At 46.1% G+C, this 57,671-nt stretch carries 53 protein-coding genes and 1 pseudogene (2 of these 54 cut by a window edge); 18 read left to right on the top strand and 36 right to left on the bottom strand.

Features of this window, described 5'->3' with window-relative positions; translation table 11 throughout:
- A protein-coding gene (locus DFR28_RS05880; RefSeq protein WP_113953334.1) for an aromatic amino acid hydroxylase crosses the window boundary here: on the top strand, window positions 1-1,063 show its 3' portion. Its footprint begins 659 nt before the window's first position; 1,063 of the gene's 1,722 nt are visible here — the last part of the coding sequence; the start codon falls outside the window, past its left edge; the stop codon is at window positions 1,061-1,063.
- A gap of 168 nt (window positions 1,064-1,231) precedes the next feature.
- On the opposite strand, the gene ppa is transcribed toward DFR28_RS05880, so the two are convergent.
- A complete protein-coding gene (gene ppa / locus DFR28_RS05875) occupies window positions 1,232-1,765 on the bottom strand; it encodes an inorganic diphosphatase (RefSeq protein ID WP_113953333.1) in 534 nt (177 codons plus the stop codon).
- A gap of 318 nt (window positions 1,766-2,083) precedes the next feature.
- Here ppa and DFR28_RS05870 point away from each other — a divergent pair, with 318 nt between their 5' ends.
- Window positions 2,084-4,093, top strand: a complete 2,010-nt coding sequence (locus DFR28_RS05870) for a sodium-translocating pyrophosphatase (RefSeq protein WP_113953332.1) — start codon at window positions 2,084-2,086, stop codon at window positions 4,091-4,093.
- Window positions 4,094-4,179: 86 nt separating this feature from the next.
- On the opposite strand, the gene DFR28_RS05865 is transcribed toward DFR28_RS05870, so the two are convergent.
- The 12 genes from DFR28_RS05865 to DFR28_RS05810 all read right to left on the bottom strand — a co-directional run bounded on the left by DFR28_RS05865 (window position 4,180) and on the right by DFR28_RS05810 (window position 15,012).
- Window positions 4,180-4,710: a chorismate--pyruvate lyase family protein gene (locus DFR28_RS05865; protein ID WP_113953331.1), complete on the bottom strand. Its 531-nt coding sequence runs from the start codon at window positions 4,708-4,710 to the stop codon at window positions 4,180-4,182.
- Between the two features lie 73 nt (window positions 4,711-4,783).
- Window positions 4,784-6,763, bottom strand: a complete 1,980-nt coding sequence (locus DFR28_RS05860; RefSeq protein ID WP_113953330.1) for a M48 family metallopeptidase — start codon at window positions 6,761-6,763, stop codon at window positions 4,784-4,786.
- An 83-nt stretch (window positions 6,764-6,846) separates the two neighbouring features.
- Window positions 6,847-7,434, bottom strand: a complete 588-nt coding sequence (locus tag DFR28_RS05855; RefSeq protein ID WP_113953329.1) for a LemA family protein — start codon at window positions 7,432-7,434, stop codon at window positions 6,847-6,849.
- A gap of 170 nt (window positions 7,435-7,604) precedes the next feature.
- The gene (locus tag DFR28_RS05850; RefSeq protein WP_113953328.1) at window positions 7,605-8,021 is read right to left on the bottom strand and encodes a F0F1 ATP synthase subunit epsilon; all 417 of its coding nucleotides are present in this window, start codon (window positions 8,019-8,021) and stop codon (window positions 7,605-7,607) included.
- 87 nt (window positions 8,022-8,108) lie between these two features.
- Window positions 8,109-9,488: a F0F1 ATP synthase subunit beta gene (gene atpD / locus DFR28_RS05845; RefSeq protein WP_113953327.1), complete on the bottom strand. Its 1,380-nt coding sequence runs from the start codon at window positions 9,486-9,488 to the stop codon at window positions 8,109-8,111.
- Between the two features lie 82 nt (window positions 9,489-9,570).
- Window positions 9,571-10,437: a F0F1 ATP synthase subunit gamma gene (gene atpG, locus DFR28_RS05840; RefSeq protein ID WP_113953326.1), complete on the bottom strand. Its 867-nt coding sequence runs from the start codon at window positions 10,435-10,437 to the stop codon at window positions 9,571-9,573.
- Between the two features lie 123 nt (window positions 10,438-10,560).
- On the bottom strand, window positions 10,561-12,102 hold the full coding sequence (gene atpA, locus DFR28_RS05835) for a F0F1 ATP synthase subunit alpha (RefSeq protein WP_113953325.1): 1,542 nt from the start codon (window positions 12,100-12,102) through the stop codon (window positions 10,561-10,563).
- A 41-nt stretch (window positions 12,103-12,143) separates the two neighbouring features.
- Window positions 12,144-12,680, bottom strand: a complete 537-nt coding sequence (locus tag DFR28_RS05830; RefSeq protein ID WP_113953324.1) for a F0F1 ATP synthase subunit delta — start codon at window positions 12,678-12,680, stop codon at window positions 12,144-12,146.
- A 36-nt stretch (window positions 12,681-12,716) separates the two neighbouring features.
- Entirely contained in the window at window positions 12,717-13,196 is a 480-nt protein-coding gene (locus tag DFR28_RS05825) for a F0F1 ATP synthase subunit B (protein ID WP_113953323.1), read from the bottom strand.
- A gap of 34 nt (window positions 13,197-13,230) precedes the next feature.
- Window positions 13,231-13,512 (bottom strand): F0F1 ATP synthase subunit C, encoded by a 282-nt coding sequence (gene atpE, locus DFR28_RS05820; protein WP_113953322.1) that lies wholly within the window; start codon window positions 13,510-13,512, stop codon window positions 13,231-13,233.
- 162 nt (window positions 13,513-13,674) lie between these two features.
- The gene (gene atpB / locus DFR28_RS05815) at window positions 13,675-14,526 is read right to left on the bottom strand and encodes a F0F1 ATP synthase subunit A (protein ID WP_113953321.1); all 852 of its coding nucleotides are present in this window, start codon (window positions 14,524-14,526) and stop codon (window positions 13,675-13,677) included.
- A 42-nt stretch (window positions 14,527-14,568) separates the two neighbouring features.
- Window positions 14,569-15,012 carry an ATP synthase subunit I gene (locus DFR28_RS05810; RefSeq protein ID WP_113953320.1) on the bottom strand — a complete coding sequence of 148 codons (444 nt, stop codon included), beginning with the start codon at window positions 15,010-15,012 and terminating at the stop codon, window positions 14,569-14,571.
- A 165-nt stretch (window positions 15,013-15,177) separates the two neighbouring features.
- On the opposite strand from DFR28_RS05810, the gene DFR28_RS05805 reads away from it, so the two are divergent.
- Window positions 15,178-16,899, top strand: a complete 1,722-nt coding sequence (locus tag DFR28_RS05805) for an ATP-binding response regulator (RefSeq protein WP_170131989.1) — start codon at window positions 15,178-15,180, stop codon at window positions 16,897-16,899.
- Here DFR28_RS05805 and DFR28_RS05800 read toward each other — a convergent pair.
- On the bottom strand, window positions 16,896-17,540 hold the full coding sequence (locus DFR28_RS05800) for a response regulator (protein WP_113953318.1): 645 nt from the start codon (window positions 17,538-17,540) through the stop codon (window positions 16,896-16,898). The two genes, DFR28_RS05805 and DFR28_RS05800, sit on opposite strands and share 4 nt — an antisense overlap.
- A gap of 197 nt (window positions 17,541-17,737) precedes the next feature.
- Here DFR28_RS05800 and DFR28_RS05795 point away from each other — a divergent pair, with 197 nt between their 5' ends.
- From DFR28_RS05795 to DFR28_RS05780, 4 genes are all read left to right on the top strand, one after another.
- The gene (locus tag DFR28_RS05795) at window positions 17,738-18,754 is read left to right on the top strand and encodes a right-handed parallel beta-helix repeat-containing protein (protein ID WP_113953317.1); all 1,017 of its coding nucleotides are present in this window, start codon (window positions 17,738-17,740) and stop codon (window positions 18,752-18,754) included.
- A gap of 161 nt (window positions 18,755-18,915) precedes the next feature.
- On the top strand, window positions 18,916-19,905 hold the full coding sequence (locus DFR28_RS05790) for a right-handed parallel beta-helix repeat-containing protein (protein WP_113953316.1): 990 nt from the start codon (window positions 18,916-18,918) through the stop codon (window positions 19,903-19,905).
- Between the two features lie 215 nt (window positions 19,906-20,120).
- On the top strand, window positions 20,121-20,828 hold the full coding sequence (locus DFR28_RS05785) for a M50 family metallopeptidase (protein ID WP_113953315.1): 708 nt from the start codon (window positions 20,121-20,123) through the stop codon (window positions 20,826-20,828).
- Between the two features lie 75 nt (window positions 20,829-20,903).
- Window positions 20,904-21,287: a hypothetical protein gene (locus DFR28_RS05780; protein ID WP_113953314.1), complete on the top strand. Its 384-nt coding sequence runs from the start codon at window positions 20,904-20,906 to the stop codon at window positions 21,285-21,287.
- A 52-nt stretch (window positions 21,288-21,339) separates the two neighbouring features.
- On the opposite strand, the gene DFR28_RS05775 is transcribed toward DFR28_RS05780, so the two are convergent.
- The 4 genes from DFR28_RS05775 to mnmG form a co-directional block, all read right to left on the bottom strand.
- Window positions 21,340-22,209 carry a ParB/RepB/Spo0J family partition protein gene (locus tag DFR28_RS05775; RefSeq protein ID WP_113953313.1) on the bottom strand — a complete coding sequence of 290 codons (870 nt, stop codon included), beginning with the start codon at window positions 22,207-22,209 and terminating at the stop codon, window positions 21,340-21,342.
- 6 nt (window positions 22,210-22,215) lie between these two features.
- Complete coding sequence (locus tag DFR28_RS05770) at window positions 22,216-22,995, bottom strand: ParA family protein (RefSeq protein ID WP_113953312.1); 780 nt, start codon at window positions 22,993-22,995, stop codon at window positions 22,216-22,218.
- A gap of 7 nt (window positions 22,996-23,002) precedes the next feature.
- Window positions 23,003-23,662, bottom strand: a complete 660-nt coding sequence (gene rsmG, locus DFR28_RS05765; protein WP_113953311.1) for a 16S rRNA (guanine(527)-N(7))-methyltransferase RsmG — start codon at window positions 23,660-23,662, stop codon at window positions 23,003-23,005.
- A 168-nt stretch (window positions 23,663-23,830) separates the two neighbouring features.
- Entirely contained in the window at window positions 23,831-25,711 is a 1,881-nt protein-coding gene (gene mnmG / locus DFR28_RS05760) for a tRNA uridine-5-carboxymethylaminomethyl(34) synthesis enzyme MnmG (protein WP_113953310.1), read from the bottom strand.
- Window positions 25,712-25,922: 211 nt separating this feature from the next.
- Between mnmG and DFR28_RS05755 the strand changes: the two genes are divergently transcribed.
- The gene (locus DFR28_RS05755; protein ID WP_113953309.1) at window positions 25,923-26,798 is read left to right on the top strand and encodes a polysaccharide deacetylase family protein; all 876 of its coding nucleotides are present in this window, start codon (window positions 25,923-25,925) and stop codon (window positions 26,796-26,798) included.
- Window positions 26,799-26,803: 5 nt separating this feature from the next.
- On the opposite strand, the gene DFR28_RS05750 is transcribed toward DFR28_RS05755, so the two are convergent.
- The 11 genes and pseudogenes from DFR28_RS05750 to rpmH all read right to left on the bottom strand — a co-directional run bounded on the left by DFR28_RS05750 (window position 26,804) and on the right by rpmH (window position 36,859).
- Window positions 26,804-27,904 carry a lipase secretion chaperone gene (locus DFR28_RS05750; RefSeq protein ID WP_170131988.1) on the bottom strand — a complete coding sequence of 367 codons (1,101 nt, stop codon included), beginning with the start codon at window positions 27,902-27,904 and terminating at the stop codon, window positions 26,804-26,806.
- Window positions 27,905-27,921: 17 nt separating this feature from the next.
- Window positions 27,922-28,836 carry an esterase/lipase family protein gene (locus tag DFR28_RS05745; RefSeq protein WP_113953307.1) on the bottom strand — a complete coding sequence of 305 codons (915 nt, stop codon included), beginning with the start codon at window positions 28,834-28,836 and terminating at the stop codon, window positions 27,922-27,924.
- Window positions 28,837-28,858: 22 nt separating this feature from the next.
- A complete protein-coding gene (locus DFR28_RS05740) occupies window positions 28,859-29,200 on the bottom strand; it encodes a cupin domain-containing protein (protein ID WP_113953306.1) in 342 nt (113 codons plus the stop codon).
- 93 nt (window positions 29,201-29,293) lie between these two features.
- The gene (locus DFR28_RS05735; protein ID WP_113953305.1) at window positions 29,294-30,328 is read right to left on the bottom strand and encodes a hypothetical protein; all 1,035 of its coding nucleotides are present in this window, start codon (window positions 30,326-30,328) and stop codon (window positions 29,294-29,296) included.
- 128 nt (window positions 30,329-30,456) lie between these two features.
- Window positions 30,457-31,614, bottom strand: coding sequence for a hypothetical protein (locus DFR28_RS05730; protein ID WP_113953304.1), 1,158 nt, complete (start codon window positions 31,612-31,614; stop codon window positions 30,457-30,459).
- A gap of 284 nt (window positions 31,615-31,898) precedes the next feature.
- Window positions 31,899-32,549: a hypothetical protein gene (locus DFR28_RS05725; protein ID WP_147250935.1), complete on the bottom strand. Its 651-nt coding sequence runs from the start codon at window positions 32,547-32,549 to the stop codon at window positions 31,899-31,901.
- Window positions 32,550-32,645: 96 nt separating this feature from the next.
- Entirely contained in the window at window positions 32,646-33,965 is a 1,320-nt protein-coding gene (gene mnmE / locus DFR28_RS05720; protein WP_113953302.1) for a tRNA uridine-5-carboxymethylaminomethyl(34) synthesis GTPase MnmE, read from the bottom strand.
- Window positions 33,966-33,976: 11 nt separating this feature from the next.
- Entirely contained in the window at window positions 33,977-35,692 is a 1,716-nt protein-coding gene (gene yidC / locus DFR28_RS05715; RefSeq protein ID WP_113953301.1) for a membrane protein insertase YidC, read from the bottom strand.
- Between the two features lie 143 nt (window positions 35,693-35,835).
- Window positions 35,836-36,042, bottom strand: a pseudogene (gene yidD, locus DFR28_RS05710) (membrane protein insertion efficiency factor YidD); the annotation flags it as partial.
- Complete coding sequence (gene rnpA, locus DFR28_RS05705) at window positions 36,042-36,446, bottom strand: ribonuclease P protein component (RefSeq protein ID WP_113953299.1); 405 nt, start codon at window positions 36,444-36,446, stop codon at window positions 36,042-36,044. The gene rnpA and the pseudogene yidD, both read right to left, overlap by 1 nt.
- A 278-nt stretch (window positions 36,447-36,724) precedes the next feature.
- Window positions 36,725-36,859 carry a 50S ribosomal protein L34 gene (rpmH, locus tag DFR28_RS05700; RefSeq protein ID WP_113953298.1) on the bottom strand — a complete coding sequence of 45 codons (135 nt, stop codon included), beginning with the start codon at window positions 36,857-36,859 and terminating at the stop codon, window positions 36,725-36,727.
- A gap of 560 nt (window positions 36,860-37,419) precedes the next feature.
- Between rpmH and dnaA the strand changes: the two genes are divergently transcribed.
- The 3 genes from dnaA (at window position 37,420) to gyrB (ending at window position 42,768) form a co-directional block, all read left to right on the top strand.
- Window positions 37,420-38,760 (top strand): chromosomal replication initiator protein DnaA, encoded by a 1,341-nt coding sequence (gene dnaA / locus DFR28_RS05695; RefSeq protein WP_113953297.1) that lies wholly within the window; start codon window positions 37,420-37,422, stop codon window positions 38,758-38,760.
- 241 nt (window positions 38,761-39,001) lie between these two features.
- The gene (dnaN, locus tag DFR28_RS05690; RefSeq protein ID WP_113953296.1) at window positions 39,002-40,108 is read left to right on the top strand and encodes a DNA polymerase III subunit beta; all 1,107 of its coding nucleotides are present in this window, start codon (window positions 39,002-39,004) and stop codon (window positions 40,106-40,108) included.
- A gap of 281 nt (window positions 40,109-40,389) precedes the next feature.
- The gene (gyrB, locus tag DFR28_RS05685) at window positions 40,390-42,768 is read left to right on the top strand and encodes a DNA topoisomerase (ATP-hydrolyzing) subunit B (RefSeq protein ID WP_113953295.1); all 2,379 of its coding nucleotides are present in this window, start codon (window positions 40,390-40,392) and stop codon (window positions 42,766-42,768) included.
- A gap of 172 nt (window positions 42,769-42,940) precedes the next feature.
- On the opposite strand, the gene apaG is transcribed toward gyrB, so the two are convergent.
- The 5 genes from apaG to DFR28_RS05660 all read right to left on the bottom strand — a co-directional run bounded on the left by apaG (window position 42,941) and on the right by DFR28_RS05660 (window position 46,132).
- Window positions 42,941-43,339 (bottom strand): Co2+/Mg2+ efflux protein ApaG, encoded by a 399-nt coding sequence (apaG, locus tag DFR28_RS05680; RefSeq protein ID WP_113953294.1) that lies wholly within the window; start codon window positions 43,337-43,339, stop codon window positions 42,941-42,943.
- Window positions 43,340-43,347: 8 nt separating this feature from the next.
- Entirely contained in the window at window positions 43,348-44,187 is an 840-nt protein-coding gene (locus tag DFR28_RS05675; protein ID WP_113953293.1) for a symmetrical bis(5'-nucleosyl)-tetraphosphatase, read from the bottom strand.
- Between the two features lie 18 nt (window positions 44,188-44,205).
- Window positions 44,206-44,964 carry an MlaA family lipoprotein gene (locus tag DFR28_RS05670; RefSeq protein ID WP_113953292.1) on the bottom strand — a complete coding sequence of 253 codons (759 nt, stop codon included), beginning with the start codon at window positions 44,962-44,964 and terminating at the stop codon, window positions 44,206-44,208.
- A 143-nt stretch (window positions 44,965-45,107) separates the two neighbouring features.
- Entirely contained in the window at window positions 45,108-45,656 is a 549-nt protein-coding gene (gene secB / locus DFR28_RS05665; protein ID WP_113953291.1) for a protein-export chaperone SecB, read from the bottom strand.
- 41 nt (window positions 45,657-45,697) lie between these two features.
- Complete coding sequence (locus DFR28_RS05660; RefSeq protein ID WP_113953290.1) at window positions 45,698-46,132, bottom strand: rhodanese-like domain-containing protein; 435 nt, start codon at window positions 46,130-46,132, stop codon at window positions 45,698-45,700.
- A gap of 129 nt (window positions 46,133-46,261) precedes the next feature.
- On the opposite strand from DFR28_RS05660, the gene DFR28_RS05655 reads away from it, so the two are divergent.
- A complete protein-coding gene (locus DFR28_RS05655) occupies window positions 46,262-47,500 on the top strand; it encodes a murein hydrolase activator EnvC family protein (protein WP_113953289.1) in 1,239 nt (412 codons plus the stop codon).
- A gap of 90 nt (window positions 47,501-47,590) precedes the next feature.
- A complete protein-coding gene (locus tag DFR28_RS05650) occupies window positions 47,591-48,940 on the top strand; it encodes a S41 family peptidase (protein WP_113953288.1) in 1,350 nt (449 codons plus the stop codon).
- A gap of 52 nt (window positions 48,941-48,992) precedes the next feature.
- Here the strand turns inward: DFR28_RS05650 and DFR28_RS05645 are convergent, their stop codons facing one another.
- Together DFR28_RS05645 and DFR28_RS05640 are read right to left on the bottom strand one after the other, a co-directional pair.
- Window positions 48,993-50,318: an amidohydrolase gene (locus tag DFR28_RS05645; protein WP_113953287.1), complete on the bottom strand. Its 1,326-nt coding sequence runs from the start codon at window positions 50,316-50,318 to the stop codon at window positions 48,993-48,995.
- Between the two features lie 35 nt (window positions 50,319-50,353).
- Window positions 50,354-50,566 (bottom strand): DUF465 domain-containing protein, encoded by a 213-nt coding sequence (locus tag DFR28_RS05640; RefSeq protein ID WP_211316878.1) that lies wholly within the window; start codon window positions 50,564-50,566, stop codon window positions 50,354-50,356.
- A gap of 135 nt (window positions 50,567-50,701) precedes the next feature.
- On the opposite strand from DFR28_RS05640, the gene thpR reads away from it, so the two are divergent.
- The 5 genes from thpR to DFR28_RS05615 all read left to right on the top strand — a co-directional run.
- Entirely contained in the window at window positions 50,702-51,271 is a 570-nt protein-coding gene (gene thpR, locus DFR28_RS05635) for an RNA 2',3'-cyclic phosphodiesterase (protein ID WP_113953286.1), read from the top strand.
- Between the two features lie 7 nt (window positions 51,272-51,278).
- Window positions 51,279-52,106, top strand: a complete 828-nt coding sequence (locus DFR28_RS05630) for a PHP domain-containing protein (RefSeq protein WP_113953285.1) — start codon at window positions 51,279-51,281, stop codon at window positions 52,104-52,106.
- 22 nt (window positions 52,107-52,128) lie between these two features.
- Window positions 52,129-54,732: an aminopeptidase N gene (pepN, locus tag DFR28_RS05625; RefSeq protein ID WP_113953284.1), complete on the top strand. Its 2,604-nt coding sequence runs from the start codon at window positions 52,129-52,131 to the stop codon at window positions 54,730-54,732.
- A 235-nt stretch (window positions 54,733-54,967) separates the two neighbouring features.
- Window positions 54,968-57,442 carry a DUF1800 family protein gene (locus tag DFR28_RS05620; protein WP_113953283.1) on the top strand — a complete coding sequence of 825 codons (2,475 nt, stop codon included), beginning with the start codon at window positions 54,968-54,970 and terminating at the stop codon, window positions 57,440-57,442.
- Window positions 57,442-57,671, top strand: the start of a protein-coding gene (locus DFR28_RS05615) for a DUF1501 domain-containing protein (RefSeq protein ID WP_113953282.1). It continues 1,402 nt past the right edge of the window; the window shows 230 of its 1,632 coding nt (coding positions 1-230); it begins with the start codon at window positions 57,442-57,444; its stop codon lies off the right edge, out of view. Before DFR28_RS05620 ends, DFR28_RS05615 begins: the two co-directional genes overlap by 1 nt.

The following is a 57,671-nucleotide window of genomic DNA, read 5'->3' as shown; positions in this document are numbered from 1 at the left end:
ACTAGTAGGCTCAATTAATAACTACACGATTTATGGTGCTGGTTTATTGTCTTCTTTGTCCGAAAGCCAAAGCTGTATGGATGACCGCAAGGTCACTAAATTGCCACTGACATTAAACGCGTTAAAAACTGCCTATGATATTACCGCGCCACAGCCGCAATTATTCGTCACTGAATCTTGCCGCCACTTGAGTCAAGTACTCGAGGAATACGGCCGTCATATGTGTTGTCAGCGCGGCGGAGCCAGCGCACTCGAAGAAGCCCTAGAAGCGGCGACCGTCACCACCAGTGAGTTAAACTCTGGCCTACAAATCGCCGGCAAAATAAGCCGCGTGGTGACCGACCCTGTGGGCAACGCGGTTTACTTGAATACTCAAGGTCCCACACAGCTCGCCTATCAACACACAGAATTACCGGGTCATGGCATTGAATACCACGAGCTCGGATTTGGCTCACCGATTGGCCGACTCAGAGCCATGGAACGCTGTTTATCAAACTACACGGTAGACGAGTTAAAGCGCCATCACATAGAAATTGATACTGACGTGACACTGAATTTTCTTTCTGGAATTTGTGTATCAGGACGACTGGTGGCTATTCTACGACGCAATCAGCGCAATTTACTTTTCACCTTTGAACAATGCACGGTAAGCGATATCGACGGTGAAGTATTATTTGACCCAGAGTGGGGCGTATACGATATGGCGGTCGGCGACGCCGTTATTTCAGTGGCGGGCGGCTCGGCTGATCAATCGGCCTATCCAATGTACGACGCACCGTCCACACAAGTTAGCGCTGCAAGTCGTGTTGACGGACAAACTCAAGCACAATTTACTTGGTACTCAAAACTTCGTAAATGCCGCGAGAGTGGCTCAGTCGATTCAACATTAATCCAAGAAATCACCGCGCAGGAATCGCTAGACTGGCTGATCAAATTTGAGGCTTTTGAATTGTCCAATGACAAAGCACTACGTAACCAACTTGAAGAAATTTCAACACACGCCGGAGACGATGTGGCTGTGCTTATTAACGGTGGGTTAAAGCGCTTATCAGAACCGTCCTAGCGTGCCGACAGCTAGCAGGAGCGTCGACCAAGGACACATCACGACGAAAAAGCGTTCGTGCAACCGCAAGAAAATTCCCTATCTTACTGTTGCACACATTGATACCAGACCAACAAGCAGGGGGTTCCCTAACTTCTAGGTCTGGCGTCAATACAAATGTAACTCAGTTTATAACGTCTTTTGGTAGCGTTCAGCCGCTTCAAGGATCTCTCGACGAGCTTCGTCTTTTCCGACCCAACCTTTGACCTTTACCCACTTACCTTGCTCTAGATCTTTGTAGTGCTCGAAAAAGTGTGCGATTTTGTCCAACATTTCTTGTTGAACATCACGGTAGTTGGTTACTTTGTTGTAGAACTTAGTCAGCTTTTCGATTGGCACAGCCAAAATTTTGGCATCACCACCAGCTTCATCATCCATCTCTAACATGCCGATTGGGCGGCATCGAACTACCGAGCCTGTTACCAATGGGAACGGCGCAAGAACCAGCACGTCGGCTGGGTCACCATCATCGGAAAGTGTCTGCGGAATATAACCATAGTTACATGGGTAATGCATTGCAGTCGACATAAAGCGATCCACAAACATTGCGCCTGTTTCTTTATCAACTTCGTATTTAATCGGATCACCATAGCGAGGTATTTCTACGACAACGTTAATATCATCAGGTAAAGAACTGCCTGGACCCACATTATTTAAAGACATCTTGATTGCTCCGAAAGATTGGTCTTGAAAAAGTGGCTGTATTATACTGATTTGACGGCCATAAACAGCCGCACACGACTAAAAAGAGTCGAAAAGTAAAGCAAAAACTATAATTATTATTTACTCCCTTATAAGTGGATTTGAGGTCGAACCAAGTTAGATTTTTTAGTTTCAAAAACCGTTAGATAAACGCCATTAACCGCCTTAGATTCGAACCTTGATGTTCGGTTCGCAGGAACAGTGCGGGGTTACTTATCGCTTTATCGGCTTTCTTGGCAAGTCTGTCACCGCATGGGGGAAACCACCGGAGGACAGTCTATGTCTGTACAAGCCGTACCAGCCCTATTTGGAATCGTTGGCCTTTTATTTGCCCTAGTCATCTATGTGATGATCTCAAAACAGAGGGTAATGGAGGGCAAAGTCACCAGTATTGGTAAGCAAATCCACATTGGTGCAATGGCGTTTATGCGACGCGAATACACTATTTTGTTTGCCTTCGTAGCTGTTCTTGCCGTACTAATTGCCATTTCAGATCTCGGAATACATTCGATGTACGCCTTTTTGCTCGGCGCAGTTTGCTCAGCAGTAGCAGGTTATATCGGCATGTTCACAGCCACCAAAGCCAATGTTCGCACTACCACAGCAGCCCATGAGAAGGGCGCCGCAGCGGCATTGATGACAGCGTTTAATGGCGGCTCAGTCATGGGCCTCACTGTCGCCTCAATGGGGCTACTCGGCCTCGGTACACTCTATTTTGTCTACGGTACAGATGTTGAAAGCGTGCACACTATCCACGGCTTCGGCATGGGCGCATCAGTTGTCGCGTTATTTTCTCGTGTTGGCGGTGGCATTTTCACAAAAAGCGCTGATGTCGGCGCTGACCTAGTTGGCAAGGTTGAAGCCGGTATACCTGAAGACGACCCTCGCAACCCTGCCGTGATCGCCGACAACGTCGGTGACAATGTAGGTGATGTGGCGGGTATGGGTTCAGATATCTTTGAATCTTATTGTGGCTCTATGATCGCCACCATTGCCATTGCATCTACGCTGGGCACTGGCATGGTCGCGGCTCTAGGCGGCGACTCTGCGGCCTTAATGGGGCTCCCCCTAGCACTCTCGTCGGTCGGCTTAATCTGTTCAGTGTTAGGCATTCTATTAGTCTCTCTGATGAGTGGTAGCTCAGCCGAAAAAGCATTGCGCGCCGGAACCATGGGTTCTTCCATCTTGTTTATCGCTGCCTCTTATTTTCTAATCGACCGGTTTGGCATTGCCACATCGGTTTGGTATTCGGTAGTTATCGGCTCAGTCGGCGGCATCATTATCGGCTTAGTCACTGAGTACTACACCGCGGGTAAACCAATTCGAACCATCGCCGCTGCCGGCGAAACCGGCGCCGCTACGGTGATAATCGCAGGCTTGGCGATCGGCATGCAGTCGGTCATTATTCCGGTTTTAACCCTGTGTGGCATTATCTACTTTGCCAGCGAGTTCGCTGGGTTGTACGGCGTTGCTATCGCCGCAGTCGGCATGCTCGCGACCGTCGGCATTACCATGGCGATTGATGCCTATGGTCCAGTCGCTGATAATGCTGGCGGCATAGCTGAAATGGCCGGTCTTGGCGCTGATACACGCAAGATCACCGACTCGCTGGATGAAGTCGGCAACACCACAGCTGCTATCGGTAAAGGTTTTGCAATCGGTGCGGCAGCGCTCGCGGCATTAGCCATAATTTCAGCCTACATTGAAACAGTGTCACTACGGATTGAAGATTTCAGCCTACAAATTAACAACCCTGAAGTATTAGTGGGAATGTTTATCGGCGGTATTTTTCCATTTTGGGTATCCAGTCTTACCATGACAGCAGTCGGAGACGCGGCGTTTGACATGATTAAAGAGGTGCGACGTCAATTCAAGGAGATTCCAGGATTACTAGAAGGTACCGCCGAACCAGATACCGCTCGTTGTGTTGATATTGCGACAACAGCGGCACTCAAAAAGATGATTTTGCCTGGTGTATTAGCGGTTTCTGCGCCAGTCATAGTCGGATTTGGTATCGGCGCTGAGTCTTTAGGCGGAATGTTAGGCGGCGCACTGCTAGGGTGTGTATTACTTGCAATTACTATGGCCAATGCCGGTGGCGCTTGGGACAATGCCAAGAAATACGTAGAACGTGGTAACCACGGCGGCAAAGGTTCAGATACCCATGCGGCAGTCGTTGTCGGTGACACCGTAGGCGATCCATTTAAAGATACTTCAGGTCCGTCGATGAATATCTTAATTAACGTAATGGCTATTGTAAGCCTCGTTATCGCGCCTCTACTTACATAAACGAGTTCTACTAGGTTGTTAAAAAGGAGCCAGCATTGCTGGCTCTTTTTTATTCCTAGTTCGCTAGTTCGCGTGTATTAGCCTATTCAAGTCAGAAAAGAGTAGATTGCTGGTAGAAAGAATTCACTCACTAAAATGGTCGATCCCTGATAGTCATAAGGAGTCCGCCTCGCTGCTAACACGGTAGTATTCAATTCTGGGGTCGAGAACTCGCGCTTGGAAACTCGTATTCGTCCATCCTTAAACAATAGATGCCCCAACGGCGTGCGGCCGAGATTAGCAAGGCCACTTCTACCTTGGCTGACCAGCGTTAACGGCACAATGCTGCGCGCATAAACCACCGGCACATCATGCACCAACAACTCTACCTCGCGAATCATTGCGGCGGCTGAAAGTGGCCTAGCGAGTTTCCTTTGTTCGTGAAAATACGGCAAGGCAATAGCTTGCCGCAAGACTCTGACCCGAAAGGCTCCTCGACCTAAGCGAATGAGTGCGGCGGTAAGTGAACCCTTATCCGTAATCAAAGTTTGCAAGCGCGGTTCGAAGCGATGTACCGCGTTCGGCGTATCACGTAGCCAAATCGGGTATTTGGCCAAATTAGTGTAGTGTGGACTCATGCGTAGTTAGTTCGATTGAAAACAAACTCGCCTAACACAAAACACATCGACATAAACATGTAGCTGAACCAGCTTAAACAGATGCGACTTCGTTTAAAATCGGCAACGGTACATGAATTAAAGAACACAGCACGCGCAACATTTCGTGTTCTTCTGTAATTATTTTGCGGTCATCCAATACAGTTCGCACCAAAACCGCAACCACGGTCGACTTATCTTTAGAGGTTAAGTTATCAAGCTTATCTATGGCCTTATCAACTTCCTCATGCCAATTGTCTGTGAAACTTAAATTGGTATGATTAATATCAGCTACCGCCATACCGGCTCGGAAAGCTTTTTGAGCCGCCTGTAAGCCAGCCGCGGACTGGCTATTTTGACCATGTGCAGCGACCACGCTAACAACCGTAGTTAGTTCGCCAACGCAAGATGATAATTTCTTAGAACCGTGCAATCGTGTCTTACTCGGAATGTTAGCCTCGTGCATATATTGTTTGATTAGGCGCGACAATAAATACTCGAAAGAATCAATTCGATTATCAACCGATGCCATGAGGTCGACCGTAGCCAAAAGCTTCTCAACATCGGTAAAAGGGCGACGTTTGAGGCTTGGAAAACAAATTTCCAATAGCGGGAGACGTTGATCAGCGCGTACGGTGCCATGCGCGGTTAACAAGTGTTGTAGCTTTTGCTCACTGATATCGCCCATTTTTTCAATTACGATCATAAGCTGCTGATCGCGTAACGCTTGGTCGTTGTCGAGTAGGCAATAGAGCATTACTTCTGGCGCCCACTCCAGACTGTGTGCCGCGCTCGACAAGCCGTCAGATATAGAAGCAGTTAACATCGCCGCAGCGGCGATTCGTTCAACATCAGGATTGCCAATATTGCTGATAATATTTTCTATATCGAAGATGCCACCAGATTTCTTCTTTTCGGCTTTACGCTGTTGCTCTTGTGCGGCAATGGTAGCTTCTTCGTGCTCGCGGTGCTCGTTACTCCGTAACTTAGCGGCCAAAGCAGTGATCTCACTTGGGTCGAAGCGCTTTTCGATACGCTCGATGCGCTTTTCGAGTGGTGGATGTGTGGCAAACATAAACTGCCGATAGCCACTTCCAAACAACATGTGGCTGACTTCTTCAGCATCACCTTTCAAATAGGACGAATGACTGTATGCCGCAATTTTTTTAAGCGCGCCAGCAATACTGCTCGGGTCTCGGGTAAATTGAACGGCAGACGCATCAGCGAGGTATTCGCGTTGGCGAGAAAGTGCCGATTTCATCCACCGCGCGAAGAACAGCCCAATGTAGCCTACGACCATTAATCCTAAACCGATTGCGACTACTGCACCGGCATTATTATCACGTGAAGATGAGCGGCGAAAACTAGTAGCGTGTAAAAACTTTCGTCCAGCAATAGCGATTACGGTAATCCCAAAAATAATCCCCATCATGCGGATATTGATACGCATATCTCCATTAAAGATATGGCTGAACTCATGCGCGATAACACCTTGTAGCTCACTACGACTAAGTTTTTCTAGTGCACCTTGAGTAACCGCTACTGCAGCATCAGCCGCCGTATATCCAGCCGCAAACGCATTGATACCGGGTTCATTTTCCATCACATAAACTTCTGGAACCGGTGCACCAGAAGCCAATGAAATCTCTTCTACCACGTTGTATAAACGACGTCTAAGCGGATCGCGAGTGTCGGCTGTGACAATGGTTGCGCCCATATCACGTGCGACTTTGCCGCCACCGCTGCGTAAGCTGGCAATTTTGCCGAGACTAGCAAGACCGATGAGTCCGGCTGTCGCGCCACTACTTATTAATAGAATGCCTGAGTTGGCGATCCATGCATCTGGATTGGTAAACTGTGAAAAAGCACCTTGTGACACATAGTTAACACCATCAGCCACCGGCGCTTGTACGGCGAAAACGGCCATAACGATTAGGTCTATCGCCAACACAATCAGCAACGTCACGACAATAAACGCGATGATGATCCAACGCGATTGTTTACGTGCGCGCGCTTGATGTTCGAAAAAATTCATAAAGGCAGCGTCCTATACCTACTGGCTGTTGATACGAGTAAGGCGATACAACGTTGTTGTATCGCCTTAGCAGTCTTACCTAACTAGAATGATACTTTTGGAACTTCACGCATTTTTTCGTCTTCTAATTCCAATAGCTCTGCCGGTTTAAAAGTAAACCAACTGGCAATGAAATTACTTGGGAATTGCTCCCGAAGATTGTTATATAGCATCACGGAATCGTTATACGCCTGGCGTGCAAACGATACTTTGTTTTCAGTGGTAGTCAGCTCTTCCGACAATTGCATCATGTTTTCATTAGCTTTAAGGTCAGGATACGATTCCGACAAAGCAAACAGTCTACCTAGCGCTCCAGTTAACCCTTGTTCCGCTTGTCCTAGCTCTTTCATAGCATTCGGATCAGTGGGATCGGCTTTTGCAGCACTTAACCCCGACACAGCGGTGTTACGAGCTTGAATAACCGCCTCTAAGGTATCCTTTTCATGAGCCATATAGCCTTTAGCCGTTTCCACTAAATTTGGGATCAAATCGTGACGGCGGGTCAGCTGCACGTCGATCTGCGCAAACGCATTTTTGTAACCATTACGGCCGGCTACCAAACGGTTGTACATGCTAATGCCAAACAGCACTACTGCGATAAAGACGATAAGAAGAATAGTACCAGTGCCCATTTATGTGTCCTCTAAAATTGTGGTTGCCTATTTATATCAGATAAGGGCGATGTTAGGTAAATTCACTGCTTTGCGTTAATAAACCATAAACTTGCCATTTCTATACCGGTAAGCCAAAAAAAAGCCCACTACTCAGAAAGTAACGGGCTTTATCGTCGCTAAAACAAGTTCTAACGTCGTTTCATGCGTTTTTTTAGTGCTTGTAGTTGCGCTGCGGCTTGTGCCAATTCAGCTCTCGCTCGGGCGTAATCGATATCAGCTTTGCTGTCTTTCAACGCTTGCTCTGCTTTACGCTGGGCATCCAAGGCAGCTGCTTCATCTAAATCATCCGCTCGGATCGCAGTATCGGACAACACTGTAACCTTCTTCGGTGTCACCTCAAGAATACCACCGGACACGTAGATAACTTGCTCTTCGCCATCGGCTGTCTGTACACGTACATCGCCAGGTTTAAGACTGGTTAACAACGGAGTATGTTGAGGATAAATACCCAGTTCTCCAGATGTCGCGGTGGCGATCAACATAGTCGCTTCACCTGAAAAGATTTCATTCTCAGCGCTGACTACTTCGACTTGCATTGTACTCATAACATTTCTCTCAATCTGCTCGTGGCGTGACGCCGACTAAACAGCCGACATCACGATTTCGAATGAGCAAAGCGTAGCGAAATAAGCTTAGCTCATTCCTTTAGCTTTCTCGATCACTTCTTCGATTCCACCGACCATGTAGAACGCTTGCTCTGGATATTGATCCATTTCACCGCTCAAGATCGCTTTAAAGCCGGCGATCGTGTCTTTCAGAGATACGTATTTACCGTCTGCGCCAGTAAATACTTGCGCAACAAAGAATGGTTGTGACAAGTAACGTTGGATCTTCCGCGCACGGGCAACGATCTGTTTGTCTTCTTCAGACAACTCGTCCATACCCAAAATAGCAATAATGTCGCGCAACTCTTTATAACGTTGAAGTGTATTTTGCACACCTCGTGCAACTTGGTAGTGATCGTCGCCGATGACTAATGGGTCAAGTTGTCGCGACGAAGAGTCCAATGGATCTACCGCTGGGTAAATACCAAGCTCGGCGATTTGACGAGACAATACTAAGGTCGCATCCAAGTGAGCAAAGGTCGTAGCTGGAGAAGGGTCAGTTAAGTCATCCGCCGGTACATATACCGCTTGGAAAGACGTAATTGAACCTGATTTAGTCGAAGTGATTCGCTCTTGAAGTGCGCCCATTTCACTCGCTAGGGTAGGCTGATAACCTACCGCAGAAGGCATACGGCCCAACAGTGCTGACACCTCAACCCCCGCCAATGTGTAACGGTAGATGTTGTCGATAAACATCAATACGTCACGACCTTCGTCACGGAAATATTCAGCCATCGTCAAACCTGACAACGCAACACGCAAACGGTTACCTGGAGGCTCATTCATCTGACCGTAAACCATGGCTACTTTATCAAGTACGCCGGCTTCCTTCATTTCGTAGTAGAAGTCGTTACCCTCACGAGTACGCTCACCAACACCAGCGAATACCGACAAACCTTCTTGCGCTACCGCGATGTTATTAATAAGTTCCATCAGCGTCACAGTCTTACCAACACCTGCACCACCAAATAGACCAACTTTACCGCCCTTAGCGATTGGCATAATCAAGTCGATTACCTTGATGCCAGTTTCTAAGATAGCCGTATCAGAGGCTTGATCTGCATAGGCTGGTGGCTCACGGTGAATTGGATCACGTCGAACTGCGTCTACCTCACCAGCGTTATCAACTGGGCGACCAAGAACATCCATGATGCGACCAAGAGTACCTTGACCAACCGGAACCGAAATCGGCGCGCCAGTATTGTTGACTGCCAATCCGCGCTTCAAACCTTCAGTTACGCCCATCGCAATGGTACGGACAATGCCGTCGCCCAATTGCGCTTGAACTTCCATCGTCAAATCCGCATCGGGTACCACTAACGCGTCGTAAACATTTGGCACAGCGTCTGCGGGGAACTGCACATCCACAACCGCGCCGATTATTTCTACAATATTTCCGGAACTCATTTTGGTTTCCTCTTAAATACTAAATTTTAAATTCTTTCTAAAAATGTTCTAACTGCTAGAGTATGACTTCGTACCGATGGGCTTAAACCGCAGCGGCACCACTCACAATCTCAGAGATTTCTTGAGTAATCGCTGCTTGTCGCGCTTTGTTGTATACCAACTGAAGCTCACCAATAAGATCGCCGGCATTATCACTGGCCGATTTCATTGCGACCATTCGAGCCGACTGTTCACATGCAACATTCTCGACCACGGCTTGGTAAATCTGCGATTCGACGTAACGTTTTAATACAACATCAAGAATCGGTTTTGCCTCAGGCTCGTAGATATAATCAAACAATGCAGGAACTTCAGCGCTCGCTTCTTTATCAGCGACCACCGGTAACAACTGCAACGAAGTAGGGGATTGCGTCATGGTATTAACAAAATCGTTTGAAACCACATACAGGCGATCAATACGTCCTTCTTCATACGCCGTTAACATCGACAAAATAGCACCGAGAAGATCATCTAGATTTGGCTTATCACCATAGTTAGATGCTTCCGAAACAACATTCCCGCCAGTACGCCGAAAATACGCTAAGGCTTTGGAACCAATTGTCGCAATATCAATCTCAACGCCTTGGCTATCCCAGTCCGCCATCTCGGTCATGGTTTTACGGAACACATTCATGTTCAATCCACCACATAAACCGCGGTCAGAACTCACCACAATATAACCAACACGCTTAATGTCACGAGCAACGGTAAACGGGTGTTTATATTCCAAATTAGCTTTCGAAATATGCGCTACAACGGAACGGATTTTTTGAGCATAAGGTCGCGCCGCCAACATGCGGTCCTGCGCTCTACGCATTTTACTCGCCGCCACCATTTCCATGGCTTTGGTGATCTTTTGCGTGCTTTTTACGCTGGTGATCTGGTCGCGAATTTCTTTACCGACTGCCATAATATTCTCTTGTACTGTTAACTAAAGTCATGGTTTTACGGACTCTTGGCTTCTGAGGTGTACTGCGTTCTCAGGAGATCTGAGTGCCATGGTGCCACTGCCGTGAAGCAGCGCACCATTCAGCTAGAATGACCCGTTCGCTTTGAAGTCTTTCAACGCTTCGTGCAAGCCCTTAACAACGTCATCCGTTAGTTTAGGGTTAGCATTAATGCTGTCTATGAAATCACCGAACTTAGAACGGACATGCGCTTGCATCGCCGCTTCGCATTTACCAACTTGCTCTTTCTCGACGTCATCAAAGTAACCTTCGTTTGCAGCAAACAATGACAACGCAATTTCAGCCGTAGACATCGGTGAATATTGAGCTTGTTTCATCAACTCAGTTACTCGCTCACCACGTGACAATTGCGAACGAGTCGCTTCGTCAAGGTCGGAAGCAAACTGCGAGAACGCAGCCAACTCACGATACTGAGCCAATGCTAGACGAATACCACCGCCAAGCTTTTTAATGATATTAGTTTGCGCAGCACCACCAACACGAGATACTGACAAACCAGGATCAACCGGAGGACGAATACCTGAGTTAAACAAGTCAGTTTCCATAAAGATCTGACCGTCAGTAATTGAAATTACGTTGGTAGGTACGAAAGCGGATACGTCACCAGCTTGAGTTTCAATAATTGGCAATGCAGTGAGTGAACCGGTTTTACCTTTCACACCAGATAGACGCTCTACCTCTGCTTCATTGATTCGCGATGAACGCTCCAATAAACGAGAGTGCAAATAGAATACGTCACCAGGATATGCTTCACGACCAGGAGGACGACGAAGTAATAATGACACTTCACGGTAGGCTACAGCTTGCTTTGATAAATCATCATAGACAATCAATGCGTCTTCGCCGTGGTCACGGAAATATTCACCCATTGTGCAACCAGCATACGGTGCTAGATACTGCAATGCAGCCGAATCCGACGCGTTAGCGGCAACAATCGTGGTGTATTCCATGGCGCCATGCTCTTCGAGCTTACGAACAACCGTGGCTACTGATGAGGCTTTTTGACCAATCGCGACGTAGATACATTTTACGCCACTGCCTTTTTGGTTAATGATCGCGTCAATCGCAACGGCTGTTTTACCAGTTTGACGGTCACCAATGATCAACTCACGCTGACCTCGACCAATCGGCACCATCGCGTCGATCGATTTAAATCCGGTTTCTAGCGGCTGATCAACACCTTGACGTTCAATAACACCAGGCGCAACTTTTTCAATCGGTGAAGTCTCAGTAGTTTCTACTGCGCCTTTACCATCGATTGGCTTACCAAGCGTATCAACTACTCGACCTAAAAGCGCTCGACCAACTGGCACTTCAAGAATACGACCAGTACATTTAACGGTATCGCCTTCCGTGATGTTTTTATAGTCACCCATGATTACCGCGCCAACAGAATCTTGCTCTAGGTTTAGAGCCAGTCCGTACACGCCACCAGGGAATTCCAACATCTCGCCTTGCATCGCTTCGGACAAACCGTGGATACGTGCGATGCCGTCCGTTAAGCTTACGACCGTACCTTCGGTACGAGATTCAGCCGATGCTTCAAAATTTTTAATCCGATCTTTAATCAGGTTACTGATTTCAGATGGGTTCAATTGCGTTGTCATGACTTCAAGTCCTCAACGTTAATAAAAGTTTCATTTGGCGACTAACGCATCAGCGTTGTCGTCAACTTCTCGATTCTTCCCTTTGCCGAACCGTCAATCACCATATCACCAGCCTTTACTACCGCGCCGCCAACTAGGCTGGCGTCAATAGTTTGCGCAAGACTTACCTTCATTCCAAGGCGTGTCTCGAGGGCTGAGCTCAAAGATGCTTTCTGATCGTCGGTCAATGCTATTGCGGTAATCACCTCAGCATTAACAATTGCTTTAGCTTTAGCAACCAACTCTTCATATTGTTGACCAATATCGGTCAAACTACCTAGACGGTCATTTTGAACTAACAATTTAACGAAGTTAGTTCCACCTTCTGGTAGCGAGTCTTTACTAAGATCAGCTAACAGTTCAACGACGCGCGAATCGTTTGTACGCGGGTCCAAGACCAACGTTTGAAACGACTCATCGCGACTAATCGCAGCCAAATGTTCCAGCGCAGCGGACCAACTCTCAAATGAGCCACTCTCTTGCGCTAGATCAAATACCGCTTTGGCATAGGGTCGAGCAATGGATGCATTATCTGCCATTCTTCTTACCTGTTTGGTGTGCGAACAAGATGAGCGTTAACCAGCTTTTAACTGCTTGACTAAGTCTTCGATCAACGCTGCATGAGCTGTTTCATCGATTTCTTTACCAACAATTTTACTGGCTGCCGCTACGGCGATAGATGACACTTGAGTACGCAATTGCTCACGTGCACTGTGTACATCTTGTTCAACCTCAGCTTGAGCGGAAGAGACAATACGCTCCTTCTCAGATGTCGCTGAAGCTTTCGCCTCATCAACAACGGCGTTACCGCGCTTCTCAGCATTCGCTACAATTTCAGATGCTTGTGATTTAGCTTCGCTAACCAACAATGCAGCTTCTTTTTTCGCGATCTCTTGTGCTTGCTGACCTTGTTCAGCCGCAGCTAAACCGTCCGCAATTTGCTTCTGGCGCTCTTGCATGGCGTTCATCATAGGAGGCCAAACAAATTTCTTGCAGAACCAAACAAATAGAAAGAACGTGATGGTTTGACCAATTAAAGTCGCATTAATATTCATCTCTTCGTTCCTCTTGATTTGTTAAAACAGGACACTAGCTCGCGTTTGCTTTCAACAACTCTAGAACGCTTGAGTCAACCAAACCTGATGCGAACAAGAAGTAAAGGGCGATTGCTACCGCAATAATCGGAATCGCGTCGATAAGTCCGGCAAGTAGAAACATTTTTGTTTGTAGTGAATTAGCCATTTCTGGTTGACGTGCAACGCCTTCAAGAAAACGACCACCCATAAGTGCGATACCGAGCGCAGCGCCAATGGCAGCCAAACCAAGCATAATTGCAATTGAGAGAACGGTCATACCAACGATAGTTTCCATTTGGAACTCCTATTTTTATGAAGATAAAAAATTAAAATTAAAATTAAAACATTTATAAACGTCTCGCTACCAATCCCTCTGCCATACATCTAGAGCGATCAATAACCGACGAGCCTTGAGCAAGCCCATCGTTGGATGAAGCTTGCCTATATATACTGCTATCTAATGCTCTTCGTGAGCTTGACTCAAATAAACAATAGTCAACATCATGAAAATGTAGGCTTGTAGTGTGATTACCAAAATATGGAATATCGCCCAACCAAGCTGTGCAACGCCGCCGAGCAAACCAAAACCTAAGCCTGCGCTATACATCATTGCTATCAAGATGAAAATCAATTCACCGGCATACATATTTCCAAACAACCGCAAACCTAACGACAGTGGCTTCGCGAGTAGGGCAACTACTTCCAGCAACAGGTTGAAAGGCAACATCCAAGGACCGAAGGGCTGGAACGCCAACTCTTTGGTAAAGCCTATCGGGCCTTTTACTTTCAGACTGTAGTAGATAATCATTAAAAATACGCCGAAAGCCAGACCAAGCGCCACATTGACGTCAGTCGACGGCACTATTTTCATATAGTCCAGACCGAGCAAGACGGCGAGTTCAGGTATCCAGTCCACTGGCACCAAATCCATCAGGTTCATTAGAAAAACCCAAACAAAAATGGTCAACGCAAGTGGCGCAATGTAGTCATTTTTAGCGTGTTTCGTGAAACTGCTATCTTTGGAGCCTTGCGCCATGTCAAATAGCGCTTCTACAAAGCACTGTAATTTAGACGGCTTTGCCGTGCTAAAGCCGTTCGCCACTACGCGCAATACACCAAACATAATAATGCCGAGACCAATAGCCCACGCCATTGAGTCCACGTGTATAGCCATAAAGCCCATACTCGCCGCTTCTTCAGCGCCATGAGCAAACCCCCAAGTTCCATCAGGTAGTCGCCCGTATGTCAGATTAGTCAGATGGTGGTTAATATAACCAGCGCCCGTCAATTCACCATTCTCAGATGCCATGTTGATTTCTCAAACTAAATTTTAAATTTTTTCGTGGTTTGTTCAGTGGTCTTCCCGGACAACAACATCATTCGTGGGAACCAACAGAAACAACATATTTATTGCAACCGCTACCAATAGGTAAGTGATTATAAACGGTGCAATTGACACTTTGATGAAGATTATAAATATAACCATCATTGCCAAAGTGAATAAAACCTTCAGTATGACGCTGGCATAAAATCGAGCTAGCATTTGAGACGCTTCTTGTGTGTTCGATTTAACACGCATTCTCGCTGCCATATAAAAATTAGCTAGCGCGACAACCAGACCACCAAACAATGCCGAAATCGAGCTTGGTGTGTCCACAAAGGCCCAAAAAAGCAAACTAACGACTAACGTAGCGGCCAATTGGGCCAGCGCAAGCTTGGCGATTAAATCCGGCCTTGATTTTGACTCAACTACGCGTCGCTTGAGTTGGTCGTCTGAAGGCCCTGAATTATTCATAAATAGCTCATTTCTACTGCTCGCGGAGTATAAATGCTTGAATCACGTTTCGCAATGCAAGAACGGCTTTTTGTTGAGTCCTTTTTTTCTGGTGTAAACTCAATGATTACAAGAGTTTTCGCGCACTGTTGAATGCCAGCGCCCATGCACAAGAGACCTGCCCATATGCAAAATGACTTCAATCTATATCTAGCAGAAGAACGCGCAAAAAATACCGCCGAGCATGCCACGGTATCGTTCTTATCGGAAGTCGGGCAAGCAGTACTGACAGTCGGTTTAATCTGGAAGATTTTCCCCGCTAAGCAACTGCTACTTTGGTTAGTCGCCTCTGTCGTGATTTCATCAATTGCGTTCCGTTTTCATAAGACCATGACGCCGTCAATGCCTCAGTTTTCACCGCAACGGTGGCAACGCGCAGTGACCGGAAGCTCGTTTTGTGTTGGCTTTATATGGGGAATGATACCGGTACTATTTTTTGCGCCCGGAGACATCACCTACCTAGCGTTTATTCTAGCGCTCTACACTGGCTATGTGTCTGGGGCTCTGGCCGTGACATTTACGCACCAGCCAAGCTTTATTAGTTTCACATTGGGCATCACGTTACCATTTGCTGGCCGGATGTTCTACGAGGCCGACGTGCTGTATAGCACCATCGGCGCGCTAGCAATATTCTATGTTTCCATGCTGATTTATGTTTCCAAGAACATGAACTCGCTGTTTATACGATCTACTCAGAGCCAATACAACAACGCCCGACTTTTACGCGAATTGGCGCGAGAAAAAGAAGCCGTCGAACAGGCCGTAGCGTCTAAGGATCGATTTCTTGCTTCGGCGAGCCACGATTTACGCCAACCGCTGAACGCCATCAGCTTGTTTGTCGACGCACTAGGCCCCGTTCAGACCAAGCCGCTTGGACATGAAATTCTCGATAAGATTCGTACCTCGCTCAAAGGCTTGAATGGAATGTTGCATAGCCTGCTCGATATTTCACGGCTCGACGCCAAAGCCATCGACATTATTCCTAAACACGTATCGCTGACCACCTTAGTTGCACAACTGTGCGATGAATACGCCGCCAAAGCTGGACGCATCGAAATTCACAACCAAATAGACGAAGAAATTATCGTATTCGTCGATCCGACGGTTTTGTATCGAGTAGTTCGTAACCTAATCGACAATGCCGTCAAGTACACTAATGAAGGCTCAGTAACACTCAGCGCGAGCAAACTCGATGATCATATTAGCTTGTGCATCGAAGACACTGGCATTGGCATTCCGAGCGAAAAAATAGACTCCGTATTCGATGAGTTTGAACAACTCAACAACCCTGAACGAAACCGAGAAAAAGGCCTAGGACTCGGTCTCGCCATTGTAAAAAGGTTGTGTAATATCGCCAAAATTGGAATTAGTTTACATTCCGAGTACGGTCATGGGACCACAGTGACACTAAAGATCCGTAGCGGATTAGGCGTTAACATTGAGGGCGACTTAGCGATCAAAGAAAACGATCTTAGCGGTCAACTTGTGGTGGTGATCGATGATGAGCAAGCCATACTCGACGGCATGCAATTGGTACTAAGCAGCTGGAATTGTGACGTTATTATCGGCGAGTCATTTGAATCCGTGAACCAACTATTAACTCAACAAAACAAGATGCCGGACCTAATTATTTCCGATTTAAGACTCAAAGACAAAGCCCGCGGCACTGACGTCATAGAAGCGATTCGGGAAGAGTACAACTCCGATATTCCAGCAATTTTGGTCACCGGCGATACTGCGCCAGAGAATATCTCTGAGGTTCGAGCCAGTGGTTTATCCGTGATCTACAAGCCTGTCGATTTGCATGAACTGCAGACTCTTGTGATTGCTAAAATCGGCCGCCGCTAGATAAGTCGAGCTTCTCGTGCAGCTTGCACACAGGCGGTTCGGTTATTGACGTTAAGGTTTTTAAATAGCAACTCTATATGGCCTTTGACTGAAGAGGTGCTGACCCCGAGAATTAGTGCAATTTGTTTATTCTGCATACCATCTCTCATCAACTCTAACACCTGAAGTTGACGTACCGTCAACGGGTGTGATTTGACTGTTTCTTTGGTTTCAGGCGGCAGCCAATCTATTTCACCTAGCCATTGCTGGGGCAGGTAGCGCTTACCCGACAACAGCTGCGCCACAGCCTGATTGAGCTCCACGCTCTCGCTATCTTTGGGAATAAACCCACGGGCTCCCAGCAAGATTGCACGCTCTATTTCGGATTTTTTCTCGGTACCGGAGATCACCGCCACGTTTACGGGTAGTGACTGTGTTTTCAAGGCCGTCAAAAATCCAAACCCACTAAACCGCGGCATATGCAGGTCAATCAAAACAAGGTCGTAGCTTAAGAGCTTTTCTTTGTCACTGAGCAGCACAAAAGCATCACTAGCAATATCCACCTCTGCTATCTCTTGTGCACTGTGCAAAATCAACTTGAGACCATCAGCGAACAGCTTATGGTCGTCAATAATTAGCACTCGGTAATTGGCATTAGTCATTATAGATCAACGAACAAAGAGTCTAGTACAACGACACCATAGCAGAGAGGTTGAGCATAACCAAAGTGGTCAAATGGCCCGTTGCTGTAAATTGCGAGCACGACATAATAAAGCGTACAAGATGCAGGCTAACAAAATAACACCTTGGCCAACTGGCTCGTCTACCGAGTATCGACCTTAATCAAAGGAGCGTTAACATGACCCTACACAAAATTTTCTTATTAATTTTCATCTCAACTATCTTAGCCACGCCAAAGATCGTCCAAGCGGTCAGTTGCGGTGATGGAGTATTCGGCAACATCACATTAACTGAAGATCTGTTCTGTGACACCGGCTACACCGCGTTAGAAGTATTTGCCGACGGCGTTACAATTGACCTCAACGGCCATACTGTTTCAGGAACCGGTGATTTAGCAGGCATATCGATTTTTGGATACAAAGGAGTAACCATTAGAAACGGTGCTATTAAAGGTTTTTGGGCTGGGGTTAACTCTATGCGCAGCCACTATTTGACCGTAGACAACGTCACATTCTACGAAGGTGGATTCGGCGTGATTATTTCTTCAGCTAGCAATGGCTATGTTGCGCATAACGACTTTATACGAACCTCAAGTGCCGGCGTATCTATCAAAAACACGCGAGCCACCTTAACTAGTCAGCAGAATGTGATCGACAATAACGAGTTTTATCAAGCGCAAACTGGCATTGAACTATGCGGTGACAAAACCAACAAAAACACGATAAGTAACAACCTTGTTTGGAAAAGTGTCGACTACGCTATCCACCTAAACCACTCAGACAACAACAAACTAATCAATAATCGAATCTTAGAAACATCTGGTAACAGCTCAGTCAGACTCAACAATTCATCCTATAACTTGATGTCAGGTAATTCGATTCAAGGTGGCGATCAATACGCTCTGACAGTTTTAGCAAATGCTGGCGGCCCATGTCTGGCAAGCGACCAAACTCGCAGCTTAAAGAATCGCTTTATCAGCAACTCCGTGGTCAACATGGGCCAGCTTATCTTACTCGGCTTGGGTTCGGTGTCGAGCGCAGAAGTAGTCGGTACAGGCATAACGGACAATCGCTTTATCAGTAACTCGGGACGCATCCGACTTGAACATGACGCACACAGTTCTTACCTCCGCAACAATGTTTTTATCGACACAGATAGCGCCATTGATGACAACGGCACAAACAATCATTACTGAGTTCACTAACAAGACGGTCATTTGGCCGTTTGAGCATATCGCCCTTGGTCTTTAAACTGGGTCTGGTCACCAGCCTTAACCGCTCCTCATTCTGTTAACGCAAAATATCGAGCTGTATCGCGATATTACCGACTAAACACTTAGCCTATAAAGAGTTCATCATGATCAAACCACAATGTTTTCAACGAACGATTTTGTTAGCAAACCTATTCTTGATATGCAGCTTACCGAATACCGTGCTGGCACAGAACAAAGTCGTTGTAATCCCCATGGCAGGCGATTCCGTGGTACAAGAAATTGACACTTTTGACCGAACCATTATTGTTGGTGGATCCGGTTCGGCCGCGGAAAATGGACAAGCCGTGTTAACCGCTCTAGATCAAATCAGTTCTCCATCAACATCTAATCGATGGGTTATTTGGTTGGAACCTGGCCAGTTTGATGTGGGGTCTGCTGGAATAATACTGCCAGACTATGTCTCACTGCGCGGCAGCGGCATGGGCGTGAGCATTGTGTATAGCGCTGGAACCGCCTCACACCACCGCGCCATTGATCTTGCTGGAAACAACACATTGTCGGATTTAACTATCGAAGACAGCAGCTCTGGTTCTAGCAGTGGAGCAGTGGTTCCCTCCGGTGACAACGTAATTATTCAAAACATACAGGTTCTCACCGATGACGAGGACGGCATTCGCATACATAACGATACAGAGAATGTGCTGGTCAACAATGCCATCGTTAACGCAGGCGATCGTGCACTATCTGCACAAGGCTCAAACAACGATATTATGGTTCGCAATAGTGCGTTAGCGTCCAATACCGACAATACAGTAAACGTTGGTACAAATAGCGTGGTACTTATCGAGAGCTCAACTATCGACAACACTAGTACAAACAAGCCCGTATTAAACATTTTCAATGACTCCGAACTAACCATACGACACTCTAGCATTTCTGCCACCTCCATCGATACCAGCGGCGATCTAGTTAATAATGCAACCACATCGACATCGGTACTCTTGATGTATCACAACCATATCAACGTGAGCACATCATTTGATTTTGGTGCTGGCGCAAGCTTGTGTTATGCAATAACTACACCGAAAGGTTTCTTAGCTGATTCCTATTGCTTTCCAGGCATGTCGTCGTAACGGTCATGACATCACGAAAGGGTGGGGACAACCCATTTTTAACAACAGCAGGGCCCACCCTTTTGATGTATTCCTAAAACTAGTTACTTACCCAATTTTTAGTAGGCACAGCGTTTGAAACTTTTTCTCTTCTCACCCGGTTACTAATATTGGGTAGTCTGTTTTTGTAGCTAATGTTTTAATAGACAATTAGCCACTCGACACATTGATACTCAATGACAAACCGATCATCGGCGCGCCGCCGCGCCGCCGCCTTATTGCTACTAGCCGGACTAGTATTCTTCGTCCTATCACTGTTCCCAATAGGGCGCTTGATCCAATGGCCATTTGTCATCCTAACCACCTTTATTCACGAGCTAGGTCATGGTTTAACCGCGATGTTAGTTGGTGGAAAATTTATTCAGATGGAGCTGTACTCCGACGCCGCTGGACTGGCACAGATGCGCCTACCATCAGGCGGTTGGCGCAGTGCATTAGTAGCGACCGGCGGCCTATTAGCACCGGCATTGTTTGGCGGCGCATTGATAGTAGCCGGGCGCTCGACCACCTCGTCATCTCGGCTGTTTTTGATTCTAAGTATCGTTATTCTGGTAAGTTGCGTGCTGTGGATACGCTCAATTTTCGGCTTGACCGTAATGGGGCTAATGGGCTTGGGGTTTCTATGGTTAGCACGCCAGCGTCGGCCCGGTTTACACCAGTTTTTAATTCAATTTATTGGTGTTCACATGTTAGTCGACACGGTGACTCGCACATTGAGTTATCTATTCTCACCAGGCGCATCGGTAAATGGTGTAATACGTCACTCGGACACCAGCGCAATCGCTCAAGCAATCGGCGGTAGTCATCTTTTATGGGGTACTATTATCGCCATTTTGGCGCTCAGTATTTTCTGGTTTAGCCTACGTCGAGTGTATTTACGATGACGCTATCATCCAGAGAGTTGTGTTGCTAAGCTGTACGCCGCTAATAAATATAACATCGACAATGAGGAAATTACTATGCGTGGAGCTGGTGGCACTAATGGTGGGCTAGGACTATTTTTTATAGGTTTAGCCATGATGTGTGGTGGCGTCTACTTGCTGCTCAATTCGATAAACGTCTACAGCCATTTTGGTTTTGGTGCACGTTTATATGGCATAGGTAGCATGGGTATCACCAGCGGTATGATCATGATTCCCTTTATGTTCGGCGTTGGCATTATATTTTACAACGCACGAAATTGGGCCGGCTGGTTATTGGCTGGCGGGTCTTTAATAGCCTTAGTGTTTGGCGTAATATCGTCTATTCAATTCACTTTCCGCGCCATGAGTGCATTCGACTTAATCGTTATTTTAGTGCTGGCCGTGGGCGGACTAGGATTATTCTTACGGTCACTGAAATAGGTCTAGTGCTGCTAGCACCGTAAATCAGCGTCATTAAATAGCCAAAATTAGGCTATTTAATATGGGCAAGGATGCCGTCTAACACATCAAGATTCTTATATTCGATAATCAACTTGCCCTTACCGTTTTTATCTTCCAGCGAAACGCGAGTTCCTAAGGTTTCGCCTAACTGCTCTTCAAGGCCACGCACATCAGCCGATTTGGATGGCTTACTGGTCTTCTTCTTGGGATTTGCATAAGCACGAACTAAGGCCTCGGTTTGACGCACCGATAAACGCTTAGAATACACCTCCGCAGCAGCGAAATCCTGTTGTTCTATCGGCAGGCCTAATAACGCCCGAGCATGACCCATCTCTATTTTCCCGTGCTCCAATAATTGCTTAGCACCATGACTTAAGCTCAATAGACGCAGTAGGTTAGTAACCGCTGCGCGCGATCGACCCACACTTTTTGCCATCTCTTCATGAGTTAACTCAAACTCGTCCATCAAGCGTTTTAAGCCAACCGCTTCTTCGACTGGGTTAAGATTTTCGCGCTGAATATTTTCGATCAACGCAACCGCTAAGGTCGCTTCATCTGGGATGTTACGAACGAGTACCGGAACTTCATCAAGCTGAGCAATTTGCGCCGCTCGCCAACGCCGTTCACCAGCAATAATTTCATACTTATCGCCCGCTACAGGACGTACCAATATAGGCTGAATGATCCCTTGCGACTTTATCGACGAGGCCAGCTCTTCAAGCGACTCCTGATCCATCCGAGTTCGCGGTTGATACTGCCCAGGTTGTAGCTTCTCAATTGGCAGATTATTCGGTGCAGAGGTAATAGATGCGCGACTAACCTCGCCATCCGTTGAGGGTTCAGTGTTACCCAATAGGGCTTCGAGCCCTCGACCTAAACGTTTTCTCTTTTTGCTCGTCATGGGTATTTACGCAGAAGTGGTTTTAGCGGCGGCAATTTTAAGAATTTCATCCGCCAATAGTAGATAAGAGCGTGCCCCTTTGGACTGCGGCGAGTAACTGATCGCTGGCTCACCATAACTTGGAGCCTCGGCTAAGCGCACGTTTCGCGGCACCACGGTGTCATAAACCTTATTGCCAAAGTGCGTCTCTAACTGACGGCTCACCTCGCCAGATAAACTGTTGCGTTTATCGAACATAGTGCGCAACAAACCTTCAATTTTTAAACTCGGATTAAGCGTTTCACGAATCGCTCGAATGGTCGAAATTAGCGCACTTAATCCTTCCAGCGCAAAATATTCGCATTGCATTGGAATCATCACCGAATGAGAGGCTACCAATGCGTTTATCGTTAATACGTTGAGCGCCGGCGGACAATCAATAAAAACATAATCGTAATCAGGCAGCACTTCGACCAACGCTTTCTTGAGCCGCAACTCCCGGCCAATCTCGTTCAATAACTCGACTTGCGCGCCGGCCAAGTCGCCATTGGCGGTCATTACATCGACACCACTGTCGGTTTGCACAATTGCATCACGCGCCGTGGCTTCGCCTAATAAAACGTCGTAAATCGTGTTTTCTAACTCAGAGGTATCAACACCCAGACCGACACTGGCATTTCCCTGTGGGTCCATGTCGAGCAACAATATCCGCTTTCCACGCTTAACCAGCGCGGCAGATAAGTTAATACTTGTCGTGGTTTTACCTACTCCACCCTTTTGATTAGTAACAGATATTACTTTTGCCATAGTCGGATTATTTAGGTGCGCTAATCACAATTAAGTTGCGTTGCGCGTCCAGCTCAGGAACTTTAAGTGCAAAGGTATCAAATTTTAGGTTTAGCTTCTTGAGAACTTTCAACTCTTCTTTCGGAACAACCCCTTTCATGGCCAACCATCGACCATTTGGCGCTATCGCTCCGCGCGAGCCATTAACGAAGTTTTCAATGCTGGAAAAAGCTCTAGCGGTAATCATGCCAAACTTTTCCTTAGGATGAAAATCCTCAATTCGTACGTTTTCTACAGTGAAGTTTTTAAGCTGTAACTTATTCGCCGCATACATCTGAAATTGCGCTTTTTTATTCCGCGCCTCCACTGATGTCACAGCCAAAGCCGGTGACAAAATCGCTAAAATCATACCGGGCAAGCCAGCACCACTCCCTACATCCAGTAACGAAGCGCCTTTCACATACGGCCGAATGCTCGCGCAATCAAAGATATGGACGCTGAGCATTTCCTCTAAATCGTCAACGGCAGTTAAATTGTGAGTTTTATTCCACTCAGCCAATAACTCCATAAAGACGACAAGCTTATCGATGGCTTCTTCGCCATAGCTAACATCAAGCGTATCCAGTCCAGACTTTATACGGCCGGCTAAATACGCGTGCTGCTCTTGTTTTGTTTGAAAATCATTCATGTCGGTTTTATCTACCCAGCGTTAAAAGCGCCCCAAAAGAACAAAACTCGGTCGCTGATTATAGGCTAAGCCTGATTCGAACAGAAACTTAATACAGCATTGCATAGAAAAGGCCATGTTTTCGCCATTTTTAGAAACACCAGGCTTAATGCTCAGATAGTGAAATAACTAGGCTGCTCGCCCATGCTTTTTCAAATACACCAGCAGTAGCGAGATCGCGGCAGGGGTCACACCCGAGATACGAGATGCCTGACCGATAGTGGTGGGTTTGTGTTCATTTAACTTCTGCGCCACTTCGTTTGATAGTCCATTAACCACTGAATAATCCATATCGACCCGCAACATAGTTAACTCATGGCCTTTTTGCTTCTCAACTTCGGCTTGTTGACGTTCAATATAGCCGTGATATTTTGCCTGTATTTCCAGCTGCTCAGCCACACTAGGGTCGTCAACGGGCGTGCCAGCACCAGGCAAAGTCATCAAGGTTTGATAGGTTGCTTCAGGCCGACGCAGCAACTCCATCAAATTGGCTTCTTTTTTTAATACGTTTCCAACTACTTGTTGCGCTAACTCGTCCGGCACCGTGCCAGGCCGTAACCATGTGGTCTTTAGGCGCTGCTGCTCCAATTCAATAGACTCTCTTTTGTTACTAAAAGCGGCCCAGCGGGCATCGTTCACCAAGCCCAGCTCGCGCGCTTTTTCAGTTAAACGCAAATCTGCGTTGTCCTCACGGAGCAAAAGTCGGTACTCTGCTCGTGAGGTGAACATCCGATACGGCTCTTTGGTTCCCATGGTGATCAAGTCATCAACTAACACACCTATGTATGCCTGTGAGCGCGTCGGATACCAGCCTTCTTGATCTCGTGATTGACGCGCTGCGTTTAAGCCAGCGATTAAGCCCTGACCACCGGCTTCTTCATAGCCAGTGGTTCCGTTGATCTGGCCCGCGAAAAACAAGCCGTCTATGTATTTTGTCTCGAGCGTCGGTTTTAAACCACGCGGATCGAAAAAGTCGTATTCGATGGCATAACCAGGGCGAACTATTTGCGCTTGTTCAAATCCTTTAATCGAACGGATAAAAGCATGCTGTACGTCGTAGGGTAGGGATGTTGAAATCCCATTCGGGTACACCTCATGCGTCTTCAACCCTTCTGGCTCGACGAAAATCTGATGTGAGTCTTTATCCGCAAACCGCACAATTTTGTCTTCTATAGACGGGCAGTAACGTGGCCCAACCCCTTCAATTACACCACTGTACATTGGCGAGCGATCCAGGCCCGCACGGATCAGATCATGCGTTTTGCTGTTGGTGTAGGTAATGTGGCAATTAACTTGTGCTGGATGCTGTGAGGCATTGCCCATATAGGAAAATACCGGCGTCGGAGTATCACCAGGTTGCGCTTCCATCACCGAAAAATCAATTGATCGCGCATCTAATCGGGCTGGTGTGCCAGTTTTCAGTCGATCGACCGTGAAAGGCAGCTCTCTGAGGCGCGTTGACAACGCATTTGACGGCGGATCTCCGGCCCGACCACCTTGGAAATTTTGCAACCCAATATGAATAATGCCACCCAAAAAGGTGCCGGTTGTAAGCACTACCGTTTTGGCTCTAAATTTAAGCCCCATTTGAGTAACGACGCCGGTTACCCGATCATTCTCAATAATCAGGTCATCAGCCGACTGTTGGAATAGTGATAAATTCTCTTGGTTTTCGACCATTTCACGCACCGCCGCTTTATACAAAACTCGGTCAGCTTGTGCACGAGTGGCTCGTACCGCTGGGCCTTTGCGGGCATTTAGCGTTCGAAACTGAATGCCGCCTTGGTCGGCTGCCTCTGCCATAACCCCGCCCATGGCATCAATTTCTTTTACAATGTGGCCTTTGCCAATACCACCGATGGCTGGGTTACATGACATTTGGCCGATGGTTTCAATGTTGTGAGTAAGCAGTAGAGTGCGCGCACCAGTTCGTGCCGACGCAAGCGCCGCTTCAGTACCGGCGTGGCCTCCGCCGATAACAATCACATCATAAGATTCAGTGTGGAACATGGTTATGCGTTAATATTGTTTGAATTGCTTAATAATTGAGCGGATTCTAGCGCTTTGTCGGTGGTCTGTCATTGATGGATTGACATCTTCAGCGACTAATTTATTCACCAGATTCAACGGCTTTTCTAAAATTCTTAATAGGTCGCCTCAAGCAACGCTTGTCTAGACCGTGCATAAACCCCAGTTTTTTGTCTAAACACGGAGAACACTGATGTTATTACTGAGTAAATTTTACCGAGCTCCAGCCGCTATTAGGACGAGTCATCGCGGCAGCCACTTAACAATCAGCGTCATGCGCTATTTGGTTACCGGTCTGTTGCTGCTGGCAAGCCTCACTGTTTACGCGGCGTCGAGTGTGGTGTCCGCCCCAGCAAAAGCTTGGCCAGACGGTCGAGTAGCCGCACTCTCTCTCACCTATGACGATGCACTGGCAAGCCAATTGGATATAGCCATACCAGAGTTAGATAAGCGTGGCTTGTCGGCTACTTTTTATATCACGATCGAATCGCCGGTATTCCTGGCACGTTCTCAGGAGTGGCAACAAGCCGCGAAGAATGGTCACGAACTTGGTAACCACACGCTAATTCACCCTTGTTACGGTAGCTCAGTGATTCCAGATCGCGACTGGATTACCGAAGAATCTGATCTTAGCAATTATTCAGTCGCTCGTGTGGTACGAGAAGCCAAATTGGCAAATGACATATTGCAGATGCTCGATCAACAACAACGACGCTCTTTTGCCTATCCGTGCGGCGATACGAGTGCTGCACAAACTAGCTTTATCGATGCAATCCAACCTCTATTTGTGGCAGCTCGACATGGTGGGAATCAAACAAGTCTCGCACAACGTTATCAACTACCGTCCTATGCAGCAGTCGATGTTGATGGCGATGCGATGATTGATTATGTGAAAAGTATCATGGCGTCTGGAACCTTTGGTTCCATCACCTTTCACGGTGTCGGCGGCGATTATTTATCGGTCAGCGCGCAAGCACACCGCAAGCTACTCGACTTCTTAGCTGCCAATAAGCAGCAGCTATGGGTTGCTACCGTTAAAGAGGTTGCCGACTACTATTATGCGCCTTAACCGAGTCACTCTTGTCCCAAGTCACGTAGCGCAGCTTGGGTCTGTTCCTCCGGTGTCACAAAGAATCGTTGTTTAAGCTGGTCTAATGCGTCTGAGGCCACGCTCTCATCTGCTGTGAGTTGGCTAACTGTATTGCGATATTGTTGATACCGTGTGTCGAAATTTCGTTGTTGCTGGCGATACTCGATGACCCGATCTGCTTCGTCAGCAGGGTAACCATACGCAGTTAGTAGATCATAGATCTCACTATCGTCTTGTTCAGATACTAAGGCTGACTGCAGTGTTTTTTGAGTTGCTTCCTGTACTTGTTGCTGGCGTGCATCACCAGCCAATTCAGCCGGTAAGGAGTCCAGTAGCAGGTCTGTTTGCTGCGCTTTTTGCTCTGGGTTAAGTGATTCATTGGCGCCAACTTCCAAGGTCCGCAGAGTGAATTCAGCATATTCGTCTTCAAGCCCAAACAATGCTTGGTTGGCGCCAACACTAAAACGGGCAGCACGCTCGGCTTTCAGCTGTGCATAACTCTCTCGTAGTATGACCAATGTATCCGCATCAGTCATTGAGGCATTGGTTATCGGTGTTTGTTGTAATTCGAATTCAAACTGCTTATAGCGCAAATAGTTTTCCAAAAGATCAAGTGCATCGTGCTGCGCTTGCGCTGGTAAATACGCCTGAGCGTAACGTACAATTTCATCAATTCCTGCTTCTGCGCCTAACTCATCAGCAGTACTGAGAAAATAGTCGAAAAAGTCTCGAATTCCAATATTCAAAATTAACTTGCCGCTCGCATCCGCTTGCAGCGCACCATCAATATCAGTGCCGTGCAAGGAAGCCGAAATCACCGCTTGGTCATGAGTCCGTGGCGTGGAGTAGGCCACAGCGTGATCTATCTCATCAACTAAACTATCATTGGTGGCTAAGTGGCTTACACTGGTGGCTAAGTGGCTTACTGAGTTAGTTTGTTTAGCCGAGGCAACGCGCTCAATCAACGACGAAACTTGGGGCGCAGAATGGGCTGGTGGTTTGACCAGCAAGTAATGATTTGCCAGCAACAGTATTGCGATAAAACACAATACTGTTGCTGTTAGCGTGACATAAGTTCGTTTCACTAAACTACCATAGCTTGTTATAAACCTTTGTTACGTAAACGGTTTGCTTGATAGCGATATAGCGACACTGGGTTGGTCCAACCACGCACACCAAACAAGTGGTTAATCGCATCCACATGGTTCAAGCTGTAACTGGTACTAATCACTTGTCCGAGTCGGGCTGAGCACACTCCCACCAACCCGTCATTTTGCTCGCCTGCAAACGCCAGTGATGTTGCACTTAGAAACGGGTCGGTTAGATCAAATACATTAGTAAACGCACGATTGCCAGACCACGAAAACATCTTAATGTTATAGCCGTTAATATTGACGTCCTCATTCATCGAAGCACAATTTGGGTCGATACCTTTATTACCTAACGTCTGATTTAACGCCATTGAACCGGCAGTGCTTAACGTTTTCGCGCTGGCAATAGAGTCCTGTGCATTATTCGCACCTGAGATTAGATTAATAACACCGCCCACCGCGTCAAGAATGCTGCCAACAAGATTTTGAGCTACGCCTTCTGGAACTAACCCAAGTAACACATCCGCTACTTTCGAACCACGATTTACACCATTTACAGAAGTAACGGACGCAACTTTATTCGGTACCAAAGATGCCGCCACACGCGATGTCGGAGAACCTTGGCTATGCCCAATTAGGTTGAATTTGCTCTCACGTAAACCACTTAGATAGTCGGCCAGTTGTTCGCCACGGGCTTCCGACGAGTTGAAAGCTGAAACCGATGGGACATACACCTTCGCGCCAGACCGGCGGAGGTTATAAGGAATCGTGTGGAAATAGCCAATTAACCCACCAACACTGTCAAATCCGGAAAAACCATGAACCAGCACAATAGGGTACTTCGTTTGGGTATAGCCTGCTGCGGATACTAGGTTAGCGCCAAGCAGCAGGTTGATGGCAATAATTGCCAATAGTAATTTCTTCATTAGTTAACTCCATTATTTGTATTTATGGTTGGAGCTCTTGGTAATTCTCTATGTCAAATCTCGGTGTGCATACGGCTAAAAACACTAGGTCTTGATCTTCTAAATTCTCGATCGCCTGCGCTTGGTCCGGTGGAATCACAACCACGTCGCCGGCTTCGACTAACCAACTTTTTGAACCTACCGTCACCTGTCCTCGACCTTGCAACATAATGTAGCGCTCGGTGGTCGCAGTAAGCGCATGTAGCTTGGTGGTTTGGCGCGGCTCAACCCTCACATGGGCGACTGACACGGTTTCATCATCCGGAGCGTTATGCCACTCTTGAATGAAACAGCCTTCTTTAAAATAATACTCGTCGGTACTCATTTAATTAGTCGGATATTAGCCGGTCAGGAGATTGAATTGGTCAACATAGAGAGGGCTTCTTGAGTAGTCAAGAAGCCCGTCAAGAGACCGGTATTAATTGTTTAGCGTATCGTACACATTGGCTGACATGCTTTTGCTACTACCGTTTTTAACTGATCGGACTTTGTACCACCAACTCCACCATGTTTTTCCAGTGCTGGTAGCGAAATCGACTTTAACGCCTTTCGTCGTATTATTGGTCACAGTCGTAAAGTCACCGCTGCGAGCATTGCTGATCGCTTCACTGTGAGCAGTGCTCTCGCCCATTAATACCGCATAGTGATTATAGAATAATGAACTCGGCCCATTAGCTGAGCGGACTTGACCATTGACGCGAACTGATCGACTGCACGAATCATAGGCCGACGATGAGCTTGCTCCACAAGCGCTGTGCATTGGCACGACGCTATCGTCACTGCCTTTAATGAATGCTTTGGTCGCGCCCAAATACTCAGTACCTTCACCGACAAAGCGTAAACGTGGCACGGCATTATTACTGCGAGCGATATTGCGCGCTGCGGCAGGTCGCAGGTCATTCAATACGCCTAATGCAGCGGGGGTCGGGTCAAAGCCTAAAAAGGTTCGAATCGCTGCCTTTTGTACTGCATTCACAACGCCGCTGCCATTGGCAATATTAACGGCCACATCGGCTAGTTCAGTACCTCCACCGGCACCAGCAAAATCCAGCACCGCGATTACCTTAAAGTTATTTTGATTTACGCCCCATTGGCCGAGCCGGGTAAGCGCATCGCGCAGCACCAGGTCACCGGTAGAATGCGTAACGAACACACATCCATTAGCGCATGTTCTTGCGGCTTCTAAACTCTTGATCTGACTCTCAATGGTATCTTTGATATTACCGGTAACGCGACCAGTCGATGGCCAGTACAAACTGCGCTCCGCGCGGTTCTGCCAATACGCCTGCCAATAGGCATTTGCATTATTTTGTTGAGCACTGGCGTTGGGGTTGCTCTTCAAGTCAGTGGGCTGAAAGCCATGAACTAAGATCACATTTTTGCCGCCCAATGTTGCCTGTGCGGCGACACTGAATAGGAGTGCGGACAGTACAATAAGTACTTTTGTTTTCATGATTTATCCTCTGGTGATAGTAACTGCTATGTTGATATTTAGCGCCGCACTCTATGGTGCGTTGGCACTTTTTAGTCTTTTATTATTGGAACCAACATCACAACTGTTCCGGGTACTACATCATTACGTTACCTCGCTTCATTAGGTTCTTCATCTGAGGAATCATCGACTCCTCCTAGGTTTCGTAAAAATTCTAATCGCTCGCCTGCTAGCTCATCTTGATAGGGCACATCGTCATACTGTGAGAACGGAAACCCTTGAATTTCAAACTGAGGTTGAACACTACCAGCAGGCACATCGAATGTTTCGCCACTAGCCGCCCCGCGATAGGTATTGATATTTCTCAGTATATACGGGCCTTCAGACCCCATCGCGCGCAAGGCCTGAAAGTGTGCTTTTAACATCAATACACCATTACCCAATGGCAATTGGCCTTCAGTTTGAAGCTGCAACAATGGTTGCCCGCTAGCTGCATCGGCTAACACGGCATTGGCAAAATAGTAACCCGGCTGATTAACTGAATATTGCAACGGTATAAGTAGATATTCTGCTTCTTGGCGTACATACGGTACTGCCACTAGCTGCGCCGCCGCTTGCGTATAGCGCAACGGCACGGTGGTGAATAATTGCTGTTCTCCAATCGACACCACAATTTTGACCAACATCTCGGTGCTCAAACTACCCGGTGGCGCCACACGCGTATCAAAATTGCCGACAAAATTACTAAGACTTGCATCCGTGGCGGTTAGTTCTGTGACCAAAGGTGTAGCGCCCACCGCAGAACTTAACTCAGCATTAGCTTGCACAAACGTGTCTGCTGGCGCGCCGGTTACCAACAGTCGTACGGTCATGACATCCCCTTGGAAATATTGATATCGATCGACCGCTGCTGACAAACGAATAGGCGCATCGCTTCCTTCCACCGGAAATGGCAAATCGACCTCGGTCTCCTCGAACGGTAGCGGCTCGCGAACCATATCTGGATTGGTGATAGGTTGAGAAAAATGTGGGTATTTTGATGCCGCTTCATACAAGTCCGCTACCTGTAACATTTGCGCACGCATTGCTGCATCTTGGTAGGGGTCTATTTGATCATCAGCACTAAACTCAGCAGTGGTGATTGGCGAACGGGCTTTTACGGTTTTGTTAATCGCTTGCGTAAGTGGAGCTTGCGATCGAGTCTTAATATCTAACTCTGGGTCTGGTGTTTGACCGGTCGGCCAAAAGGCATACGACACAACGATCAATAGCAACACCACAAGACCCGCTAGCTGCCAATGTTTCATTGAACTGCGCCAGCCAATATTACGCTACCAAACACACGTCGGTATCGCCGATTAATATTAGAGGATGCACTCCAATACAATATAGATGCACTTAGCTTCATTTGCCGCTATCGGGATTAAGGTTAATTGAACTATCTACGGTAGACTGCTCTTATCGGTTAATTTGCATTTTTCTAAAACGCGCTTACTTTTAACAAACTTATTCATACCAAACCAGACTGAATGTCTATTATAGGCGCAATATTGGATATAACCAAAAAGAATATAAGGTATTACTAAAAATTCTATCCGTTGTTTGGTTTATTCATATCCAGTACAAATGTTTCCTTCGGCGCGCAATCCTTAATTAGGTAGGATCCCTCTGTATCAACTCCCAATCCGTCGCTACTCAACAATTGAATGATTTTAGTACCACAAACACGCTTACCATTCACCACTGTCATGAACACTCCACTATCAGTTGGCAGCATATCTCGAGTAATTTCTGTCGGTGACTCATCCGGCACATAAACGGTTTCAAAGGTTTGACTAAACGCGTTGACCTCTTGTTGATTCGAATTTGCGTGCTGTTTAGTTTCCTCTTGAAGAAAAGATCTAAACTCAGAACTGACAACAGTGGTCGGTAAGCGAACGGTTGGTATGGGCTGAGGGTCATCTTTCGCATTCGCCACAAGCACGGTTGTTGGCGTCACAGCGGAAGGATCCTCTTGCTTGACTGGCTCTGTAAGCGACTCAGGCTCTGGCGGGAGAACGTCTTGTTTGAGCTCCTGCAGTTCTGGCTTCTGGGTAAGCAACTGTACCGAAAGGGGAGGGCTACTTGCTAAGTTTGATTGTGTCGGTGTGATTATTGTTTGGCTGAGAATCAATCCATGCAGAACTACCGCAACAAATGCGGCAGACATCAGCCTGAGTTTGGGAGCACCTATACCTAACATCGATGAATCTTAATCAGGGCTCGCAAACAATTAGTCTTTGTGATGAATGTTTAATCTAACATTCCCGACCCAGCTAAAGAGACTAGCGTCACTGGACTATTTACCAATACAGAAACCACTAAATATCTCGCCTAATAAATCATCTGCACTAAACTCACCAGTAATTGAGTTCAATGACTGCTGCGCTTGCAATAGTTCGTCAGCCAACAACTCACCGGCATTGTTTATCTTTAGCTGATCTATGCCACGTTTAACCGCATCGCGCGCTTGCTCTAATGCCGTTAAATGACGGCGACGTGCAGTAAACAACGTTTCTCCTTCTTGGGAATAACCTGCCAACTGCTTAATATAGTCACGTAGCTCTGTAATACCGGTACCGTGTTTAGCCGATACCTGCAGGGCAGCGCCAAGGTTTGTCGGTGGAACTAAATCTATTTTGTTGTAAACCAACGTTGTGGCTTTATGGTCGACACTAATCGGTGGCTCATCAGCGTCGCTGGCATCGACAATAATGAGCACATGGTCGGCTTCATTGATGGCTTTTCGCGCGCGTTCTATGCCTATTTTCTCTACCGTATCATCACTCTCGCGTAAACCCGCCGTATCAATAATATGAACCGGTAAGCCATCTATGTCGATCGTTTCTCGGACCACATCACGGGTGGTTCCTGGTATATCCGTAACGATTGCCGCTTCATGGCCTGAAAGCGCATTTAGTAAACTGGATTTCCCTGCATTGGGTTTACCGGCTATCACTAAACTCAAACCATTGCGCAAAATAGCTCCTTGGCCAGCTTGTTTAATGGTTTGTTGCAAATCCGTTTGTAGTTGGTCAATACGTTGACGCAGTTTTTCGTCAGCCAGAAAGTCTATTTCTTCATCTGGAAAATCGATCGCGGCTTCGACATACATTCGTAACTCGATCAACTGCTTCAGTAGCGCATTTACATGTCGTGAAAAATCGCCTTGCAACGAGCGCATTGCGCCTTTTGCTGCTTGCGCGGTGCTACTGTCAATCAAATCAGCAATTGCTTCGGCTTGAGTTAGGTCGATCTTGTCATTCAAGAAAGCACGCTCTGAAAACTCTCCAGCTCGAGCTTGACGTGCGCCCAGTCGAATTAGTTCAGTTAGTAACAAATCTTGTATGACTGGGCCGCCGTGACCCTGAATTTCGACTACGTCTTCGCCGGTAAAGGATCGTGGTCCCGCAAAATAAAGCGCTAGCCCTGTGTCGATCACCTCCTGGTTAGCATCCTTGAAGTGCGCGAATACCGCTGTACGTGCTGGTAGCGTTTTGGCCGTTAGTTGTTGTCCTAACGCTAATGCTTTGGGGCCAGATAAACGGATTACCCCCACACCACCTTTACCTGGTGGTGTGGCGATCGCAACAATCGTATCCGGCTGATTTGCGCTCAGAGAACTCTCCGTTATTTGCTTTCTTGTTGCTTATAGTTGAACCACTGTTGTGCCATGGTGAGTAGGTTGTTCACTACCCAATACAACACCAAGCCTTGTGGAAAAGTCATAAACAAGAAGGTTAACGCGAACGGCATAATCATGAAGACTTTCTTCTGAATGTCGTCCATTGGTGCAGGGTTTAGTTTTTGCATGAAAAACATCGACAAACCCATCAACACCGGCAATACATAGTACGGGTCTTTAGCCGATAGGTCTTGCCACCATAGTGCGAACGGCGCTTGGCGCATTTCAACACTTTCGAGTAGAACCCAATACAACGCAATAAAAACTGGTATTTGAATCAACATCGGCAAGCAACCGCCGGCTGGGTTGACCTTTTCCTTTTTGTAAAGCGCCATCATTTCCATTTGGTACTTTTGACGGTCATCTTTGTAGCGTTCTTTCAAAGTCTGTAATCGCGGTTGCAATTTTCGCATCTTACCCATCGAGCGGTAACTCGCTGCCGAAAGAGGGTAGAACAAGGCCTTGATCGCAATGGTCAACAAGATAATAGCCCAACCCCAATTGCCAACAACTTTATGAAACCAGGTTAATGCAGTGAATAACGGGTCAGCAATAAAGGTCAACATGCCATAGTCTACGGTCAACGCTAGACCGTCCACACCATCATCTTCTAATTGCTTTAAACGTGATTGCTGCTTCGAACCTAAATATGCTCGCACACTGAATTGACCTACCTCGCCAGGTTGAACCACGGTCGCCTGCGTGTCCTTCAAACCAACTCGATATTGCTTGGTACCGTCGGTTGAAATCGAGCTGTAAAACTTTTTAACGCCATCGTTGGGTATCCATGCCCCGACGAAGTAGTGTTGTAACATGGCTACCCAGCCATTATCCGTTTCGACTTGCAGGCCAATTTTCCCATTGACCGGTTTCTTTTGTAGATCGTCGAGGTCGTCAAAATCAATTTTTTGATACTTCTCTTCGGTGCTGTAAATCGCCGCACCGGTATAGCTCGGCAAACGGCCGAAACCACCACCACTATCTTCCGGGATTGAACGACTGAATTGAGCATATTGATAGCCAGTCCAAGCCGTGTCACTGCCGTTAAGGACCGCGTAATCGATAGCGACTACATAGCTATTGCTGCTAAATGTCAGTGTTTTGGTAAACGTTATACCTTCTTCAGACACGTACGTTAGCGGAACTTTAACTTGTTCTGCTGCGCCCAAGACATAATTACTTTGAGACGACCGATAATGCGTTTGGTGCGATGGCGCCTTACGTGCCGACAACAAGCCATCTTGCGCGACAAAGATATCATTACTGGTTTTATGTAATAACGGAAAACCCTGATCTGGCTGCTCTAACGAAACCGGCTCTTCCTTAAGTTCTAATCGCTCGATCACTCCGCCAACTGTATTAATGTGAGCGACAATCATGTCGGTCTCAACCGTAATCACGGTAGATAAGTCATTTACCACCTGCAACTCTGGAATAGCTGGCAACGATTCACTAGTGGCCACATCTAAACTGGGTAGTTCGTCACTAGTTTGAGAGTTGGCGTCCACCGGTAAATCGGGTAGATCGCTTTGCACGGCTTGTTGCGTCGCTTGCGTCTGTATTGCATTTGCTGGATCGGTTGAAAACTCGGTCCATTTTATATACAACACAGCGAGTATCGCTATGAGTCCGATTAAGAGTATGTGTCGTTGATTTTCCATTTTAATGGCTTGTCGCTTAGCGTTTGCGTAAATGCTTTTATATGGTGGCGTATTCTAACCTTAATAGTTAACAGTTTAACTATCTCATTGAGGCAAAAGCGGCCTTATTGTTGGTCTTTTAATGCTTGCTCTAATTCTGAGCCTGGTACTGGGTCCATTCCATGCCCTCCCCAAGGATGGCAACGACTTAGTCGTTTTATGGTTAAAACCAAGCCTTTTACCGGACCGTGTATCTCAAGGGCTTGATGCGCGTACTCCGAACAGGTCGGTACATAGCGGCATCGCGTTCCCAATAATGGGCTGATGGTCCAATAATAAAGCTTAAACAGTTTTTGTAAAAACCAGACCATTATGGCGACTTACTACTAGGCTGCTTGGCCTGTTGTTTACGCTGCCAACGTTGCCAGCGCATAAGCTTGTCCCACAACTCTGTAAGTGACGCTTGACGCTGCTCATCGGTTGCTTTTAGGCTCGATGGTTTTGCGGTAATTACCACATGCGCTCCTGTCAGTTGGTGCTGTCGTAGACGATAGAATTCCTTCATTTGGCGCTTTATTCGATTTCGATGCACGGCTGCTTTAGAAACCTTTTTAGACACCGTTACTCCCAACACAGCCGTTTCAATGTCAGTGGCTAATACATTGTAGGTGAAATGTGCGGAACCGCCCCATTGCTTACTTTGGTACACCGCTTGGAACTGCTTTGGCGTTTTTAATCGCTGTGCTGCAGAAAAATTAAGCCGTGTGTCTTGCATCGCTGGTTTGGGGAGTTACTTGTTGCTAGGAATTGATCAAGCTTATTCTTCAAGTATAAACGCCAAATTGCTCGGCTGATGGAAACTTGAAACTTGGTTGTCGGCGACGTTGCTGTGTCGACCTATTTGTATGTCATTTTATCGTGGCAGAAGCTTAAACTTCGGTGCCGTGATGTCTAATACATTTTTAGCTGCTGTAAAAGCATCGCTACAGCAACCGGTTTGTCTATGTCTATATTTAGAATAGTGTAAACCGGTTACTGAGTAGCTTAACGGGATTAAACCGTTAGTGCTGCGCGACCTTTTGCTCGACGAGCATTGATGATAGCGCGGCCGCTTTTAGTAGCCATACGGGCTCGAAAGCCGTGTGTGCGCTTGCGCTTAACTTGACTTGGTTGAAAAGTACGTTTCATTTTAAATAACCTTATATAAGTACCAGACAGTATTAGTGCTGGTGTTGCTAACTAGTTTGCCGTTGATCAAGCTTGTGTGAGATCACTTTTGCAGTCGTGACGCAAACCGCGTCTTTGTACGCCTACCGAGTATTCTCTACAACAAAAGCAGTTAATTACGCTGCAGGGAGACCTGACCAAAATACGGGCTGCAAAGGTACTGACTTTGTTGTTCATAGTCAACACGATAACGCTATTCTTTGACTTATTTTATTATTCGATAAGCGCCATTTGTTATTGTATTGTGCGCTACCGCGGCGGTATATTAACCGACCGCCTACCAGTTGTGTTTGTTGACACTTTACAGCAACCTAGGCGAATAGCAGTAACGTCGCTAGCAGGGCTAGAAAATCACAGTTATCGCCTTCCATAACGATAATTTAGTCGCCACAACGAGATCATCCACCGTTCTTATAAACGGCGCAATGGAATCACATCACTAGCGTATTTGGTTGATTCTCTTTTGCCCCTAGAATCGCTTACGCAGTTTCATAAATCGAACTACCAATCGGTCGAAAACCATGCAGAACACAGTCCTTTGGGATAAATGTTTAAAGAAATTAGAAGATGAAGTCGACGATCACGACTTTCATACCTGGGTTCGCCCTCTAATGACTAAAGATTCGGATGCAACGTTTAAGTTGTATGCCCCAAACCGTTTTATTAAGGATTGGCTAACCGATAACTTAATTGATCAACTGACTAAAACGGCCATGCATTTTGGTGGTGGCGACATTCAATTGTCGGTCGAGTTGAACGATCATCGCGCGGCTTTGCTGAAAGAACCCGCCGCTTCCGACGATACCTTGGCGGACGAACTGCCTTCTCGCAACCCGTTTGGCACAAACGTGCTCAATAGCAGTTTCACTTTTGAAAACCATATTGAAGGCAAGTCTAACCAGATTGCGCGAGCTGCGACCAAACAGGTGAGTGAAAACCCTGGTGTTGCTTACAACCCGTTGTTTATTTATGGCGGCGTTGGTCTTGGCAAGACTCACTTAATGCACGCCGCCGGTAATTTAATCCAACAAACCAGGCAAAACGCGCAAGTTGCGTATGTGCACTCTGAACGGTTTGTCAGCGATATGGTTAAATCGATTGAAACCAACAGCATGAATAAGTTTAAAAACTATTACCGCTCGTTGGATGCACTATTAATCGATGATATTCAGTTTTTCGCTGATAAAGACAAGTCACAAGAAGAGTTTTTTCACACCTTCAACACCTTGTTAGAAACCGGCGCCCAAATAATTCTGACGTCAGACAAATTCCCTAAAGAGATTAATAACCTTCAGGAACGCCTAACATCACGCTTTGAAAGCGGCTTGACGGTAAGAATTGATCCACCGGAGCTTGAAACGCGTGTCGCCATTCTCAAAAACAAAGCTCGTAAGAACAACATCGACCTAAACGACGATGTGGCATTTATGGTGGCCAAGAAGATTCGCTCTAATGTACGTGAGCTAGAAGGGGCCCTACATCGACTGGTTGCTAGCTCACGGTTCACTGGGCGTGAAATCGACCTAGACCTAGCCAAAGACACCTTACAGGATCTGACGCTATTCCAAGAGCGAAAGATCTCGATCGAGAACATTCAAAAAACCGTCGCTGATTATTACGGTATACGAGTGTCCGACCTCAAATCTAAACGTCGTAATCGGCAAATCGCGCGGCCTAGGCAGGTTGCAATGTCGTTAGCGAAAGAACTTACTAATATGAGTTTACCGGACATTGGCGACGCTTTTGGTGGCAGAGACCACACAACAGTGATTCACGCTTGCAAGAAAGTAGTAGAACTGACTAAAACCGACTCGAAGATTAACGAAGACTACAACGGTCTACTTAAGATCTTATCGGTCTAAACTAAGTAGATAAATAGTGATTTTAATCGGTAGCTTAATAGCCTGTGGATAACTTCTGTATAATTACGGTATGATTATTGGATAAATGTTATCCACAATTCGTCCACAGCTTGTCCAGCCGACCAGGACATATTTATCAACAGGCAGAAACAACTCTAAGTCATTGATAAATAAAGTTATTTAAGACTTTTTATAGTTATGTACCGCACTAGTAATAACAATAACTAATAGATAAACACACATGAATATTAAAATACAAAAGGAAACATTGGAGCAACCACTGTCTCAAATCATAGGCGTAGTAGAAAAAAGACAGACGCTACCTATTTTAGGAAATGTGTATTTAGACTTAAAAGATGGACAACTAACTCTTGTTGGTTCTGACTTAGAAACTGAAATAACCACAAGAGTGGACAACATAGAAGGGGACAACGGTAGAACCACTGTTTCTGCTCGTAAGCTCTACGATATTTGTCGATCACTACCAAAAGAATCTTTATTGTCATTAATTGTTGAACAAGACAATAAAATGGTTGTTAAAGCCGGGAAAAGTCGGTTCACACTACAAACATTGTCAGCAGAAGATTATCCAAGGTTAGAAGAAACACATTGGAAACATGAATTTTCGTTGTCACAGAAGAGTTTGAATCAGCTATTAACCAGAACCTCGTTCTCAATGGCACAACAAGATGTTCGGTACTTCTTAAACGGATTGCTACTTGAGATACATGACGACCATATCGTATCAGTAGCGACTGACGGACATCGCCTAGCAAAGACACAAGTGATGGTTGAATCACTGGGTGTTGAAATGGTACAAAGTATTGTGCCGCGTAAAGCAGTACTCGAAATAGGTAAGTTCCTTGATGCCAACAGCGACGACATTGTTGACGTTAAACTAAATGCTAGCCATATCTCTATTGCTTCTGGCAACTTCCTGTTTATTTCTAAGTTAATCGACGGTAGATTCCCTGACTATGAAAAAGTAATTCCAGCAAACCTTGATAAACATATCATTATCGATCGATCGAACTTGATAGACATACTCGGTAGGGCAGCGATCCTTAGTAATGAAAAGTTCAGAGGTGTTTCTTTAAGCGTTGATAATCATACTCTCGAGGTTAGATCGCATAACCCTGACCAAGAACACGCTAAAGATGAAATGGAAGTCGACTACGCGGGTCCAGCTATCGAAATAGGGTTCAACGTAAATTATCTGTTAGAAGCCCTTAAAGCCTGTGAGTCCGATAAAATTGACCTCGGCTTATTGGACCCTAACACTAGTTGTACATTCCATGCGGCCGAATCGAACGACACGCTATATCTCATCATGCCAATGCGTTTGTGATTACAATAAGACTTATTAAAAAGGTCGCTATCAATAGCGGCCTTTTTTATGACGAAAGTTGTTCCACGTGGAACAATCTCATACTTCATAATCATTTGTGAGCACTAATTTAGAATAGCCTACTGATTAATATCTAAACAAATATGGCACTCATCTGCTCTTATTTGTTCCACGTGGAACATTAATCTTTCGGCTAAACTTAAACGTTTGATTTACTGCGTAAAAGGGTAAAATTTGATACTATTAGGCGTTAGCTAATTGCCCCCTGATAGATAAAAATAATGAGTTACGATTCCAGTAGTATTAAGGTATTAAAAGGCTTAGACGCCGTTAGAAAGCGTCCAGGAATGTACATCGGTGATACCGATGATGGTACCGGTTTGCACCATATGGTGTTTGAGGTAGTCGACAACTCTATTGACGAAGCTCTCGCCGGACATTGTACTGGCGTTAATGTCGTTATTAACCAAGACAACTCCATCTCCGTATGGGATGACGGACGTGGTATTCCTGTTGGAATCCTGGAAGGAGAGGGCAAGTCAGCCGCCGAAATCATTATGACGGTCCTACACGCTGGCGGTAAGTTTGACTCCAACTCTTATAAAGTCTCAGGTGGATTACACGGTGTTGGTGTATCCGTGGTCAACGCATTATCTGATTGGTTGAAATTAGAAATTGATCGAGAAGGGAAGTCCTATTTTCAGGAATATCATTTAGGTGTTCCGCAAGCTGATTTAGTTGAAGTTGGACCCTCCGATAAGACTGGAACTAAAGTAACGTTTAAGCCCAGCAACGAAATCTTCGCAATTACTGAATACAGCTACGATATTTTAGCCAAGCGCTTACGTGAACTGTCATTTCTTAATTCAGGCGTGCGCATAGAGTTGACTGATGAGCGTACAAAGAAAAGTGAAGTGTTTGAGTATGAAGGGGGTATAGCTGCATTCGTAGCCCACCTTAATAAAATGAAGACGCCACTGAATCAAGAAATAATCAATGTGATTGGTGAGCGAGACGGTGTAACCGTAGAAGTAGCTCTGCAATGGAATGATTCGTACAAAGAAAATGTATTGTGTTACACCAATAATATTCCGCAACGCGACGGCGGAACGCATCTATCGGGCTTTAAAGGTGCCTTGACTCGTACTTTAAATCAGTACATTGAAGAATCCGGCTTGGCTAAGAAGGAAAAGGTAACGGTAAGCGGTGATGATTCACGAGAAGGCTTAACCGCCGTATTATCAGTTAAAGTACCTGATCCCAAGTTCTCATCACAGACTAAAGAAAAATTGGTCTCATCTGAGGTTAAAGGGGTTGTTGAATCGGTAATGAACGAGAAGTTATCCGATTTTCTATTAGAGAACCCAGGTGAAGCGAAGCGCATAGCTGAGAAGATAGTCGATGCGGCTAGAGCTAGAGACGCTGCACGCAAAGCACGAGAAATGACTCGTCGCAAAGGCGCACTAGACCTCGGCGGCTTACCTGGAAAATTGGCAGATTGCCAAGAAAAAGATCCAGCACTTTCAGAGATATACTTGGTGGAGGGCGATTCAGCGGGCGGTTCAGCAAAGCAAGCTCGAGATAGATCTTTCCAAGCGATCTTGCCATTGAAAGGTAAGATTCTGAACGTCGAAAAGGCTCGGTTCGATAAAATGCTGACGTCAGACGAAATCACAATTCTAATTACCGCATTAGGCGCGGGCATTGGAACCGCTGACTTCAATATTGAGAAGTTACGCTATCATCGAATCATTATCATGACCGATGCCGACGTAGACGGATCACACATTCGAACGTTGCTGTTGACGTTCTTTTATCGTCAAATGGTCGAATTGATTGAGAAGGGATATATTTATATCGCGCAACCGCCTTTGTACAAGATTGGTAAAGGCAAGTCTCAACGCTATGTTAAAGACGATGCGGAAATGGAAGCTTATTTGCTGGAACTTGCATTGAAGAATGCTGAGTTAATCAATTCTCAGACACAACAATCTGTCAGTGGAGACGAACTTAAGAAGTTATGTAGAGAATATTTGTCGGTAGAGAAAACCATTGAGCGGTTAAGTCGAGACTATGACTCTGCGGTATTGAGAGCGCTTATTGATCAATCTTTGGATGACGAAAAACTCACTGACGAAGCTGTCGCTGAGATTGAGTTGTTCTTGAATAAAGAAGGTTATGAGTCACCACATTATTCTCTCGAAGTTGTTCGAAACGGCAGTACTACTTTGAAGATAAGCCGACGACTGCATGGTATGACGACTGAGTCTGAATTTAGTCCGGCGTTTTGGCGGTCTCCAGAATATACATCGATCAAGGGTCTTTCTGAAAAATTGGACAGCACACTCGGTGATTTAATTCTGGTACGCCGCAAAGAGAGTGAAATGGAATTTACCGAGTTTTCTGATGCGCTAGCTTGGTTAATGACAACGGCTAAAAAAGGTCTCGATGTGCAACGCTACAAAGGTCTTGGTGAAATGAATCCAGATCAATTGTGGGAGACCACGATGGACCCAACAGTGCGCAGGTTGCTAAAAGTGGTGATTGAGGACGATGTGTCATCCGATGACACTTTTACCATACTAATGGGCGATCAAGTCGAGCCACGACGCGAATTTATCGAAAAAAATGCCTTCACAGTTAATAACCTCGACGTTTAATAAAGCCCTTTATTTTCAACAGCTTATTAAGGTTTTTTGATGATTTTAGGAAAAAAACGGGCTGCTCACGCGAATCTTTTTTAAATACTCGGGTGATTAGCCGTCTCTAGGCTACAAAATGACCGTGTTTTGTAGCCTATTTTTATCTGATGTGGATTCAAAAATCGAGGTGTTAGTGTAAAACTCGTGGCACCGTTAACGTGAATTTAGGGATAGGTATTTCAAATTCATCTGTCGTGCTAGCATCGCTAACAATCATAAAGTATCGTCCTTCCATGGTGCCGATCTCGGTTTCTAAAACCGCGCCACTTGAGTATTGGTATTCTCCTCCGGGCGCGATCACTGGTTGTTCGCCGATAACTCCTTCACCATAAATTTCTTCAACCTTGCGATTGGCATCGATGATTACCCAGTGTCGTGACATTAGCTGACAAGCAATAGGAGAATGATTTCGAATGGTGATTGTGTAGTAAAACACAAAACGCTTATTTTTCGGATCTGATTGCTGAGGTACGTAATCGGTTACGGTAACAATTTCTATTTCTGGGATTTTGCTGTTAGTGACAGTCATACGAATAATTACGCTGTTGTACCCAGTTGATTTGGTTGTTGATAGATTGTTACTGATTGGTTTTTAGTTTTGGGAATTTTGGCCATTGTTAAATCCTTGCCCCACACGCATCCGGTATCTAAGCCTAGGAAGTCGCCGGTGTTGAGCAAACCTAGTGCTGACCAGTGACCAAATATAACTCGATAGTCGATCAAGCTTGGATTGTCATATTCAAACCACGGTAAGCGGTTTTTGCGCCGTTTTCCGGAAAAGCCACTTTCAACTAGGTTTAAGTGTCCCTTCGGGCTGCAAAAACGCATTCTGGTAAATGAGTTGATGGTAAACCGCCGTCGTTGAACCTTACCCAGGTCGTCACTCCAGCGGCTCGGTGTATTACTGTATATCTGGTGCAGCAACTTAATGCATTTATATTCTTTTTGAAACACCTTCTCTACATCCAAAGCACGCTCTTGAGCTTGCTCAAGTGTCCACCATGGATAGATACCCGCGTGACTCATAACCAGCTTACGCTTTGGGTCAACAGCGAGTAGTGGGCGATTGCGAAGCCAATCCGCTATCTCAGAGGCATCTGGTGCGTTAAGTATCTTTTTAAGAGTGTCACCGGGGCGTGGCTCTCGAACACCATATAGCATCGCTAATAGGTGGATATCATGATTACCTAGAACGGTAACACATTGTTTTTCAAGACTTTTTAGTAGTCTTATGGTCTTTAACGATTTAGGACCACGATTAACCATATCACCGACACACCACAGAGTGTCAATGCTTGGATCAAAGTTCACCTGCTCCAAAAGCCGCGCTAGAGGATCGTAACAACCTTGGATATCCCCAACAGCATAATAGGCCATAGGTAGAATTAACCCAGACTAAAAGTCAAACTCATCGTCGTCATCTAGCTGTGGAGGGTTACCATCATAGATCGCACGAACTCGATTCGACTCATAAGCAGTCTTTAGAAATAAATAGGGATCTACTTGATTGGCAAGCACGGCATCGGCGTCAAGCAGTCGTGCGCGTGTGTTAATCACATTTAACACAGTAAGACCTAAACGAGTATCGGACTCGTCAGATACTTCGTTGATTGGATAAATAACTAGGTTACTGGCAGCACCAGCAAAACTGTCGCGTAAATTCGATGGACCCCAAAACGGTACAACGATGTACGGGCCGGGTTTGACTCCCCAAGCCGCTAAAGTCTGACCAAAATCTTCAGGCTTCTTGCGTACATCGTATGATCTTGCCACATCAAACAAGCCTAACACACCGACAGTACTATTGACTACGAATCGGTAGGTCGAATTCAATGCACCATCAACCTTACCTTGCAGTAAGTTATTGATTATATTGATAGGTTCGCCTAGATTACTGAAGAAATGGCTGACCCCTTTTTTCGCTGGATCAGGCAACACTGCGTCATATACCTTAGCAGTAGGGCGCAGTACGATCTTGTCAGCTTTATCATTAAACGCGAATGCCGTGCGATTGAAACGTTCAAACGGGTCGCTGCTAATATGTTTACTTGGACTGTCTTTACTAGACAGTGTGGAGCAACTTGTTAGAAACAGTAGGCCGCTGGCAATAAACGCCAATCGGATAAATTTTGAGTTTGCCGAAGTTTGCAGCATGGTGTGATCCAAATGTTCCGTTACGAATCAATTATAACTGGGCTCTGTGAAAATCAAAGCCCAGAAGTAATACACTACTGACAGTTTAATAAAACGGCAAACGTGATGGTGTCTGCGGTAAGTAGTCTAGTATCGAAAAGTGTCTAGTGTGAGGTGTCGTCCGAAGCTAAGTTCGTTTCACTCTCAGATGAAAGTTGGTGTTTAGTTTCCGAAGCCGCATCTGCACTAGCCGCGCCAGATCCGTCGGCTGCTTTAGCTTGTTGCTGTAACTTGGCATTATAGAGAGCTTCAAAGTTGATCGGTGATAGTAACAACTGAGGGAAACCAGCCTTAGCGACTAGATCAGACACCGCTTCTCTAGCGAATGGCAGCAATACATTAGGGCATGCAATCTCCAACGCTAGCGGTAAATCTGCCTGTGCTAGGCCAACGATTTGAAAAATACCGGCTTGATGTACTTCTACCAAAAATGCGGTTTCATCACCGATTTTTGAAGTAACCGTCATTCCTAATACGACTTCGTAGAAGTTTTCCTGTTCTAGGCTAGTGGCGCGAATGCTGGCTTCGATAGCAACTTCAGGCTTAGACGGGTCCTTAAGAAAAACGCCTGGCGAATTTGGGCTTTCTAATGAGGAGTCCTTCAAATAGATTTTACGAATATCGAAAGCGTTTGCTTGTTGCTCTTCGGCCATAGTTATCTCTCTTACAACGAATTAAATGAGTTTTAGTTGGATTATTTATTAGACGGACGAGTGCTTGCTATTGGGAGGTTTTCTTTTGTCCATGAGATTAGGCCACCACGCAAAATATTAACGTTGGTGAATCCAAGCTCAACCAATTTTTTGGCTGCGTTATTACTACGAGAGCCGGTCTGGCACACAAGTATCGCGGTCTTGTCTTTATGCTTCAGTAAGGCCGAATTCTCCGCATTCAACTCCTCTAAAGGAAAATTTACCGATTGCGGTATGTGAGTAGCGGTAAAATGCTCCGGTTTATTAACATCGATAATGATCGATTTACCCTTGCGTTGAAGCGCAGGCATCTCAAGCACAGACACCGATTTGGCGCCTTTGACAGAGCTATTTAAGAAGGAAAAAATCAGCAACACCACGATGGTGGCCAACACAGCAAACAACCAGATATTCTGGTTAAAAAATTCAGCGAACATAAACCATGTGAGCTATTCAAGCTCGAGCTATAATCGAAACAGCTGCGAATTATACAGTACCCACCATCCAATGAAACGTTAGAGTAAGTCGAAACCTTAATAAAAAATTGGGCTAATTTGAATTCCTTTATGCAAACTCCAAAACGTTGGGCCACACCAGCGATCTTTCTACTTTATTGTTTAGCATCTAGCTACTCGGTGTATTCCAATGCTGCGGACAAGAGTAGCGACCAATATCGAGCGTCTATCCAGCGTATAGCCGGTGAAATCGACAGTATTAGCAAGAATCTAAACGCGAATAAAAAATTATTGAAGACCGAGCAAGACCGGTTGCTTGAGACTGAGCAAAAATTACTAAAATTGAAAGCTGATATGGCAGACAATTCCAAGGCGATAGAGGCAAAACAAACGCAAATAGAAGAACTTACTCAATCATTAGAAACCGCCAAACAAGCTCAGCAAGATAACAAAGCGGCCTTATCACGCTTAATAGCATCGCGTTTTAAACAGGGCAATGTAGACCATATCCAAAAAATCTTGAATCAACAGAACCCCTATGCAGTGGGGCGTCTTAATCACTATCACGGCTATTTTTCAGAGGCACTGCAGCAGCGTTACCAGCAACTTGAAAAGCAAATAGAAGAAACACGTTCCATTCACACAGTCCTGCAACAGGCCATATTTGAACTTGTCAAGGAGCGAGATCAACACACGCTACTAAGTAAGCAACTCAATAGTGCGCGCGCGGACCGTGCTAAGAGTGTGGCTCGACTAAGTGAAAAGGTAGGTTCATCAACCGAGAAGCTTGATCGACTTAAGAAAGATCGAGCTAGATTAAATTCGCTTTTAGAACAAATAGCGAAACAAGCGGCTGAATTAAAGCGCTTAGAGCAACAAAGAGCCAAAGAGTTAGCTGAACAGCAGCGGTCTAACGCGACTGCAACAACACCAGTAGTCAGACTGCCAGTTAAGGGCGGGTTTTTAAAACAAAAAGGTCGACTAGCCTATCCACTAGCAGGTGCTGCCAAGGTGAAATATGGAGCACGGCTACCCGAATCAGGTATGCGCTCCGATGGTGTGTATTTCGAGACCAAAAAATCTCAGCCGGTGCAGGCCATATTTCATGGGCGGGTTCTATTTGCTGACTATTTGAAAGGTTACGGCTTACTGATAATTATTGATCACGGCGACGATCACATTAGTTTGTATGGTCACAATGAGTTACTCTACAAGCGTGTGGGCGACACTGTCACAACCGGGGAAATGATCGCTAAAACCGGCGTGACAGGTGGTTTGAGATCGCCTGGACTATACTTTGAGATACGCAATAATACTGAGCCAGTTGACCCTGCAATTTGGTGTCGATAGTTTGGTATGCCCATTTCTATCGCGAGTATTTCTGACAACAACCAGCTAAATGTCGACTGGCATAAACACTGACAAGATCTGTTAACTATTATGAATAAATCTACGTTCGTTTCTCTACTGGTTGGGCTAAGCCTATCTGTTACGGGGGCTCTTAGCTTGGCGCAAGACCTTGATGTGATCGACCAAAACGCGGCAGAATTACCAGCAGCTGAGCCGGATTCAAACGCGGTTAAAGAGCTAGAACCTACACCGTTACCGCTGGATCAAATACGCACTTTTGCGGATATATTCACTCGTATCAAGCTCAATTACGTAGAACCAGTTAGTGATGAAGACTTGCTGAACTACGCAATCGAAGGAATGCTAAACGGTTTAGACCCGCATTCCTCGTATCTCAAAGATGAAGGCTTCGAGGAACTCAATGAGGGAACACGCGGCGCGTTTAACGGTCTCGGTATGGAGGTCATTATGGAGGATGGTTTTGTCAAAGTAGTCGCTCCGATTGATGATACACCGGCAGACAAAGCCGGTATTCGAACCGGCGACTTGATTATTCGGATTGATGACCAAACGGTATCAGGACTCTCGTTAGAAGACGCTACTGAACAGATGCGCGGTGAGCCGGGTACGAGCATTAAATTAACCATTGTTCGTGAAGATGAGGTAGAGCCCTTCGATATCACTATTAAGCGAGCTGTGGTTCGGTTGCAGTCGGTGAAACGTAAACGTTTAAACGATGAAATAGGTTATTTACGAGTTTCTCAATTTCAAATTGCCACTGCCGAGAATTTTAGAAAAGAACTCAAAATGTTACGGGATGAGCCTAAATTTAAAGGCCTTATTCTCGATCTACGCAATAACCCCGGCGGTTTGTTAACCAGCGCAGTTTCAATTGCGGATACCTTGCTACCTGGCGGCACTATAGTCACCACCAAAGGTCGATTGGCGCAAAATGATCAAAGTTACAATGCCACGGAGTTTGATTTATTGGACGGTAAGCCGGTAATAGTACTAATTAACGCGGGCACCGCCAGTGCTGCTGAAATTGTTGCAGGAGCACTCCAAGACCATAATAGAGCACTCGTTATTGGTACCCCTTCGTTTGGTAAGGGCTCGGTGCAAACGGTTATTAATATTGGTGAAAAAGAGGCGATCAAGCTAACGACCGCTAGATACTACACGCCAGACGGTACATCCATACAAGCGGCCGGAATTAGCCCCGATGTGGCGGTAGAGTATCGAGAGTTTAGCGAGACCAAAAAAGGAATTAAGCGAATCTCTGAGAATGATTTACCTGGTCATCTAGAAAATGATTCGCGCCGTAATGAGTCGACTAAACGGCCTGAATCGAGTGAGATTGCCGAATTATTAGAGCGCGACTACCAGTTAAACGAGGCGTTTAACTTGATGCAAGGGTTGATTCTATTTAAACGAAGTTAATACCGTTTAACTTAAACTGTGCGCCAACTAACATTGGCGCACAGGTGCAAAACTATTTCTTCATTAATTCCATCAGAGCCAGCACGGTTGCTTCGACACCGCTAGTTACCGCCGGTTTCGGTGTTATTTTGAATAACGGACTGTGATGGCTAGGAACTGGTTGCCCGCCAGCATCGGCAACCTTAAAGTCTGCTTCAGGTGTGCCACCAATTCCGAAGTATACGCTCGGGATATAGGGCTCGGTGGTGAAAAACGGGTAGTCCTCAGCGCCCATCCCCTTGGTTGGTCGATCTGAGAGTATTTCCTCGCCCATATTATCAACCCAAACTTGGCGTAAGCGTTGTGCCAGTGCTGTGTCATTGATAGTCGGGGGAACGCTTTCATTTGAAATAATTACTTCTGGCAGCTTATCGTCAGGTAAACCGGCTACGCGGCCCATATTCTCGGCGATTCGTTGGATGCCGTCTAATAACGTTTTGCGGGTTTCCACACTGGTGTTTCTCACCGTTAACTGCAGTACAGCGCGATCCGAAATAATATTGTGTTTGGTGCCAGAGTGGAACGAACCCACGGTAACTACACCAGGGTCACGAGGTGGTAATTCACGAGCCACCAAGGTCTGTAAGGCCATGACTATTTGCGCGCCAAGCACTATTGGGTCTTTACCGGCATGCGGGCTAGCACCATGTGCGCCTACTCCATGAATAATAATATCTACGGTATCGGCACCAGCATAGGGGCTGTCATCGGTAACGCTAATTTTGCCTGCCTCGACACCACTGGAAACGTGGAACGCTAAGCCAAAGTCTGGTTGCCCAAAGCGTTTATACAGACTGTCTTCCATCATTGCTTTAGCGCCTAGCACACGTTCTTCAGCGGGTTGTACTATCAACATTAAGGTACCAGACCATTGGTCCTTCATTGCTTGCATGCGACGCGCGGTGCCGACCAAACTAGTAATATGTACGTCATGACCGCAGGCATGCATTACGGGTACTTCGTTGCCAGTAATGGGGTCGGCTTGCATGACTTTAGAGGCGTAACTTAAGCCAGACTTTTCTTCAACTGGTAGGCCATCCATGTCGGCTCGCATGCTAACCAGCGGGCCTTCGCCATTATTCAGTATAGCCACTACGCCGGTTCCACCAACGCCAGTGGTAACGGTAAAACCAGCATCGGTAAGCTCTTGCGCCATGCGCGCGGCGGTTTGATTTTCTACCAGACTGAGTTCAGGGTTGGCATGAAAGTGTTTAAACAGAGAGTCCAGATAACTATCGTAATCATTGTTAATCACGGTAGCAAGGCTCTCGGCATGGGCGTTAGCTGGTAGGCCAGCGAGTGACAACGCCATGGCAAGATATAAGGATGATAAACGCATTGATGGGGCTCCTAGTATTTGTGAGTCTGGACGCGTTAAGCGTGTAGGTTCGGAATGAGCCGGCTTTCAATCTTGGCGATCGAATCCTTGAGTCGTAATTTTTTCTTCTTCATGCGGCCAACTTCAAATTGATTGGATATGGCTTGTTGCATCATCTCCTCAATCGCAATATCAAGCTCTCGATGCTCTTGTTTGAGCTCAGCGAGTGCGGTCATTAAAACGTGTTTTTCAGCTTTGACTAATTGCATAGTTGGTGGCATTTATCCGTGCTCAACCGGTTTATAAATCATTCTATAGCATTCAGCGCAAACAGGTCATCAAATTTGCTGTGTGTCTTCATTACAGGTGTTATTCTTATTGTCGAACAGACTCGGTTACACACCATGACAGTACGAAGTTTTATTGCCCTCCCGATCCCCAAAGACACCGCAAATGAGTTAGGTGACGTTGCCGCGAAGATGTCATATCAAGACAAAAGTGGTGCGGTACGATGGGTTGATCAAGAAAATTATCACATCACCTTGGCGTTTTTAGGAGAACAAGAAGAAGATGAATTAGAGATTTTGGCCGAAAAGCTAGACCAGTTTTTAATCGAGCCAGAGTTTGCCGGCGTTTTTAGTCACTTAAGCCCATTTCCTGAAACCCGGCCTAAGCTATTGGCGGCGATGCTTGAGAAGAGTGATGCTGTGCGGCGCGTACACCAACAGGTGATATCGGGGATTAAGGCCGCAGACATGTTGTATGACAAGCGCAAATTTTTTCCGCACGTCACACTTGGTCGCTATCGCCATAGTAAAAAACCTTTCACTGGGTCTATACCCATGAACGCGACCTATGAGTGTCGGTTTGAAGAAGTAGTGCTTTACGAAAGCGTCCTAACCAGTAGCGGGGCTGAATATGAACCAATATATCGGTATCCATTAGATGAATTTGACCCAGAACAGCATGGTTAGTGTTTAAATGACATACGATTTGCATTGTCACTCACATTTTTCTGATGGCGAGTTAAGCCCTGCTCAGTTAGTAGCTCTGGCGGACGCGGCGGGTTTAACGCATCTCGCGTTGACCGATCATGACACCTTGGATGGCTTACCCGAAGCGCATTTTGCTGCGAAACAATTCCCCAACTTACAGATAATTGACGGGTTGGAGTTGTCGTGCACTTGGGAGAACCAACTTATTCACGTGGTAGGACTTAATGTCGACCGTAGTAATGGTTTGCTACGAGAAGGAGTAGAGCGGAATAAGCGTAGTCGAATCGCGCGCGCTGAAGCGATGTATGAGGATTTCGAGCAGCACAATATTGACCTTAGAGACGAAGTTCAAGCGATGTTATCTGAACGTGGCGTACCGACTCGGCCTCACTTTGCCGATGCCTTAATACAAAAAGGTTTAGCTAAAAATAAGAAGCAAGCATTTAAGCGATATCTAGTGCGCGGTAAGCCTGGATACATACCTATGCGATGGCCAAATCTAAGTGAGGTTGGGCAGTGGATTACGGCCGCTGGTGGAGTTGCCGTGTTAGCTCATCCAACGCGCTACAAACTAACGCGAACCAAGTTATCACGACTGATTGCAGAGATGATGGAAGCGGGGATTCAAGGTATTGAAGTATCAACTCCGATCACTGACAAGCAACAAACCGCTATGTTGGGGGATCTTGCAATGCAGTTTGGTTTACTAGCGTCTGTAGGTTCTGATTTTCATGCCAACGACCAACCGTGGGCTCGGCTCGGCGCAGCGCAACCATTATCTAAGCAATTGACCCCAGTTTGGTCGCAATTTTAACCCCAATATTAATAATCCAACTATGCTGGAAACTGACGTGTCACCAACAAATATAAACCCAACAATCTATTTAAAGGATTATCAAAAGCCAGAATTTTTAATACCCGAGGTGATGTTGGATTTTGCCTTAAACCAGGCCTCGACCCTTGTAGTTGCAACGATGCAAGTAAAGCGATCTAGCGGGTCAGGCACGCCGTTGGTGTTACACGGTGAAAAGATGCAGTTGGTTTCGCTAGCAATTAATGGCAAGACCTTGAGTGACGCTGAGTATCAAATAGACGCTGAGTCACTGACAATCTTAAACGTGCCTGACGCCTTCGAGTTAGAAGTGCAAACTGAATTACTTCCGCACTTGAATACGGAGTTGTCTGGTTTGTATCAATCGAGCGGTAACTTTTGCACACAATGTGAGGCAGAAGGGTTTCGGCGGATAACTTATTTTCTGGATCGGCCCGACGTATTGTCGGTGTATCGCGTTCGTCTCACCGCCGATGTTGTGGATTGCCCAGTATTGCTGTCTAACGGTAATCCGGTCGCCAGCGGACGTAATGACGATAATACGCACTGGGCAGAATGGTTCGACCCGCATCCCAAGCCAAGCTATTTATTTGCTCTAGTGGCAGGAAACTTAGAGCATGTAACCGACCATTTTACGACCGCGTCAGGTAATAAGGTTGAGCTGAATATTTACGCACAGCAACACAATATTGAGAAATGCGACCATGCAATGGCGTCGCTAAAAAAGTCGATGCGGTGGGACGAAGACGTTTACGGTCGCGAGTATGATCTAGATATTTATAATATTGTTGCAGTCGATGACTTCAATATGGGCGCGATGGAGAACAAAGGCCTCAATGTTTTCAACTCAAAATACGTACTTGCAAACCAAGATACAGCCACCGATTTAGATTACGAAGGCATTGAGAGTGTGATCGCACACGAATACTTCCATAATTGGTCGGGTAACCGAGTTACCTGTCGCGACTGGTTTCAATTGAGTCTCAAAGAAGGCTTTACGGTATTTCGCGATCAAGAGTTTAGTGCCGATATGGGTTCTCGAGCGGTAAAGCGAATTCGTGACGTACAATCATTACGAGCGTTTCAGTTCAAAGAGGATGCTGGGCCCATGGCTCATCCGGTGCGACCCGACTCATATCAAGAGATTAATAACTTCTACACATCCACCATTTATCAAAAGGGCGCGGAAGTAATTCGCATGATGCGAGAGTTGGTTGGAGTCGAAGGCTTCCGTCGTGGTACCGACTTGTATTTTGACCGCTTCGATGGGCAGGCCGTTACCACCGAAGATTTTGTTACCTCGATAGAGCAGGCTAATGACATTGATCTGGCTCAATTCCGCTTGTGGTATACCCAGTCCGGTACACCGAGTATTCGTGTGCAGCAATCGTATACTGATCAAACCCTAACCTTGACGATTCAGCAAAGCTGTCCAGCAACACCAGGCCAAGATCGCAAACGCCCATTTCAAATGCCATTATGTATTGCACTACTGCTGCCATCTGGTGAAAAAGTGTTGCAACAAACTCTGGTGTTAACTGAAGATGAGCAATCGTTTGAATTCAGTGGTTTGCCGGAGCAACCGGTAGTTTCGATGCTACGCGGGTTCTCGGCTCCGGTAAAATTGGAATATAACCAGTCTGACGACGAACTACTTACATTGGTCAGTTTTGATGATGACGGGTTTGTGCGGTGGGAGGCGATGCAACGGTTATGCCTAAAGCTTTTACTACCGGCTGTCGAGAATGGCAGTATAAATGAAGCAGCGTATTCGCGAGTCCGCGACGCATTTTTGAAATTATTGACTGAGCCATGTCATGACAAAGCGATGCTGGCAGAAATGCTGTCGTTGCCGACTGCTAGCTACTTAGCTGAGTTGAGTGAGGCCATTGAACCGCGTCAAATTAGTTTGATTCGCCAGCAATGTGTTCAGCGCTTAGCAAAAGACTTGGAGTCACCATTTCACACGGTATACGCACAACAAGGGCAGAACACTGATTTCTCGCTCGATGCTGAGTCGATGGCAAGCCGGTCGTTAAAGAATCGAACATTAATGTATTTGGTTGCTACTGGACAGCCAGCCTATTATGCGCTCGCCAGTCACCAGTATCACGCCGCTAACACGATGACAGATCGGCTTTCGGCCTTTACCGCGCTAGTGCATTCTTCTTATCCTGATCGGCAGGCTTTGATAGACCATTTTTACCAACAATGGAAAGATGATCCGTTAGTCATGGATAAGTGGTTTGCTATGCAAGCGATCGCACCACGCGATAATTTATTGCCCGATATTGAGCAACTAATGAGCAACCCGACTTTTTCTATCAATAATCCAAACAAGGTTAGATCGTTGATTGGGGCATTTACTAGCAACTTGTTAGCGTTTCACCAACAAGATGGAGCGGGCTACAAGTTCTTGGTAGATTGTGTAATTCAATTGAACACGATCAATCCACAGGTCGCGGCGCGCTTGATAAGCACAATAAATAATTGGCGGCGTTATGCGCAACCTTATCAGAGTTTGATGTGCACTCAACTCGAGAGGTTGGCGAATGAGAATGGCTTAGCCAGTGACGTGACAGAAATTGTCAGCAAAGCTTTGAAGTGATTTTGTTGTCGGCGGTGTTGCTGGTTTAACCGTCAACACCGCTTAAAATAAGGCTTTTCGGTGTGTCTTATATGAGGCTCTTGCAATAACTAAAATAAATTTAACTTATTGCATTACCGTTGGGTTAATATTTTATCGGGTTTTTGGTGTTGTTAGGTTAGGGGTGTAGTGTGTGGCCGATTCGACTCAAACGTAAGGTCATACAGGTGAATTAACCCTACCTGGTATCTGATCAATGAAAAGTTTGCTGGTTCGCGGTCGCTTGACCCACTATAGGCAACTGCTTAGGCTACTCAGTCGACCCGCTTTGTTATTGCTGATCTCCATCAGTTTTGCGTCGACTTCACATGCGCAAGCTAGTGATCAAGACAAGCAATTAGCCGCTATTATGAGTGTCATCAACTCCTATCTACTCATTGGGCGAGAAGAGCCAATTGCTAGGCCAATTGGTACGGCTGTCGAGTTGGATTTGAACGAGTTAGTGAATGGAACGTTTCAGGTTTCCAATACTCAGCCAGTGTTCGCACAGTTTGAGCTGCAAGATCAAGCGATTGAACTGTGTTTTGATTTAACTTCCAGTAATGCCAACAATGCTGATATTTCGGTTGCCGTTAATGGCGAACCGGCGCTTGGCGTTATCGGCAAGGATAATTGTTACCTGATTACCGAGCCCGATCAGCGGCTGATCAATTACATTGTTATTTCAACCTCAACACCTGGCGTAACAATCTCTGTGTCGCGCGTTGAACTCGCCGCTACCGCACAATCAGTTGGTGGTTTTAATCGACTGACACGTGGACAATGGAATGAAAGGGCGGTGCGTAAAGTTCTTAAGATATTTGCCTTTGGTGGTCATGCGCGCGACGCGCAAATTCGTTTGTGGGCCGATCTGGATCCGGAGTTAGCGATTGTAGAGATGCTTAATTTTGACAAGCATAACTTAAAGCTTTCACCGCTTGCCGTTGGTGAAAACTACACTGAAACAACCACCGAACCAGGAATTGGTACACTCCTTGGGTTTCAAAATTACCTGTCTAGCTCGAGTTCAAATTTACCTATTCCGGTAGCAAACCGAACTCAATATGGGCTCAATGGTTATAACTTTGATGATGCTTACGGTCGCATGATTACCGTGCGTGGACTAAACCCATTTCGTCAGCGAATTGGGTTTTGGGAAACCAATTATCATTTGGCGGTTAACCGTGATGCCAGCGTGGATCGTGACCAAATTGCTGCCTACTACGACATTATCATGGACGCTCATGAGTCAGGAATTCCTTATCACCAGGTAATGGGCGTGGCGGCCAAGTCTGCGGCGGTTGCTGAGCAGTATGGTCATGACCGCAATCAATGGGTTTATGATCGAAACCTTGATGACTATATTTGTAAGTGTAACGATGATTTTGCGCGTGAGATTCATCAGCTATTTTACGGAATCTTTGGGGTAGACGATCCGCACCACGAAGATGGAACAATCCGCGAGACATCTAAAATGCTAACGGATATGCCGATTGATAATACCGATGGACCAAACGACAACATTGCCGTGGTATTCGGCACTAGCCGTCATCACACTGACGATTTAACTATTTTAGGTCACACAATCAGCGGCACTGATGCTAGTCAAAAAATCGACAACTTAATGCCGATCTCGATTATGCATCCAGAGAGTCTGAAGAATTTGCCGGTAATGATTATCTCAGTACTAGCTGACGACAACATGTCTGATGCGAAGGCTGATAAGATTCGAGCTGCGTGGGCTGGTATGGGGCAAAACAAAGTCTTTCTGGATTTTATTCGCGCCTACGCAATATCTACGTTATTTCATAGTAAAGCTCAATTTAAGTACTTCACTTCACACGAACGTGCTTTGTATATGGCAAACAAGCACAACCTCGATAATCTAGAAGCATTTTTCGGTGGCGCAAGCTACAGCGGTAGAGCGGGCAAGTCGGTTGGGTCGGTAATATCCGATGACGCCGCAGGAGAGTTTTTTCGACCATTGCACAACGTTTTCGGGGCGCAAACATCGTATGAAGCATCAGATTCGGCATTGGCCTTTGAGAATAATTTCAATCTGCTTACCGATGATGAGTATCGAATTCGCGATGCCGTGTCGTGTAGTAGTTGTGACCAAGGCCAGCCCTGGGAGAAAAAGTGGAGTACCGTATTACCACGCCGTGCCGACAATCAGTTTTATGTGGCCGATGTGGCGGCTTGGTTGTGGAACCACGCGGTAGGAAACTTTGATAATTACACTGAGCTAGAAAAAGCGCATCTCTATTCCTTTTTGGGCGCGGCAAGGAATAATCCTAACCAAACTAGCGACGGTGACTACGCGATGGATTTCAATCTACTCATGTGTATGGCTGAGGACTACAAGGTCAAAGAAGAGACCAACTCTGTACCGCTCTCAGACATGTTGTATCAAGGAAATTGGGACAATTATTGTCGTCAGAATGACGACGATGTAAGTGGCTACAGTAGTGTTGAGCGTGCGGCACTTAATCGTGTGTATAGCGGTCAACAAATCATGGAAAACCCAACCGCACAAGACTTATTAAGCCAACTAGGGAATATGACCTTACCGTTGGAAACCACAGATGGTAGCAATGGCGGTGCAGAACTCCGCAAACACGCTCGAGAACGCATAAGTAATGCACTTGGATTTATTTTTACTACGCCATTCGTTTTCGCGGAGGGTCAATAATGAATACGAACAATTTTAGTCGAAGACAGTTTCTTCAATCTGCGCTCTGCAGTGGTCTATTGTATGGTACTGGCGCCTTACCATCGGTGATTTCATCGGCCAGCGCGCTACCAGCGCCGTTACAAAATCGCTTATTAGTCAATTTGAACTTAAGCGGCGGACCAGATTTGCGGCATTTGATCGTGCCGGCGTATGACTCAACGCCGGATAGTTTTGGTGCAAAGTATTG

Source organism: Arenicella xantha (genome assembly GCF_003315245.1).
Classification (GTDB): Bacteria; Pseudomonadota; Gammaproteobacteria; order Arenicellales; family Arenicellaceae; genus Arenicella; species Arenicella xantha.
This window is presented reverse-complemented; position numbering and strand designations above follow the sequence as displayed.

Excerpts from the sequence above, each read along its gene's own strand:
- ppa (WP_113953333.1), bottom strand. The coding sequence starts at position 1,765 with ATGTCTTTAAATAATGTGGGTCCAGGCAGTTCTTTACCTGATGATATT.
- DFR28_RS05870 (WP_113953332.1), top strand. The coding sequence starts at position 2,084 with ATGTCTGTACAAGCCGTACCAGCCCTATTTGGAATCGTTGGCCTTTTA.
- DFR28_RS05865 (WP_113953331.1), bottom strand. The coding sequence starts at position 4,710 with ATGAGTCCACACTACACTAATTTGGCCAAATACCCGATTTGGCTACGT.
- DFR28_RS05860 (WP_113953330.1), bottom strand. The coding sequence starts at position 6,763 with ATGAATTTTTTCGAACATCAAGCGCGCGCACGTAAACAATCGCGTTGG.
- DFR28_RS05855 (WP_113953329.1), bottom strand. The coding sequence starts at position 7,434 with ATGGGCACTGGTACTATTCTTCTTATCGTCTTTATCGCAGTAGTGCTG.
- DFR28_RS05850 (WP_113953328.1), bottom strand. The coding sequence starts at position 8,021 with ATGAGTACAATGCAAGTCGAAGTAGTCAGCGCTGAGAATGAAATCTTT.
- atpD (WP_113953327.1), bottom strand. The coding sequence starts at position 9,488 with ATGAGTTCCGGAAATATTGTAGAAATAATCGGCGCGGTTGTGGATGTG.
- atpG (WP_113953326.1), bottom strand. The coding sequence starts at position 10,437 with ATGGCAGTCGGTAAAGAAATTCGCGACCAGATCACCAGCGTAAAAAGC.
- atpA (WP_113953325.1), bottom strand. The coding sequence starts at position 12,102 with ATGACAACGCAATTGAACCCATCTGAAATCAGTAACCTGATTAAAGAT.
- DFR28_RS05830 (WP_113953324.1), bottom strand. The coding sequence starts at position 12,680 with ATGGCAGATAATGCATCCATTGCTCGACCCTATGCCAAAGCGGTATTT.
- DFR28_RS05825 (WP_113953323.1), bottom strand. The coding sequence starts at position 13,196 with ATGAATATTAATGCGACTTTAATTGGTCAAACCATCACGTTCTTTCTA.
- atpE (WP_113953322.1), bottom strand. The coding sequence starts at position 13,512 with ATGGAAACTATCGTTGGTATGACCGTTCTCTCAATTGCAATTATGCTT.
- atpB (WP_113953321.1), bottom strand. The coding sequence starts at position 14,526 with ATGGCATCTGAGAATGGTGAATTGACGGGCGCTGGTTATATTAACCAC.
- DFR28_RS05810 (WP_113953320.1), bottom strand. The coding sequence starts at position 15,012 with ATGAATAATTCAGGGCCTTCAGACGACCAACTCAAGCGACGCGTAGTT.
- DFR28_RS05805 (WP_170131989.1), top strand. The coding sequence starts at position 15,178 with ATGCAAAATGACTTCAATCTATATCTAGCAGAAGAACGCGCAAAAAAT.
- DFR28_RS05800 (WP_113953318.1), bottom strand. The coding sequence starts at position 17,540 with ATGACTAATGCCAATTACCGAGTGCTAATTATTGACGACCATAAGCTG.
- DFR28_RS05795 (WP_113953317.1), top strand. The coding sequence starts at position 17,738 with ATGACCCTACACAAAATTTTCTTATTAATTTTCATCTCAACTATCTTA.
- DFR28_RS05790 (WP_113953316.1), top strand. The coding sequence starts at position 18,916 with ATGATCAAACCACAATGTTTTCAACGAACGATTTTGTTAGCAAACCTA.
- DFR28_RS05785 (WP_113953315.1), top strand. The coding sequence starts at position 20,121 with ATGACAAACCGATCATCGGCGCGCCGCCGCGCCGCCGCCTTATTGCTA.
- DFR28_RS05780 (WP_113953314.1), top strand. The coding sequence starts at position 20,904 with ATGCGTGGAGCTGGTGGCACTAATGGTGGGCTAGGACTATTTTTTATA.
- DFR28_RS05775 (WP_113953313.1), bottom strand. The coding sequence starts at position 22,209 with ATGACGAGCAAAAAGAGAAAACGTTTAGGTCGAGGGCTCGAAGCCCTA.
- DFR28_RS05770 (WP_113953312.1), bottom strand. The coding sequence starts at position 22,995 with ATGGCAAAAGTAATATCTGTTACTAATCAAAAGGGTGGAGTAGGTAAA.
- rsmG (WP_113953311.1), bottom strand. The coding sequence starts at position 23,662 with ATGAATGATTTTCAAACAAAACAAGAGCAGCACGCGTATTTAGCCGGC.
- mnmG (WP_113953310.1), bottom strand. The coding sequence starts at position 25,711 with ATGTTCCACACTGAATCTTATGATGTGATTGTTATCGGCGGAGGCCAC.
- DFR28_RS05755 (WP_113953309.1), top strand. The coding sequence starts at position 25,923 with ATGTTATTACTGAGTAAATTTTACCGAGCTCCAGCCGCTATTAGGACG.
- DFR28_RS05745 (WP_113953307.1), bottom strand. The coding sequence starts at position 28,836 with ATGAAGAAATTACTATTGGCAATTATTGCCATCAACCTGCTGCTTGGC.
- DFR28_RS05740 (WP_113953306.1), bottom strand. The coding sequence starts at position 29,200 with ATGAGTACCGACGAGTATTATTTTAAAGAAGGCTGTTTCATTCAAGAG.
- DFR28_RS05735 (WP_113953305.1), bottom strand. The coding sequence starts at position 30,328 with ATGAAAACAAAAGTACTTATTGTACTGTCCGCACTCCTATTCAGTGTC.
- DFR28_RS05730 (WP_113953304.1), bottom strand. The coding sequence starts at position 31,614 with ATGAAACATTGGCAGCTAGCGGGTCTTGTGGTGTTGCTATTGATCGTT.
- DFR28_RS05725 (WP_147250935.1), bottom strand. The coding sequence starts at position 32,549 with ATGTTAGGTATAGGTGCTCCCAAACTCAGGCTGATGTCTGCCGCATTT.
- yidC (WP_113953301.1), bottom strand. The coding sequence starts at position 35,692 with ATGGAAAATCAACGACACATACTCTTAATCGGACTCATAGCGATACTC.
- rnpA (WP_113953299.1), bottom strand. The coding sequence starts at position 36,446 with ATGCAAGACACACGGCTTAATTTTTCTGCAGCACAGCGATTAAAAACG.
- rpmH (WP_113953298.1), bottom strand. The coding sequence starts at position 36,859 with ATGAAACGTACTTTTCAACCAAGTCAAGTTAAGCGCAAGCGCACACAC.
- dnaA (WP_113953297.1), top strand. The coding sequence starts at position 37,420 with ATGCAGAACACAGTCCTTTGGGATAAATGTTTAAAGAAATTAGAAGAT.
- dnaN (WP_113953296.1), top strand. The coding sequence starts at position 39,002 with ATGAATATTAAAATACAAAAGGAAACATTGGAGCAACCACTGTCTCAA.
- gyrB (WP_113953295.1), top strand. The coding sequence starts at position 40,390 with ATGAGTTACGATTCCAGTAGTATTAAGGTATTAAAAGGCTTAGACGCC.
- apaG (WP_113953294.1), bottom strand. The coding sequence starts at position 43,339 with ATGACTGTCACTAACAGCAAAATCCCAGAAATAGAAATTGTTACCGTA.
- DFR28_RS05675 (WP_113953293.1), bottom strand. The coding sequence starts at position 44,187 with ATGGCCTATTATGCTGTTGGGGATATCCAAGGTTGTTACGATCCTCTA.
- DFR28_RS05670 (WP_113953292.1), bottom strand. The coding sequence starts at position 44,964 with ATGCTGCAAACTTCGGCAAACTCAAAATTTATCCGATTGGCGTTTATT.
- secB (WP_113953291.1), bottom strand. The coding sequence starts at position 45,656 with ATGGCCGAAGAGCAACAAGCAAACGCTTTCGATATTCGTAAAATCTAT.
- DFR28_RS05660 (WP_113953290.1), bottom strand. The coding sequence starts at position 46,132 with ATGTTCGCTGAATTTTTTAACCAGAATATCTGGTTGTTTGCTGTGTTG.
- DFR28_RS05655 (WP_113953289.1), top strand. The coding sequence starts at position 46,262 with ATGCAAACTCCAAAACGTTGGGCCACACCAGCGATCTTTCTACTTTAT.
- DFR28_RS05650 (WP_113953288.1), top strand. The coding sequence starts at position 47,591 with ATGAATAAATCTACGTTCGTTTCTCTACTGGTTGGGCTAAGCCTATCT.
- DFR28_RS05645 (WP_113953287.1), bottom strand. The coding sequence starts at position 50,318 with ATGCGTTTATCATCCTTATATCTTGCCATGGCGTTGTCACTCGCTGGC.
- DFR28_RS05640 (WP_211316878.1), bottom strand. The coding sequence starts at position 50,566 with ATGCAATTAGTCAAAGCTGAAAAACACGTTTTAATGACCGCACTCGCT.
- thpR (WP_113953286.1), top strand. The coding sequence starts at position 50,702 with ATGACAGTACGAAGTTTTATTGCCCTCCCGATCCCCAAAGACACCGCA.
- DFR28_RS05630 (WP_113953285.1), top strand. The coding sequence starts at position 51,279 with ATGACATACGATTTGCATTGTCACTCACATTTTTCTGATGGCGAGTTA.
- pepN (WP_113953284.1), top strand. The coding sequence starts at position 52,129 with ATGCTGGAAACTGACGTGTCACCAACAAATATAAACCCAACAATCTAT.
- DFR28_RS05620 (WP_113953283.1), top strand. The coding sequence starts at position 54,968 with ATGAAAAGTTTGCTGGTTCGCGGTCGCTTGACCCACTATAGGCAACTG.